Raw genomic sequence first — 56,141 nt, forward strand, 5'->3', positions numbered from 1 at the left:
CGGCTGGTGGGCGCTGGAGCCGGGCTTGGAGCTGACCGAGCTGCGCTATCGGGCCGCCGGCTGGGAATGTGAGCGACGCCTGATCGTGGTGCGCCAATCGGTCAAGCGCAAAACGGCGCCGGGCAAGACGCTGTCGCTGTTTGCGGATGACCCGGACATTCAGGGCTGGCGCTATGGCGCTTTCGTCACCAGCCTCGATCTGCCGATGGTGGAGGTCTGGCGCACTTACCGTGGGCGGGCGGACTGTGAGAATCGGATCAAGGAGCTGAAGGCGGATTTCGGTTTGGACGCGTTCAACATGCGGGACTTCTGGGCGACGGAAGCCGCCTTGAGCTTTGCGATGCTGGCCTACAACTTGATGAGCCTGTTTCGTCAGGCCGTGTTGCGTTCCCGAATCCAGCATACCCTCTCCACTCTGCATGGCCTGGTGTTGGCCATCGGCGGCTCTTGGCACCCGGATGTCAAACAGAACAAGCTGATGCTATCCGTACCCCGTCGAAAACGTGCTTGGTTCGCGGGTCTCTGGGCCAATGCATCCGCCCCGCCCGTCATTCATGGGCTGCATGCCGGCTAATGGACAATCTGGGTTGAAAAAAGAGAAACCGACTAAATCCTGTAGATCATGTGAATCCTGTCTGATGTTTTCCATTGGTCTCGCATCCTGTAAATCCTGAAAAATCCTGTTCATCCTGTCCATTAGGTGTTCAGTCCGACAAATGCCGCGGGGCCTTGCCGACCTTGTCGCCCAGGGCCCTTTCGCGGTCGGTGACGATGCGTTCGGCGATCTCGCGCACGGCGTCGGTGAGCCACATGTAGGTCTGGGAGCCTTCACGGTAGTCCGCCGGACCGAAGGCCTGCACGCGGCCCTGGCGCTGCAGCTCGTTCACCTGGCTGAATTCCTTGCGCTGGCCCGGGTTGTACACGCCGTAGGTCCGCCCGCCGTTGCGCTTGACCACGGAGAACACCGGCACGTCGGAGGGACCGTCGGCCACGTAGATCATGTTCTGGAACGGGATGCGCCGCTCCGCTTCCGGTACGGCCGCATTCACCTCGATCTGGTTCGGGTGCTTGTTCACACCCTTGTTGATCTCGAACACCGCGCGGGTCTTGGTGGTGTTGTCCAGCACGTAACCGATCTGTGAGATCACCGATGAATCCCCGTCCGGATCCTCCACGAACTCGCAACCCCAGACCCCGTCCAGGAAAGGCGCGATCGCACTGCCGCGGATGGTGCGCGTGAAGCCGGTGCTGACCACGTAGTGTTCCAGGGTGATGTCGTGGTGGGCGAAGCGCGGCTCGCGCTCCACCGCAGCCTTCAGTTCACCGAAGAAATCCGGCAGGCCCGGATAGAATTGCAGGCGCGCGCCCAGCTCGCCCAGCTTCTGGTTGCTCAGGTCCTTGAAGATGCCCCGGCGCACATAGGCCAGCACGTGGTTGAGGTAGTTCATCTCCCCGGAGACCTGCTCGGAACCACGCTTGCGGAAGACCTCGGCCAGTTCGTTCACCTCGGTCCAGAAGGCACGCTCGTCCACCCCGTATTCCTCGAACAGGGGCCGCTGCATGTACCCGGGGATCAGGGTCTTGTCGAAGTCCCAGACCACCGCGATGATCGTCTGGGTGAACAATGTGGTCATGTGCGTGCCCTCGCATGAGCGCGATGGAAAATCCAACGCAAAGACGCGAAGACGCAAAGGGCGCGAAGATTTCTGAAATTTTCATTCCCGATTTTTTGCGTCCTTGGCGTCTTTGCGCCTTTGCGTTGAAGGCCCTTCATACGTTGCGACTCATAAATCAGGCGGCCTCGGACTTCAAACGCACCTTCAGCTGCTGCCCTTCCTGTTCCTGCAGGACCCGCAGTATGGCGAACAGGTTCTCCGCCGTGGGATTTCCGGCCGGGCCCAGCATACGTTGCAGGCTTTTGGAAGAGCGTCCCAACTCCTTGCCCAATGCCTCGAACCCCAGGGTCGCGTTGACGTAGTCCCGAAGCAGGGACTTGCCGGAACCCAATTCACCGGCCAGAAGTTCATTGACCGCTTCAGTCAACAAGGCACGGCGATAGGCGGCATCCCGCCGGACACGGGCCTGCACCGTTTGCCTGAACTCCCGGGTGAGTGCCATGGATGAACCCCTCATAGTCGCTGTTTGTAAGCACGCCAGCAGGATTTGGCGGCCTCAATGTCCGTCTGCTGACCCTTCTTCGTTCCACCACCCAGCAGGATCACCAGCTCGGGGCCATCCAGCCCCAGATAGACCCTGTATCCGGGTCCGAAAGCGATGCGAAGCTCGTGGACCCCCTGGCCTACCGACTTGAGCCCCGAGACGTTGCCCTGCTCAAGGCGGGCCAGCGCCGTGGTGATCCGGGCAGCAGCCGGTGCATTGAGCCCATTGAACCAGCGCTCAAACGGCGCCCGACCCGCCGCGTCCACGAAGACGTCCAACTTCCTTGTCATCAGCACTCCTATGGTAACATATTAGTTACCATTTGTCCTCGTTCATTCTCCAGAAGCGAGGAGGTTTATTCGTTCCAGACTAAACCTTTGCGCTTCTTTGCGTCTTTGCGCCTTTGCGTTGAAGGCTTTTCAAGTCAAACCTCCACCTCGGCCAGATGCCCCTTTGTCTCCAGCCAGCTCTTGCGGTCGGCGGCGCGTTTCTTGGCCAGCAGCATGTCCAACAGGGTGTTGGTCTCGTCGCCCGCATCCACGGTGAGCTGCACCAGGCGGCGGGTGTCCGGGTCCATGGTGGTCTCGCGCAGCTGCAGGGGGTTCATCTCGCCCAGGCCCTTGAAACGGGTGACCGAGACCTTGCCCCGTTTCTTCTCCGCCTCGATGCGCTCCAGCACGCCCTGCTTCTCGTGTTCATCGAGGGCGTAGAAGACCTCCTTGCCCACGTCGATGCGAAACAGCGGCGGCATGGCCACGTACACGTGGCCCTTCTCCACCAGGGGCCGGAAGTGGCGCACGAACAGGGCACACAGCAGGGTGGCAATGTGGGCGCCGTCGGAGTCGGCGTCCGCCAGGATGCAGATCTTGCCGTAGCGCAGATCCTTGAGATCCATGTTGCCCGGCTCCACGCCCACGGCGACGCTGATGTCGTGGATCTCCTGGGAACCGAGCACCTGGTCAGCCTCCACCTCCCAGGCATTCAGGATCTTGCCGCGCAGGGGCATGATGGCTTGGAACTCCCGGTCCCGGGCCTGCTTGGCGGAGCCGCCGGCGGAATCGCCCTCCACCAGGAACAGCTCGGTGCGGGCGAGATCCTGGCTGGCACAGTCGGCCAGCTTGCCCGGCAGGGTCGGGCCCTGGGTGAGCTTCTTGCGCACCACCTTCTTGCCGGCGCGGGCGCGGCGCTGGGCGCTGTTGATGGCCAGTTCGGCGATGCGCTCGCCGGCCGCCGGGTGCTGGTTGAGCCACAGGCTGAAGGCGTCCTTGACCACCCCGGAGACGAACGGCGCCGCCTCCCGGGAGGAGAGACGTTCCTTGGTCTGACCGGCGAACTGGGGGTCCTGCATCTTGAAGGACAGGATGTAGGCCACCCGGTCCCAGACGTCCTCGGGGGTGAGCTTCACGCCCCGGGGCAGGAGGTTCCGGAACTCGCAGAACTCGCGCACCGCGTCGGTGAGCCCGGTGCGCAGGCCGTTCACGTGGGTCCCGCCCTGGGCCGTGGGGATCAGGTTCACGTAGCTCTCGGCCACGGCCTCGCCGCCCTCCGGCAGCCACACCACCGCCCAGTCGGCGGCCTCGGTCTGGCCCGCGATGGACCCCATGAAGGGCTCCTCGGGCACCCGCTCGAAGCCGTCCACCGCCTCCACCAGGTAGTCCCGCAGGCCCGCCTCGTAGCACCACTCCACCCGCTCGCCGGTGACCTCGTCGTAGAAGCTCACCGCAAGCCCGGGACACAGCACCGCCTTGGCGCGCAGGATGTGCTTGAGCCGCGGCACGGAGAACTTGGGGGAGTCGAAGTATTTCGGATCGGGCCAGAAGCGCACCGTGGTGCCGGTGTTGCGCCTGCCCACCTCGCCCACCACTTCCAGGTCGGTCTTCTTGTGGCCGTCGGCGAAGGCCATGTTGTATTCCTTGCCGTCGCGCTTGATCCACACCTCCAGGTGCCTGGAGAGCGCGTTGACCACCGAAACGCCCACCCCATGCAGGCCGCCGGAGAACTGGTAGTTCTTGCCGGAGAACTTGCCGCCCGCATGCAGGGTGGAGAGGATCACCTCCACGCCGGGACGCTTCTCCTTGGGGTGCATGTCCACAGGCATGCCACGCCCGTCATCGGCCACCGACAGCGAACCGTCCTTGTGCAACACCACGTCGATCTTCTTCGCGTGACCCGCGATGGCCTCGTCCACGGAGTTGTCGATCACCTCCTGGGCCAGGTGATTGGGCCGGGTGGTGTCCGTGTACATGCCCGGGCGCTTGCGCACCGGGTCGAGACCGGATAGGACTTCGATGTCAGCGGCGTTGTAGGAGTTGGTCATTGGATGTGTCTGGTTGAAACCCAAGATCATGGGGCTCCGGGAAAGCCCGGGCACAATATGAAGGTGATACAAGATACAAGATACAAGATACAAGAGGTAGGTCAGACCCCGCGCGAGACAGCTTTTTCTTGTATCTTGTATCTTGCCTCTTGTCTCTAGCGCTGTCCTTCATGCTTGCTACCGACCCCAGCCTCAACATCTCCGTCTTCGCCTCCGCCGGCTCCGGCAAGACCTACCTGCTGGTGACCCGCATCCTGCGTCTGCTGCTGGCCGGGGCCCGGCCCGACGGCATCCTGGCGGTGACCTTCACCCGCCTGGCGGCCGGCGAGATGCAGAGCCGGCTCACGGAACGGCTGCGGGAATGGCAGACGCTGGACGATGCGGCCTTGGACGGGGCACTGGCGGACATGGGTGTGAGCGTGGACGATGCCGTGCGGGAACGGGCCCGGCGGCTGTTCGAGCAGACCCTGCTGGCGGACCGCCCGGTGCGCACCACCACCTTCCATGCCTTCTGCCAGGACCTGCTGGCCCGTTTCCCCCTGGAGGCCCGGGTGCCGCCCGGGTTTGAACTGGCGGACAACGAGCGGGAGTTGCAGGACCGGGCCTGGGACGCCCTGGTGAGCGAGGCCACCCGGGCGCCGGACGCCCCTCTGGCGCAGGCCCTGGAGGCCCTGATCGGTGCACTCAACGGTGTGGACAGCGTGCGCAAGGCCCTGGACGGCTTCCTGTCCCACCGGGAGGACTGGTGGGCCTGGACGGAACACGAGGCCGATCCCCTCGCCTTCGCCCGGGCACGCATCACCGAGGCCCTGGCGGCGGACCCGGACGCCGACCCCCGGGCCGACTGCCTGGACCCGGCCACGCGCGCAGACCTGGCCGATCTCGCACAGCTGCTGGCGCGCAACACCAACACGGACAAGCCCCTCGGCCAGGCCCTGGCCGATGCCCTGGCCGTCGGGGATACCGGCGTCCTCTTCGATGCCGCCCGGGCCGCCCTGCTCACCCAGAAGAACACCCCCCGGGCCCGTAAGCAGAGCGCGGCCCAGGCCAAGCGCCTGGGCGGCGAGGCCGCCGAGGACCGCTTGCTGGAACTCCATGGCAGGCTTGGCGAACGCCTGCTGGCGGCCCTGGACGGGCTCGCCCGCCAGCACAGCCTGCGCCTCAACGGCGCCTGGTTCACCGCCGGCCTGCGCTATCTGGAACACTACCAGGCCCTCAAGGAGGAGTTGCGCACCCTGGACTTCACGGACCTGGAGTGGCGCGCCTACCAGCTGCTCAACCACGGCGATCATGCCCTGTGGGTGCAGTACCGCCTGGACAGCCGCATCGAGCACCTGCTCATCGACGAGTTCCAGGACACCAACCCCACCCAGTGGCGCCTGATCCTGCCCCTGCTGGAGGAACTGGCCGCCCACGGGGACCGCCAGGGCCGCAGCGTGTTCCTGGTGGGGGACACCAAGCAGTCCATCTACAGCTTCCGCCGCGCCGACCCCCGGCTGCAGGAGATCGCCGCCCGCTGGGTCGAGGAGCGGCTGAACGGCCGGCCCGAGACCCTGGACTGGTCCTGGCGCTCGAGCCCCGCGGTGATGGACTTCGTCAACCGGGTGTTCACCGCCTGCCCCGCCCTGCACGCAGCCCTGCCCGGCTTCCACCCCCACGACACCCACCTCAAGGACCTCTGGGGCCGGGTGGAGGTCTGGCCGCTGATCCAGGCGGACAAGGAAACCGAGGAGGACACGCCGGCATCCCAGGGCCTGCGCGACCCGCTCACCACCCCCCGACCCGACCCGGGCGAAAGCCTGCACGCCCGGGAGGGGGCGCGTATCGCCGCGCGCATCCGGGAGATGGTCGACGGCGGACAGGTGGTGGGCCGGGGCACGTCGGCCCGGCCCATGCATTTCGGCGACGTCACCATCCTGGTGCGCAACCGCACCCACGTGGGCGCCATCGAGGACGCTCTGCGGGATGCGGGCATCCCCTACCTGAGCGCCGCCCGGGGCGAACTGCTGGATCACTTGGAGGTGCGTGACCTGGAGGCCCTGCTGCGGGTGCTCATCACGCCCCATGACGACCTGGCCCTGGCCCAGGTGCTGCGCTCGCCCCTGTTCGACGTGACGCACCCGGAACTGGAGCGCCTGGCGGATGCCGGACCCGGTCCCTGGCACGAGCGCCTGGAGCGGCTGGCCCCGGAGCTGCCGCCCGGCAGCGCCCTGAAACGGGCGGCCGACAAACTCACCCGGTGGCGGGGATGGAGCGGCGCCCTGCCGGTGCACGACCTGCTGGACCGCATCTTCCTGGACGGCAACGTGCTCGCCCGTTACCAGGCCGGCAGCCGGGCGGACCGGGTGCCCACGGTGATGGCGAGCCTGATCCGCTTCCTGGAACTGGCCCTGGAGGTGGACAGCGGCCGCTACCCCAGCCTGGTGCATTTCCTGGCCCGGCTGCGGGGCCTGCGTGACCGGTCGGATGCGGCGCCCGACACCCCGCCGGTGCGCGGCGCCGAGCAGCGGGTACGCATCATGACCATCCACGCCTCCAAGGGCCTGGAGGCCCCGGTGATATTCCTGGCCGATGCCGCCGCCGTGCCCAGGGACCACAAGACCTACGAACCCCTGGTGCACTGGCCCGCCGGGGAACCCCGGCCCCGGCTCATGCAGCTGCTGCCCAAGAGCGATGACGTGGACAGCCTCACCCGGCAGGCACTGGCGCATCACCAGACCGCCCGCGAGCGGGAGGAGGCCAACCTGCTCTACGTGGCCCTGACCCGGGCCCGGCAGGTCCTGATCGTCAGCGCCAGCGCCCGCGGCAAGGGCGACGGCGGCTGGTACGGCCGCATTCGCGAGGCCATTGCCCCGGAGGCGGTCAGCGAAGAGCTGGATACGGGTGTGCCCGGCCGCTTCGCGGAGGACGGCAGCTGGGTGCACGAGGTCGGCACGCCGCCCGTGGCCGCGGAGCAGGCGGCCGCGACACCGCCGCCGGTGCAGGTCCCCGAGGGCCTCAACCGGCGCCTGGATTGCGCCGCGCCGGAACGGGAGATCGCCCCCAGCCGGGCGGCCGCGGGCTATGCCGAGGGGGAACGGGAGGATGGTGACGAGGACGCCCGCCTGCGGGGCGTGGGCATTCACCGCTTGCTGGAATGGCTGGCAGGAGGCACGCGGGACAGCGACGCGTCCCTGATCCGGCGCCTGGCCGCCGAACTGGGCCTGGACCCCGGGCATCCCGATCTGGGGGAATGGCTTGCCGAGGCCCGCGCGGTGCTGGCCGAGCCCGGCCTCGCGGCGGTGTTCGGCCCCGCGCCCGACTGTGTCGATTACTGCGAGGTCCCCCTGCAGTACACCGCCGCCGACGGACGCACCGTGTATGGCATCATCGACCGCCTGCGGGTGGGCCCCGAGCGCATCCTGCTCGTCGACTACAAGACCCACCGGGTGGCCGACCAGGCCGCCGCCCGGCAGGTGGCCGAGGCCTATGCCGCCCCCATGGCGCTGTACGCCGAGGGCGTGCGCAGGCTCTGGCCCGGCAGGACGGTGGAGGCCCGGCTGCTGTTCACCCACCTGCGGGCGCTCGTATGAGCGAATTCAATATTCAAGATTCAAAATTCAAAGGGAACACGGCTGTAGACGACTTGGCCCATCGCCCCTTTGAATTTTGAATCTTGAATATTGAATCATCCCTCACCCGTCCCAATCTATCCGGATTGACCCACTTCATCCCGAACCCGGAGGAACCACCCCCATGTCCGACTCCCCTTACATCTTCGACGTCACCCAGGCCAACTTCGACCAGGTGGTGCTGGAGGGTTCACGGGAACGGCCGGTGCTGGTGGACTTCTGGGCCGCCTGGTGCCAGCCCTGCCAGATGCTCATGCCGGTGCTGGCGAAGCTGGCCGAGGCCTACGGTGGACGCTTCATCCTGGCCAAGGTCAATTCCGACGAGCAACAGGCCCTGGCGAGCCGCTACGGCATCCGCAGCCTGCCCACGGTGATGCTGTTCCGCCACGGCAAGCCCGTGGACCAGTTCATGGGGGTGCAGCCGGAATCCACCATCCGCGCCCTGCTGGAAAAGCACCTGCCCCGCCCCTCGGACAAGCAGCGCGCGACCGCCCAGGCCCAGCTGGCGGCCGGTGATGCCCAGGGTGCGCTCGCGACCCTTCAGGCGGCCCTGGCAGAGGACGCGGACAACCAGGCCATCAAGATCGACATCGCCCGGGCCCTGATGGCCCTGGGACGGGCCGACGAGGCGGACGAGACCCTGAAGACCCTGCCCATGGACCTGCACCAGGAGGAGGAGGTCCAGCGCCTGGAGGCGTTGGTGCAGTTCGCCCGGGTGGCGGCACGGGGCGAGGAATTGCAGACACTGGAGGCGCAGGTCGAGGCCGGCGACAACCCGGAGGCCCTGCACCGGGTGGCGGCGGCCAGGATCCTCTCGGAAGACTACGAGGCGGCGCTGTCCCTGCTGCTCAAGCTCATGCAGAAACACCGCAAGTACGCCGACGAGGCCGGCCACAAGGGCCTGCTGGCCGCCTTCGAACTGCTGGGCGCCCAGCACCCGCTGGTGAAGGAATACCGGAGGAAGATGGTGAGCCTGCTCTATTGAGCAGGCGTGAGGGGTGAGGTGCCCGGGGTGAGGCGTGCCGGGTTGATTTCACGCCTTTCACCTCACACCTCCCGCATCACCGGCCGTTCTTGACCTGCTCCAGGATCGCCGCCAGCTCGTTGGCCGGGCGGTAGCCGGGCAGCATCTGGCCGCCTTCCAGGACGATGGCCGGGGTACCCTGCACGCCGACCTGTTCACCCAGGAGCATGTGGGCCTGCACCGGGTTGTCGCAGTTCTTCACCGGGATGTCCCTGCCCAGCTTGGCCTCGTCCATGGCGTGGTTGCGGTCGTCGGCACACCAGATGCCCACCGCCTTGCGGTAGCTGGGGGAGTCCACACCGGTGCGCGGGAACAGCAGGTAGCGCACCTTGATGCCCAGGTCGTTGATCTGCTCCATCTCCGCGTGCATGCGGCGGCAGAAGGTGCAGTCGGCATCGGTGAACACCGTGATGGTGTGTTTCACCTCGCCCTTGGGGGCGTAGACCACCATGCGGGACTCGTCCTGGGCCTCCATCACCACCTTGCGGGCCTCGGTCCGGCTGGCCTCGGTGAGGTTGGTGCGGCTGGCCATCTCCACCAGGTTGCCCTGCAGGACGTACTGGCCATCGCCGGTGGCATAGAAGATCTGGGTGCCATAGCGGATCTCGTAGAGGCCGGGCACCGGGCTTTCCAGCACGGCATCGGCGGTGACACCGGGGATCAGGTCCTTGAGGCGCTCCTGCGCAGTCTGGGCCAGGGCGGCATGGGACACCACGGCCAGGGACAGGGCCACGGCCGGCAAGCGTTTGGACAGGGTCTTGAGCATGAAATGAAACCTTGAGTGGGGGTCAAAAAGAGGATCGGATGCGTATAAGACGCGCCATGATGACAAAAATTCACTCCGAAGTGAGAAGTGCGAATTGAGAAGTGGGAAATAGGCCCAACTTCTCACTTCCCAATTCACACTTCCCACTTATCCTCTCGGGTGGTGTTTGCCGTGCAGCTCCTTGAGCCTTGCCCGGGCCACGTGGGTGTAGATCTGGGTGGTGGAGAGGTCGCTGTGACCGAGCAGCATCTGCACCACGCGCAGGTCGGCGCCGTGGTTGAGCAGGTGGGTGGCGAAGGCGTGGCGCAGGGTATGGGGGGAGAGGTGCTTGTGAATGCCGGCCTGGGCGGCGTAGCGGCGCAGCAGGTGCCAGAAGGCCTGACGGGTCATGGCCCCGCCCCGGCGGGTGACGAACAGGTCGTCACTGGCCCCCTGCCCTGCCAGCAACGCCGGGCGGGCAGCACCGAGGTAACGCTCCACCCAGAGGGAGGCCTCCTCGCCCAGGGGCACCAGGCGCTCCTTGCTGCCCTTGCCCAGGGTGCGCACCACCCCGTGGCGCAGGTTCACCTGGTCCACCCTGAGCCCAACCAGCTCCGAGACCCGAAGCCCGGTGGCGTAGAGCAGTTCGAGCATGGCCCGGTCGCGCAACCCCAGGTCGGTGCCGGTATCCGGCGCTGCCAGCAGGGCCTCCACGTCCGCCTCGCTCAGGGTGTCCGGCAGGGGCCGGCCCAGCTTGGGGGAATCGATCTGGGCGGTGGGGTCGTCCTGGCGCCGCCCGTCGCGCACCTGGTGGCGGTAAAAACGCCTCAGGCTGGACAGCAGCCGCGCCGTGGACCGGGGCCGGGCGCCACCGGCCACCCGGTGTGACAGGTAGGCCAGCAGGTCGCCACGGTCCGCCTGCTCCACCCGCTTGCCCCGGGGCCCCAGCCAGCGGGCCAGGGCCATGAGATCTGCCCGGTAGGCGGCCAGGGTGTGATCGCTCAGGCCGTGCTCCGCCCAGATGGCGTCGAGGAAGGCGTCGATGGCGGCCGTGGATGGATCGGCGATCTTTCCGGCCGTTGGGGCTGAGTTCACGTACGCTGGCGAGGGTTTGAGTGTGAGGCGTTAGGGGATAGGCGTGCTGAACCACCCTCACCCCGGCCCTCTCCCTGAGGGAGAGGGAGGTATCCTTGTCGCCTCCCGCCTGTCCCCTCACCCCTCACGATTTCTTGCCCAGCACCTTGAATATGTCCCCCAACTCCATGGGCAGCGGGAAGAACACCGTGGAGGAGCCGGTCTTGGTGGACATGTCGCTCATGGTCTGCAGGTAACGCAGCTGCAGCGCGGTGGGGTTCTGGCTAATGATCTGGGCGGCCTCGGAAAGCTTCTCGGCGGCCTGCAGTTCGCCCTCGGCATGGATCACCTTGGCGCGACGTTCACGCTCGGCCTCGGCCTGGCGGGCGATGGCGCGGATCATGCTCTCGTTGAGGTCCACGTGTTTGATCTCCACGTTGGTGACCTTGATGCCCCAAGCGTCGGTCTGGGCATCCAGGATGTCCTGGATGTCCTGATTCAGCTTGTCCCGTTCGGAAAGCATCTCATCCAGATCGTGCTTGCCGAGCACCGAACGCAGGGTGGTCTGGGCCAGCTGGCTGGTGGCGGCATAGTAGTCCTCCACCTGGATGATGGCCTTTGCCGGATCGATGACCCGGAAGTACAGCACCGCGTTGACCCGCACGGTCACGTTGTCCTGGGAGATCACGTCCTGGCTGGGCACGTCCAGGGTGATGATGCGCAGGTCCACCCGCACCATCTGCTGGATGCCCGGGATGACGATGATCAGGCCCGGCCCCTTCACACCCTGAAACCGTCCCAGGAAAAAGATCACGCCACGCTCGTACTCCGGAAGGATCCGGATGGACATGACCAGCAGGCCCAGTACCAGGGCCAGGGGTACCAGATAGGCAATCATGTGGCAGCTCCTTTGTGGGTTTCAGTGTGTTCGGTGATCGGTTCGACTTTCAGCTGCAGGCCCTTCATGCCGATGACCCGCACCGCATCGCCCTTGCTGACGGGCAGAGCAGATTCGGCGGACCAGGACTCGCTGTGCAGCCAGACGCGGCCGCGGTTGGCGGAAAATTCCTCCAGGGCCGTGCCTTCCATGCCGATCAGTTCTTCCTGCCCCGTCTCGACCTTGCGCCGGCGGATACGTACCAGGCGGCTCAGCACCCAGATGAAGAAGGCGGCGGAGACCAGGGCCGTGCCGCCGATCAGGGGTATGGAGATGTTGAGTGTTGCCTCGTCCATCAGAATGATCGATCCCACCACGAAGGCGGCGATGCCGCCGAATCCGAGTATGCCGAAACTGGGCACGAAGGCCTCGGCGATCATCAATACGACGCCGAGGATGATGAGCGCAAGGCCTGCATAGTTGATGGGCAGCACCTGGAAGGCGTAGAGCGCCAGCACCAGGCAGATGGCACCCACCACGCCGGGAAAGATGTTGCCGGGATTGGCCAGCTCGAAGATGATGCCGTAGATGCCTACCATCATCAGGATGTAGGCGATGTTGGGGTTGGTGATCACCGACAACAGGCGGCTGCGCCAGTCGGGCTCCACCTGGATCACCTGCAGGTTTTCCGTATTCAGCACCCGGGTGCCCACGTCCATCTTCACGGTGCGGCCGTGGATCTGCTTGAGCAGGTCCTCCACGCTCTCGGCCACCACGTCGATGACATTGAGTGCCAGGGCCTCGGAGTAGGTCAGGTTGACGGCCTCGCGCACCGCCTGCTCGGCCCACTCGGCGTTTCGCCCGTGGCGCTCCGCCAGTCCCTTGATGTAGGCCACGGCGTCTTCCAGCACCTTGCGCTCCATGGGGCTGGTGCCGCGCCGGGGCTCCGCGGGTCTTTCCTCGGCGGCATCGTCTGCCTCGGCCTCCTTGTCCCTGGTCTCCTTGTCGTCCCTGTCGCGACTCCTGTCATCGCGCGGCGGCTGCTCGTCGGGCATGCCGGGCATACCGCCGATGGCCACCGGGGTGGCGGAACCCAGGTTGGTGGCGGGCGCCATGGCAGCGATGTGGCTGGCGTAGAGGATGTAGGTGCCCGCACTGGCGGCGCGGGAGCCGGCGGGGGCCACGTAGGTGGCCACGGGCACCGGGGATGACAGGATCTCCTTGATCATCTCGCGCATGGCGGTGTCCAGACCGCCCGGCGTGTCCATGCGCAGGATCACCAGTTCGGCGCCCTCGTCCCGGGCCTGCTTCAGACCACGCACGACATAGTCGCTGGTGGCCGGGCCGATGGCCCCGTCGATGTCCAGCAGCAGCGCGGTGCGCTGGCGATCCTCGCCAGTGGCGGCAAACGCAAGCACCGCCCCCAGGATGAGCAACAGGGCCCAGACCCCCAGGCGGAACATCCGTGCGTATCGATTGGCACCCATGGCAGTTATCATAGCATCCCCTCCGTGAACCACTTCTGACCATGTCTGCAGAGAATCATTCCATGTCCGACATCACCGGCGCCATCCTGGCCGGCGGCCGGGGCATGCGCATGGGTGGGGAAGACAAGGGTCTGCTGATGCTCAGGGAAAGACCCCTGGCGGAATACGTGATCAAGGCCCTGAAACCCCAGGTCACGAAGCTGATCATCAACGCCAACCGCAACCGCGAGCGCTACGCGGCGTTCGGATATCCGGTGGTGACGGATCACCACGACGACTATCCCGGCCCCCTGGCGGGCATGGCCGCCGCCCTGCGTCACGCTGCCACGGACTGGGTGCAATGCGTGCCCTGCGACACGCCGGACCTGCCGGCAGACCTGGTGCGGCGCCTGAGCGCCGCGCTGGCGGATCACCAAGCCCGCATCGCCCTGCCCTTCGACGGTGAGCGCATCCAGCCCCTGTTCGCGCTGATCCACCGCAGCTTGCTGCCGGAACTGGACGCCGACATCGCCGCCGGTCGCCTGGCGGTGGGCCGCTGGATGCGGGATCACCCCCACGTGGAAGTGGACTTTTCCGATTGCCCCGAGGCCTTCGCCAACCTCAACACGCCCGAGGAGCTGGCGGCGCATCAGTCTTGTGGTGATTAGTCAGTTGTCAGTTGTTGGAAAAGCCTTTGATAGCCCCTCTGCCGGATTCAGACTCCGACCACTGACAACTGACAATTGACTAATCAGACATCCCAAGGCGCTTCATGCGCTCCCAGAGATTCTTGCGGCTGATGCCCAGGTTGGCCGCGGTATGGCCGATGTGGCCGTCGTGCAGGTCCAGGGCTCGGCGGATGTAGCTCTCCTCGCAGGCGCGCAGATAATGACTGAGCCGGGCGGCACCCTCGTCGTCGGCCTCGGCGTGCTCCCCGGGTTCGTCGAACAGGGCCTCGGCCTGCAGCAGCGGGCCTGGGCTCAGGATGCAGGCGCGCTCGATGGCGTGCTTGAGTTCGCGGATGTTGCCGGGCCAGGGGTGACGCAGAAGGGCCTGTTCTGCACTGGCGGACAACTGCTTGCGAGGCTCGCCCTGTACCCTTGCATGCTCGTCCAGGAACTGGCGCACCAGCCAGGGGATGTCCTCGCGTCGCTCCCGCAGCGGCGGGATGCGCAGGTGGATCACGTGAATGCGGTAGTAGAGGTCCTCGCGGAAGCTGCCTTCCTTGACCATCTCCAGCAGATCCCGGTGGGTGGCACAGATCAGCCGCAACTGCACCGGGATGGGCCGCTCGCCGCCCACGCGCACGATCTGGCGTTCCTGGATGGCACGCAGCAGCTTCACCTGCATCACCATGGGCATGTCGCCCACCTCGTCCAGGAACAGGGTGCCGCCATGGGCCTGCTCGAACACACCGGCCCGGGAGCGCACCGCGCCGGTGAAGGCACCCTTCTCGTGGCCGAACAGTTCCGCCTCCAGCAGGGTCTCGGTGAGCCCGCCGCAGTTGACCGCCACGAAGGGCTTGCCGGCATTGGCAGGATCCGCCCGGTGCAGCGCCCGGGCCACCGCCTCCTTGCCCGCACCGGACTCGCCGGTGATCAGTATCGTGCCCGCCTGGGCGGCGAGACGCGGCAGCAGGGCCTCGATGCGCCGCATGGCGGGCGAGACCCCGAGAGAGCCGGAGCGAAGCCCCTCCCCTTCACCGTTGCGGGAAACCAGTTCCCAGAGCTTGTCCACCAGCTGGTCCAGGTCGAAGGGCTTGGTGATGTAGTCGGTGGCGCCCCGCTTGAGCAGGGCCACCGCCCGGTCCACGGCCCCGTAGCCTGTGATGAACAGCCAGGGGCAGCTCACCTTGCCCACGGCCATGAGTTCGTCGAACAAGGCATCGCCGTCGCCATCGGGCAGCCGGATATCGCTGATCACCACGTCGTGCTCGCTCCCGGCAAGCCGGGTGCGTGCCTCGCGGACACTGCGACACCAGGTGACCTCGAAGCCTTCCAGGCTGAAACGGTCATGCAGGGATTCGCCCATGATGGGATCGTCTTCCACCAGACACATGCGCGGCTTGAGACTCATGCCGCCTCCCGATCACGCAGGGGCAGGACCACACGAAAGAGGGTCCGGTGCTCGCTGCTTTCCACCTCGATGCGCCCATCCATCTGCTGCACCAGCTGGTAAGTGACCCAGAGACCGAGTCCGTGTCCACGCCCGGATGAGCCGGAGAAGGGTTCGAACAGGTGCGCCATCTTCTCCGCGGGGATCGGGTCGCCGTGATTGATCACTTCCACACACAGGCCCTGCCGGGTCACCCCCAGATCACAGCTCACCCGTCCCCCGGGGTGACTGGCCTGAAGGGCGTTGAGCAGAAGATTGAGCATGATCTGGCGCACCTGGGTGGACGGCAGAGCGACGGGCTCCACCAGCCGGACCGCCCAGTCCAGCTCCAGGGACTTGGCATGCACGTCGGGCAGGATGAGCGTGTGGATATCGTGGATGTCCTGGGGCGTCAGCGCGTGGCTTTCCAGACGCGTCTCCACCAACAAGGCGCCGACCGTTTCCTTGATCTGCAACAGGCCACGCTCCAGCAGTGACAGGGTGCGCGCGGTGATCGCATCGGGTGTGCCATGACGTCGATGCGTGCTCAGGGCATTGAGCATGCCGCCCAGGGGATTGTTGATCTCGTGGGCGATGCCGGCAGTCAGGCGCCCCACTGCGGCCAGGCGTTCGGAGGCCATGACGCCGCGCTCGAGTTGTTCCTTCTCGCGAAGATCCTCCAGCATGCGGCGGAACCGGGCGGACAGCAGTCCGATCTCGTCACCACCATCGTACAGATCGCATTGTATGTCGTCTGGGGGCTCACTACCCACGCGGGCCATGCAGGTGGACAGTTTCACCATGGGATCCGTCATGCGCTTGCCCCAGAACCAGCCCAGGGGAAGCAGGACGGCGAGCACGAACAGGGTGGCCAGAATCACCCGCTCCACCGTGTCCAGAAAACGGGGCAGCAGCAAGGCCCGCGCATAGCTCAGGATCAGGGTACCCATGGGACTGCCATCCTCGGCCAGGATAGGGACCACCATGACGAAACGAGCCGGGTCCACCCCCTCGGCCAGGTACGGGGAATCCCCCTGCCTGGTCCCGATCAGCGCTTGCAGCCGGCTGTAGGATTCACCCAACTCCTCGAGCGGCGTCAGCATGGGATGGGCCGATGGTTGGGATGACACAAAAATCGACCCTGAACGATCCAGCACCATGATCAGACGTTCATGGCCGTCGTCCGCCAGGCTGCGCTCAAGGGGTGTCATGATGGTCTCGTAGGCCTGCCAGACCTCGTCCCGGGTCAGGGCCGGGCGCAGGGTGCGGGCCAGCACCTTGCCCAGGTTCAGGGTATTGTCGATGAGATCCTGACGGCTGTCCTGGTAGGCACGCACCAGCAGCACACTGGACAGGATCACCGCCGTGAGGATGATGACCAGGACCACACTCAAGGGCGTCTTGACTCGATAGCTGATGTCCCGCAAGCGCATCTCAGGACAACCCGGCCTGCTGCATCAAGGCGCGGATCCCTTCATACAAATCCTGATCAGGCGATGTGAAGGCATCCAGAAAGAGTTCATTCAGCAGTGCCCGGCCTGTGTCGGTTTCACTCATGGCCATGAGTACACACTTGAACTCCCGCAAAGCGAGGGCATCCAGGTCCTGCCGTGCCACGATGGGCGGAAAGCCGAAGGCGTCGGATCGCTGCACCACCCGGGTCCGGGAGGTGAGTTCGGGATGAAGCACCTCCAGGGCCTCCCAGACGTAGCTGTCCACGGCCCCCCCATCGGCCAAGCCGACCGCCACGGCCTCCACCACATTGCGATGTGACCAGGCGAAGAAACTGCGACGGAAGAAGAAGGCCGGATCTTTGCCATAGAGACGGATCTGAGCCTGTGGCACCAGCCAGCCTGAATTGGACAGCGGATCGGCGTAGGCAAAGACCCGTCCTTCCAGATCCGGCAACTCGCGGGTGCGGCGGTCCCGCTCACCCACGATCAGCAGGGATTGGTACTGCGGCCTGCCCCGATATAGGGGGGTGACCACAAGCTGCAGGCGTTCCCGGTGACGAACGTAGGGGTATCCGCACAGCCAGGCACAGTCCAGCCCGCCCGTCAGGAGCAACTCGGTGATCTCCCGGTAGCTGCTGCGCTGCACGAAAGCGACGGGGCGCTCCATCTGTCGTTCCAGATAGGCGCGCCAACGTTCCAGGAAGGCGAGTTGATCGTCCAGGAAGACCGGCGTAAGCCCGATGCGCAGACTGTCATGGCCGATCGCGGCTGCAACAGGGGCACCGCCCAGGAGACTGGCCCCCAGGCCCGCGGCCAGACCCCGCAGCAGGGTTCGTCGATTCATAACATGCGTGTTCCAGGTCCGATCGGCATCATGATTTTAGTTTATTGAGCTCATCGGCGCTGACACAACGCCGATCCTTGCCTTCCAGACCTGCGTTACCAGCTGGTAACCCGCAGCATCTCGCCAAGCCCGGACGTGTTACTGACCGGTAACACAGAACACCCTTCTGTAAGCCAGATGATCGCCGCAGTCCGGGAAAATCGGTCGCTGGCACGGTTCCCGCATAGCTCTCTCATACAAAGCCACAGGAGACAGGCAACGGCCATCTCCGAGGCACATAAAGAGGCAATCGACCCATGCCATTGGTCGGGAGTCATTGCCCCACCACTGGAGGAACCCACGCGTCATGGCGATCAGCGCCAAGCCCGTGTCTCGATATGCGCGTCTGTCCGACCATCCCGGGCCGTGGATCGACGCGGATGCCTGCCTGTCCGTTCGCTTCCCGGACACCGCCTGCCGGGCATGCCAGGACCGTTGTCCCGCAGACGTGCTGCGAGTGGATCATGAGGGTGTTCACCTGTCCGAGGGCTGCGTCCGCTGCGGCCGTTGCGCGGCTGGGTGCCCCACCCACGCCCTGTCCCTGCCCGGCTGGCGCCTGGATCTGCCGGCCTCTGCCCCGCCACGGCTGACCCTGGACTGCGCCAAGGTCCCGGACAGCCTGGGTGCACCGGATGCCTTGCGTGTCCCCTGTTTGGGGGGCATCCGTCCCAGCCGCCTGTTGCAATGGCTGCAGGACCATCCCACGGGACACATCACCCTGATGGATCGGGGATGGTGCGAAGACTGCGAGGCCGGCGGCTGCGACCATCCGGCAGGTGAAGCGGCACAGCGGGTCAACGATTGGCTGGGCCAAATGGGCGTTGACGGGGACCGCCATGTCCGGGTGGTACGCAGCCCCTTGCCCTCGCATCAAAGGCCTGCGCAAATCCCGGACCCGAATACCCGGCAGTCGGTCAGCCGCAGAGGCTTCCTGCGCCAGCTGGCCGGCCAGGTCGCCGTGGCCGTACAGGGCATGGACGCCCATCTGGAACAGACCGGGCCAGCCCCGCTTCGCGACGGATCCGCACGGATTCATCCCGCCGAACGGGTCGCCGTCCTGACACGCCTGTCCGCGATCGCGCCGGACAGGGCCCTGCCTGCCGAATTGTTCACCCGGGTTCACATCGATCAGCGTCGCTGCCATCACGATGCCCTGTGTGCCCGGGCCTGCCCGACCGCCGCCCTGGCCGAATGGCAGGGCGGCGGAGATGTCGGGATCCAGTTCGATCCCGCCCGTTGCATCGGCTGCGGCGAATGCCAGCGTCTCTGCCCGCAACAGGCCATCAGCCTGACGCCCGGCGACGACGAACCCTTGCCCATCCGGCCGCGCATCCTGAGCCGCCACGGCCAGCGCACCTGCGGCCACTGCCATTCTGCCTTCGTACCCAGAGAGGATCTCGAAGACGACGAGACACTACCCCTGTGTCCGGATTGCGGGAAATCACAAGGACTCATGCGACATGAGTTCAATCGGCTGTTCGGCCCGGGGAATGGGCCTGCGGCCATCCAAACCAAGCGAGGAGAGAGAGCGTATGAATGTCCTTAAGGCACTCATGTCACGCCGCCGGTTCCTGAAACTCAGCGGCGCCGCGGGCGTTGCGGGCGCCAGCGCGGCCAAGCTGGGCGGCTTCACAGCCGCCGGCACGGCCAGCAAACCCGCGGGCGCCCAGATCCGTGGCGAGACCCGGATCACCAAGAACATCTGCGCCCAGTGTCCCGCCCGCTGCGGGATTGACGTCTACACCACCAACGGCAGGGTCCATGCCATCTACGGCGACAGGGGCAACCCGATCGCCAACGGAAAGCTCTGTCCCAAGGGGCATCTGGGCACCTATTTCCTCTACGACCCCGACCGTTTCAAGGGCCCGATGAAGCGCACCAACCCGCGCAAGGGGCGCAACGAGGACCCGGGTTTTGTGCCCATTTCCTGGGACGAGGCCCTGGACACCGTGGCACAACGCATCAACCGCCTGCGCGAGGCGGGCGAGGCCCATCGATTCGCCCACTTCTACGGCCGGGGATGGGGCTCCTCCGACGCCGGCCTGTATGGAGACTTCGGCAAGCTCATCGGCACACCCAATTCCGCCATCGGCCATGCCTCCATCTGTGCCGAGGGCTCCAAGCGCGCGAAACGGGCCACCGACGGCAATGACTCCTACAACGCCTACGACTACCGCAACACCAACTACATCCTGTCTTTCGGTGCCTCCTTCCTGGAGGCCTTCCGGCCCTACAACTACCTGATGCAGGTCTGGGGCCACATGCGCAGCAAGAGCCCCATGACCCGGATCACCGCGGTAGACGTGCGCATGAACCCCACCCTGGCCGCCGCCGACCGAGCCCTCATGGTCAAGCCCGGCACCGACGGTGCACTGGCCCTGGCCATCGCCCACGTGATGCTGGTCGAGGGACTCTGGGAAAAGAGCTTCGTGGGTGATTTCCACGACGGACGCAACCGTTTCCGCACCGGCCAGCGTGTGGACGAGGACAGTTTCCACGAGAAATGGACCCACGGGCTGGTGCAATGGTGGAACGAGGAACTCAAGGACCGGACCCCCGAATGGGCCGAGCAGGTGACCGGGGTGCCGGCCCGGCAGACCGTGACCGTGGCCCGGGAGTTCGGCACCACGCGGCCCGCCATGGCCATCATGGAACGGGGCCCCACGGCCCACACCAACGGCGTCTACAACGGCATGGCGATCCATGCACTGAACGCCCTGTCCGGCGCCATGTTTGCCGAGGGTGGCCTGTTCTACCAGATGGGTGTGCCTTACGGTGCCCTGCCGGCCAATGCCGACGACTTCATGGACGACATCGCCCGCGGGATGGCCGGCAGGTATCCGCGCATCGATATGGCGCGCACGGAGCGCTGGCCTATGACCGGCCACATGATGCAGGAGACGGCCAGAAACCACGTGAAGGGGGATCCCTACAAGCTGGATACGGCCATGTTTTTCTACACCAACCCGGTGTGGACCGCGCCGGACACCGCCGACTGGGAAAAGATGCTGAGCGAGATCTTCGTGATCGACACCTCGCCTTTCCCCGGCGAGACCGCCATGTTCGCGGACCTGATCCTGCCGGACCATACCTATCTGGAGCGCCTGCAGGATTCCCCCACCTACCCCTTCGAGGGCTGGCCCATGACCGCGCTGCGGGTGCCCGCCATCGATCCCGTCTACGACACCAAGCACTTCGGTGACACGATCATCGAGATCGGCAAACGGATCAACGGCCCCACCGGCGAGTTCTACCGCCGGCTGGACAACGTGGAGAACTGTCTGCGCCACCGGGCCGAGGGTTTTCGCAACAATCCCGGCGACAACGGCGTGGTGGATTTCGAGACCTGGAAGGCCAAGGGCGTCTGGTACAAGAAGCCCTATCACTGGCGCCAGGTGCGGGGCGAGTTCTACGAGTGGGACGGCGAGGGCTACAACCGCCTCATGACACCCGAGCAGGTCAAGGACAGGCTACTGCGCACGCCATCCGGGAAATTCGAGTTCAAGTCCGGCTTCCTGGAGGGCCATGCGGACTACATCCACGCACAACTGGGCGTGGACCGGCGTCGGGTGGGCTATCCCCAGTGGCTGGAGCCGCGCCATACGGGCGGCAACCGCGACCTGCATTTCGTGACACCCAAGACCCCCCTGACCGCGGAAGGCCGGGGCGGCAACATCCCCCATGCAACCGCCCTGTTCCAGCCCAGCGTGGGCGGGCGGCGCACGGTCTATCTGGAGATCCATCCCCAGACAGCGCGGGCCAGGGGTATTCGCAACGGAGACCTGGTGAAGATCACCTCGGACCTGGGCAGCATCCACGCCTACTGTCGCTTCACCGCAGCGAACCGCCCCGACACGGTGGTCCTGCCCTACGAACACGGCCACTGGGCACAGGGCCGCTGGGCTACGGCGCAGGAGCGCAGCACACACCCCGGCAACCCCAGTGACATCACCGCCAACGTCTCGGACCCGATCTCCGGTCTTGCCTGTTACTACACGGGCAAAGTCACCGTCGAGCGGGCCTGAACCGGATCATCGAGAGGAGTTGAATCATGGCAAAGTGGGGAATGGTCATCGACCTGGACAAGTGCACCGGCTGCCAGGCCTGCACCACCGCCTGCGGCATGGAGAACAACACCCTGCCCGGGGAAAACTGGCAGGACGTGCTCTACTACACCGAGGGCGAATATCCCAGCGCCCAGATGAAGTGGCTGCCGCGGCCGTGCATGCAGTGTGAAAACCCGTCCTGCGTGCACGTCTGCCCGACTCGGGCCACCTACAAGGACATGGATGCCGGCGGCATCGTGTTCGTGGACTGGAACAAGTGCATCGGTTGCAAGTACTGCATGATCGCCTGTCCTTACGGCGTGCGCTTCTACACCGACGAATCACCGCTCCTGGAGCCGAATCTCACCAAGGTATTCCCCGGGCGGGACGGCCAGCAATGGAGTCCGCCCTATCAGAATCCCAACGTGGACTGGCGCCGCGGCATCGGCATCCAGCCCAAGGGCGTCGTCTCCAAGTGCACCTTCTGCTACCACAAGGTCAGCAAGGCCCCCGAGGGTGTCGCCGACCTGGACGAGGACAATCCGGAACTGGTGGAGTACGTGCCCGCCTGCGTGCGCACCTGCCCGCCCAAGGCCCGCTATTTCGGTGATCTGGACAACCCCGGCTCGAACGTCAACAAGCTCGTGGCCGATCGCAAGGGCGTGAGACTGCTGGACCACACCGGAAACCGTCCCCAGGTCTACTACCTGGGCTCCGGTGCCAGCATCCCGGCCTTCAGACCCGCGCCCAAGGCGTGAACCCAAACTCGGCATAAGGAGTTCTCATCATGAGCACACGCGCAGAAAGCGTACTCCCGGAACATTCCCCGGGCAGCCTGCCCATCGGCATCCTGTTGGCGGGCCTTGTTCTGGTGGCCATTGGGCTGGTCGGCGTCAGCAACCTGCTGACCCAGGGCCATTCCGCCTTCAACACCGGTAGCAGCGGTGTGGTGTGGGGCCTGCCGGTCTCGGCCTATGTGTTTTTCGTCCTGTCCTCCACGGGCCTGACCTTCGTGGCCTCGGTGGCCATGGTATTCGGCATCAAGGCCTTCTACCCCATCGCCAAGCGTTGCGTCTGGCTGGCACTGGCCACCCTCATCGCGGGGTTCATCTCGCTGGGTCTGGAGATCGGCCATCCGTTGCGCATGATCTGGGCCATCCCGCTGAACCTTCAGGTCCGCTCACCCATGTTCTGGATGGGCGCGTTCTACTTCCTGTACATGTTCTTTCTGATCTGGAAGTTCAGCTATCTGCAACGCAACGACTGGGACAGCCCCGCCAGCCGCAATGTCGGCATCGCCTCCTTCGTGACCGTGATCATCGCCCACGCCACCCTGGGCCTGGTCTTCGGCATGATGGCCATGCGACCCTTCTGGTACGGCTCCTTCGTGCCGGTGTACTTCCTGGCCACGGCGGCCCTCTCCGGGCTGGCCTTCGCCGTCCTGTTCACCTACCTGTCCCACGGCACGGACACCTCTCGCATGGAACCCACCCTCCGGGAACTGATGGAACGCTTCATCCCCAAGATCTTCGCCCTGGTGCTGGGCGTGGTGCTGGTGTTCCACTTGAGCCGGACCATCACCGGCCTGTGGAGCAACAACCCGGAGATCAGCCTGGTCATGGAATACCAGGTGGGCACCTGGCTGTTTCACCTGGAACTCTGGCTGGGCATGGTGCTGCCCTTCATCCTGCTGCTGCTTCCCGGCATGCGGGTCCAGCCCATGATCCAGGTGTTGAGCGCTGTGCTGGTGCTGATGGCGGTGTTCATCGGCCGGTATGAATACGTGGTCGGTGGGCAGATCATTCCGCTCTGGAAGGGCACCTGGTATCCGGACTTCATTGCCTACACCCCCTCCTTCACCGAATGGGGCCTGGTGGCGCTGGGGGGCGGAATAGGCCTGCTGATCTACGCCTTCGGTTCCTGGAAATTCAACCTGCGGGAACAACCCAGGCACCTGTGATGCGCCGAGCCCTGTGCCCGGGTGCGTGAACACCCTCCCCTGGACCCCGGCGTCCGGCTGACCCGGGGTCATTTTTCATGGCAGCGGCTGCCATGAGGAGCGACGATGAATCACATGACCATGGCGACCCGCCTGGAATCACCGACCCCTGAGATCCTCCAGGCAATGGCCGAGTTGTGCCTGTGTCTGGGCAACGCCTTCCTGCCGCCCCGTGATGCGGATTTCAGGCTCGGCATGATCGATGCCCTGTGCGACGACCTGCGGGAACTGGACGGGATTCTGGCATTCGCCGGGCCCGGCCAGATCGAGCATCTGAGCGAACGGCTGCGCAGTCTGCCCCCGGAACAGGAAGACCTGCTGCGCATCTACAGCCGTCTGTTTCTGTCCCCGCCCACACCCGCCACTCTGAATGCCGGCGTGTTCCTGGACGGCAATATCATGGGACAGGCCGCTCTGGGCATGGAGTCCCTGTACCAGAAGTACCAGCTGGCCAAGGACAGCGGGTTTCGTGACCTGCCGGACCACCTGTCGCTGCAATTGCAGTTCATCGCCTATCTGCTTGCCCTGCCCGTGGAGAAAGATGCCCCTGGAGATGCGCTGTTGGATGCCAGCGAGTTCATCTCGGCCTACATGACCCCCTGGCTGCCTGCCCTGGCCGAACAGTGTGCGAGGGCCGAGCATGACCACCACCTGCCGGACATCTACAGCCGGCTGGCCGAACTGGTGCATCGGGCTCTGGATCGCATCCGGCCCGATCTTCCCCTGCCCCGCGCGGCAGGCGTCGTCCAGGCCGGAGCAGACCTGCACAGACCGACCATGGAGCCCCCCCAGGGCGAGCCCGTCGCCTGCTGTCGGTGCGGCAAACCCTTCCTGGTGGACAATGAACTCTCCAACCTGATCTCCAGGCTGACATCCCAGGGACTCGATGCGAGCCACCTCAGCGTCTGCGCGCAATGCAGGACCGGATCCCTGGGTCTGCATCCCATGACACCGCCCCAGGCCAAGAAACCCGGCAGGGGATGATGTCCGTCCCGGGCAGGATCCTGTTCCTGCGGAGGAACACACCCATGAAGATCGAGACCGGATCCCTGGTCACCCTGACTTGCCACGTGAGCGACGACGAGACGGGGGAGGACCTGCACCCGATATTGAACCTCGATCCCGGAGAGACCCTGCGCTATTTACACGGCAAGACGACGCCTCCCGTGCCCGGATTGGCTCAGGCCCTGCAAGGACTGGAGGCAGGTTTCGAGGGCGTGGTAACCATACCACCGGTCCTGGCCTTCGGTGATTACCGTCCCGAACTGGTCTTCGAGGCAGTCCGGGAGAATCTGCCCGATGTGCCGCTGGAACCGGGACAGCCCCTGTATACCCGGGGACAAACCGGTGTATTCAGCCTGCGTGTGGTGCGGCTCACGGACAAAGGTGCGATTCTGGATGGCAACCATCCCCTGGCTGGGCGCACCCTGAGAATGACGGTCAAAATCATGGAGGTGCGGATGGCAACTCCCGAGGAACTCCGCACAGCACATGGGCAAGAGACCCTGGATGCCTGAACAGGGACGAACACGTCCTTCCTGCCGCTGTGATCACTGCCGAGACGGCACCAGCAACACCAGCCGCCTCGCGCTGCGGCAGAGTGCCTCGGCGGTACTGCCCAGCAGCAGCACCACGATGGGCGCGAAGGCGAATAGCATGATGATGTCGTTCACCGCCACCTGCACCAGGGTGTAGGCGGCATCGCCGCGAGTCAGGTAGCTCCACACGAAGACCATGGCGGTACAGGGCGCGGCGCCCAGCAGGATCGCCCCTGCCAGGTACTCGCGGCCCAGATCCTCGGGGATCCATGGAGCGAACACCACCATGAGAAAGAACCAGGCGATGGCGAACATGGTGAAGGGCTTGATCAGCCAGTTGACCGTGGTGGTGATGCCGAGCCCCCTGGGCTCCCGGCGTACCCCCAGGATGGCGGAGAAATCGATCTGCACCATCATGGGATAGATCATGGCCCAGATGAGGATCGCCACCGGGATGGACACCGAGGCGTACTCCCAGCGCGCCAGGGTCTCGGGCACCACCGGTAAGAGCTGCCCCAGGGCCACGCCCGCGATGATGCACAGGGCGACCCACACGGTCAGGTAACGTTCGAAGAACCCCATGCCTTCACTGGGGGAGATCTCGGCTGTGTCAGCGGCTCGGTTCATACGTCCATACCTCCGACGCGCTCCAGTTCCGATTCAAGACGATGAGGATCCCGCTCCAGCTCATCCAGGGGCAGTGCCAGCAGCGCCTCGATGCGACGGCGCAGAATCCGGTAGGCCCGTTCGAAGGCCGCCTCGATCTCGGCCTCGCTGCCCATGGCCCTGGCGGGGTCATCCATACCCCAGTGGACCCTGAGGACAGGCCCCAAATACGCGGGACAGGCCTCACCAGCCGCATCCGCACACGTGGTGATGATGATGTCCGGTGTTTCCGGCAAGGTGTCCCAGGACTTGGTGTACAGACCTTCCGTGGAGATGCCCTCCCGTTTCAGCAGAGCCAGCGCACGGGGGTTGACCTGGTCCGCAGGTTGACTGCCGGCACTCAGGGCGCGCCACCCCGGCGGCGCCAGGTGGTTGAACACCGCCTCGGCGAGGATGGAACGGCAGGAATTGCCGGTGCACAGATACAGGATATTCATGGCTTGACCGCTTCGGGGCCGGCTGCGGCACAAGCGCCGCCGACACAGCCCGACAGTTCGGACAGATCGGTGCACTCCTCCGGGTGCCCGGCACAGCATTCCTCGGTGAGGTAGGCCACCAGATCGAGCATCGCGGGAAGATTGGCCCGGTAGCGCTGGTAGCGTCCCTCCTGGGTGACCGACAGCAGGCCCGCCCGGGTCAGGGTCTTGAGATGGAAGGACAGATTGGTGGGCGGCAGGTCCAGCGCGGCTGATATCTCCCCGGCCACCATGCCTTCCGGCCCCTGGCGTACCAATGGACCCACCGCTACGTGACCTTCCTGCGGTCCGACACCCATACCAACTTCGTGCTGTTGGTGAGCGATGATCTGACCCTGCACCACGACACCCTGTACCACCTGGGGATGGGCGTCGCCGGCAAGGCCGAGGTCATCGAGGCCTACCGCTCCGCACTGGAGAATGGCTTCCACGTGGAGAAACCGCCGCGCACCACCTGGCGGGGAACGCCGCTGCACGAACTCTGGCTCAAGGACCCGGACGGCACCCTGATCGAGATCTATGCCCTGCTGACGGATGAGGAACTGGCGCAGATGCCCGCTGATCAGGAGCCGGTATTCCTGGTGTAATGGGAAGAAAAAACTGACCGCGAAGGGCGCAATGGTCCCGCCCTTCGCGTTCCAATCTCGACTGGTGAGGACCAATCAGTCAATCACTGATAGTCATCGACTGCGATCACACCCAGCACCTCGAACATGCCGGTGCCATCGGGCTGCAGGATCACCAGGCTGCCCGCCTCCACGTTCTGGAAGGTGATGGTGTTGATGTTGGGGCGGTGCGAGACCATGAAGAGGTTGCCCTCACCGCTGAAGCCGCCGATGCGGTCACGCACGTCTTCCATGAGGAAGTCCGCATCCGCCGCCGGCATGGCATTGACCAGGTTCAGGGCATTCCAGGCCTCCACCTCACCGAAGGCCAGTTCGGCCGTCTCCCGGGCCCGGCAGAACTCGCTGCTCAGCACGCCGGCCACCTGTATGCCGTGCTTTTCAATGGCGGCCTTCAGCTGCCGCGCCTGCTCGCGACCTTCGTCGGTGAGATTGACCTCCTGGCTGCAATCCCCCGGGGCCAGGCGCATGGAACGCTCAGCCTCCGCCTCCTCGGAGACGGTGTGGCGGATCATCACCACCTTGCCGCCCTCTTTCAGACTGGTCCACAGGGCTTCGTCTGCCAGGGCAAGGTTGCCGACCAGGGACAGGGAAAACATCAGGGTCGCAGTGCCGATCAACTGTCTGATACGCATTCGGGTCTTTCCTCTTCCAAGAATGATGGTCGCATGCCGGCCTGTGGGTTGTTTTCCTTGAAACCAGCCGGTCTGTGATGTCCTGACCTTAGTTTATCGTTATCCTTGCCCGGTGTAATGACATCGGTCAGCTATCGCGACGAACACGGACCTATCCACCCAGAGACAGGCACATCATGGCCCAGGAAGTCACCACCCGCGTCGAGCACGCACTCCCAGTACTCGGCTTCGCTGCCTACAGCGGCACCGGCAAGACCACCCTGCTGACACAACTCATTCCCATGCTGCGGGAACAGGGCCTGCGCATCAGCATGGTCAAGCACGCCCATCACGACTTCGACGTGGACAAGCCGGGCAAGGACAGCTACGAACTGCGCAAGGCGGGGGCCGCTCAGATGCTGATCGCATCGGACCGGCGCATGGCGCTGATGACCGAGTTCGATCCGCCCGCCGATCCGCGCCTGAAGGATCTGCTGGCACAACTGGATCCGCAACGCGCCGACCTGGTGCTGGTGGAGGGTTTCAAGCATGAACACTTTCCAAAGATCGAACTGCACCGACCGAGCCTCGGCAAGCCGCTGATGTTCCCCGAAGACACGGACATCATCGCCGTGGCCTGCGACGCGCCCCTGGACCGGGACTGTGACCGTCCGCTGCTGGATCTGAACGACCTCGGGGCGATCCGGGACTTTGTTCTACAATGGCACCGCGAACTGACCTGACCCACCCAGACGACCTGCCATGACCGAGACCAGAACCCAACCCGCCCCGTCCTGTATGGACGAGTTCGATCCCCACTCCCAGACCGTGGAGCAGGCCCTGGCCAACATCCAGGCCCTGTGCCGGCCCGTGACGGGCAGCGAGCGGGTCCTGCTGCGCGACGCTTTGGACCGGGTCCTGGCCCGGGATGTGCTCGCCGCCCTGGACGTGCCGCCGGAACGCAATGCAGCCATGGACGGCTATGCCTTCGCCGCCAGTGAGCTCATGGCGCAGGCGCCAATACGGCTGCGGGTTGTCGGTCAGTCCCTGGCGGGCCACCCCTATCCGGGCACGGTCAGGTCCGGCGAGTGCGTGCGCATCATGACCGGGGCGGTGGTCCCGGAGGGCGCGGATACGGTGGTGATGCAGGAACGGGTGAGCGTCGAGGGAGACCAGGTCACGCTGCTGGCCGACACCCAGGCGGGCGACAACGTGCGCCTGCCCGGTCAGGACGTGAAGCGGGGCGATGTGGTGCTCGCGGCCGGGCGGCGGGTGAACGCCGCAGACCTGGGCCTGCTGGCCTCCCAGGGCATCGCCGAGGTGGACGTGCGCCGGCGTCCGGTGGTGGCCTATTTCTCCACCGGCGACGAGCTCTGCGGCATCGGTCAGCCCCTGGGGCCCGGACAGATCTACGACAGTAACCGGCACACCCTCTACGCCCTGCTCAGGCGCCTGGACGTGGAGATCCGCGACCTGGGCGTGATCCCCGACCGGCCCGAGGCCATCCTGCAGGCCTTCCAGGAGGCCCGGGACATGGCGGACATGGTGATCACCACCGGCGGTGTGTCGGTGGGGGATGCGGACTTCGTCAAGCAGACCCTGGAAAACCTGGGGCGCATCGATTTCTGGAAGATCGCCATGAAGCCCGGCCGGCCGCTCGCCTTCGGCAGCCTGGGCAAGGCCGTGTTCTTCGGCCTGCCCGGCAACCCGGTGTCCACCATGGCCACCTTCATCCTGTTCGTGCGCCCTGCCCTGCAGCAGCTCATGGGCATGGCGCCCGTGGCGCCGCTCACGGTACGCGCCCGCTGCGAAAACCGCCTGCGCAAGGTGCCGGGCCGCACCGACTACCAGCGGGGCATCCTGTCCCGGGACGCGCACGGCGAACTGGTGGTAGGCACCACGGGCCTGCAGGGCTCCCACGTGCTCAGTTCCATGAGCAGGGCCAATGCCTTCATCGTCATTCCCCGGGAAGCGGGGGACGTGGAGGCGGGTGAGATGGTGGAGGTGATGCCGCTGGAGGGGCACCTTTGAGGCTGATTCAAAATTCAAGATTCAAAATTCAAAGATGGGCATGTTTTCCCTTTGAATCTTGAATCTTGAATCTTGAATCTTGAATCTTGAATCTTGAATTTTGAATCTTGAATTAGCTCTCAAACAGCGCCGCCAGGTCCCTGTGCAGCAGCTCGTCATCGCCCAGGTTCAGTTCCACCAGGCGCTTGAGATGCTGGGCGCTGTCCAGGTCCAGGCGCTCGACCGCCAGTCCCAGCTCACTGCCGGTGACCCGTGCGATGCGGGTGTCGAGATGGATGTCCAGGTCCGGGGAGAGGGGCACACGCAGCCGGCAGTGACTGCCTTCCAGTGCCGTGTTGCCCTGCACATCGCTTTCGAGGTTCACCAGGGCGCCATGCAGGGAGAGGTCCAGCAATCGCACCCGATGCTCACGGCCGTCACATTCGAAATAGGCCACGCCCTCGAAGCTGATGCGGTGGAAATGGCGTCGTTCGCTGCTGTCGGATTGCGTCACTAGTGGCTTCCTCTGACATCAGGCCCTGGATGGTTCAGAAATGCGACACATCGTCCAGTTCACGCATGACCTCGTTGAGTGAGACCTCGCCGTTGGCCACCAGACAGGCCACGCTGCCGATGCAGCAGGCGGAGTGGGTGCGCCCGCGCACGATCCAGCCCCGGGGCGGCGTCCAGCCCGGCAGGCGGGTGAACATGGAGAACTGATCGGCATTGCCCTGGGTGAAGCGCTTGTAATCATGAGCGAAGCGGGCCAGCCGTTGCATGTTCTGGGCGTCCAGCAAACCATACCCCTCTACGAACTGGCCGTCATCCCTGAATCGCACCACCACCATCACTCCGTCCAGGGCGAGCAGACGCTTGATCATGGCGCGTCCCTCAACCGGCCAGGGCGGCGTAGGCGGCTTCGATGTCGCCCTTGTCGTTGCGCAGCACCACGCCCCGGTGACCGTTGACCACGGCGGTCCAGTCCATGCCAATCAGGGTGAAGCCCTCGATGGGATAGAAGCCATTCATGCCCGTGAGCCCCTCCCAGCCCCGCGCCTGCATGGAGGCGAGCGAGATGTTGGCCACGCAGACATGGCTCAGCATGTCCAGGGCGATCTCGTCCATCTCGGCGCCCGGGGCGATCTGATGGCTGACCAGTTCGCCCTGATCGGTGAACTGGAACGCGGCGATGGCGCCGGACAGGGTCATGAGCGAAGACAATTCCTGCATGTAAGGACCTCCCGTGGAGTGGCAGAGACAGGGGACTCCGGGTCGCCCCGGTGCATGGCGTTCGAATCCTTCAGATCATCTCCCGTGAGGCGTGATCCAGGGATGCGTGCATGAGCTTGAGGATGCGGTTCATGGAACCCGCCGTGTTGTCCGCGAAGCAGAACACGTTGGCCATGACGCAGACGCTGAAATCGGGACCCCGGACCGCCCAGCCCCGGGAGGGCACCAGGCCGCAGCCGGGACAGAAGACCCCCAGCATGTCGCACTCCATGTGCACACCCATGTGGGTGGCGCGGCACATGATCGAGGCCATGCGCGCCATCTCCGGTGTCATCTGTCCTTCGTAGGAGAACCGGTCGCCCCGGTAGGAATACTCCCCCGCCGCCAGGACACCCGGCAGCCCCATGAGATCGCCAATCAACCCCATGACTCGTCCCTCCCCCTGTGTGCCTGTCCCTGCACCGTCCGGAGCGTGGTGCCTCCGGGGCGACGCGGCCCCGGGACACTCTGGGTATAATCTGCGCTCCAAAGCCCCTGGATCGGGGCCGCGATGCGGTTATTGAACCTGCTTGCAACAAGTCTTTAACACAGGTTCTGGCATCGCGCCATGAAATCCATAGGTTTCATTGAAAAAATTGATGGGGTTCCCGAAGGCGGGCCCCCGAGTTCTTATCGGAGCCTCCATGTCTGCTGACGCCCCACTCGTCACCCCGGTCGGACTGCCGCGCCGTTTCGGCGCCATGCTCTACGACGGCCTGCTGCTCATCGCCCTGCTCATGGTGGCGGAGTTCCTGATCGTGGCGCCCTTCGCCATCACCGAGGAACATCCCCTGTTCATGGCCATTCACCTGTACGTCCCCCTGCTCGCCTTCGCCTTCCTGGGCTGGTTCTGGACCCGCCCTGCCGGCCAGACCTTAGGGATGCAGGCCTGGCATGTGCGTCTGGTGGACATGGACGGCGGCCGGGCGGACTGGCGGCAGGCGGCGATCCGTTTCACCGTGGCCCTGGCCCAGTGGATCGTGGTGCTGGCGGCCATCGCACTCTATGTCAAAGGCTGGTGGCTGGCCGCCCTGCCCCTGGCCGGACTGGTGATGGTCGGCCTGATGCTGGCACGGCGGGACCCGCAACGGCTGATGCTGCACGACAGGCTGTCGGGGACGCGGCTGGTGAGGGTAAAATGAATTCAAAATTCAAGATTCAAAATTCAAAGCAAAACTGCCAACCCCTTTGAATTTTGAATCTTGAATTTTGAATGAATTGACGTCACCTGACCCGCCTCAGCGCCAGCATCGCCACGGCGAAGAAAATCAGGGTGGGCAGGGTGGCGCTGAGCATGGGCGGCAGGCCGTAGACCAGGCCCATGTGGTTGAGGGTGCGGTTGAGCAGGTGAAAGCCTACGCCGATGAGCAGGCCGATGAACAGCCGCTGGCCGGCGCCTCCGGTGCGCAGGGAGCCGAACACGAAGGGTACCGCCAGCAGGAGCATCACCAGACTGGACAGGGGCGTCGTGAAGCGCATCCAGAAGGCCAGTTCGAAGTGGGCCGAATCCAGGTCGTTCTCGCGCAGGTAGGTCACGTACTGGGCCAGGGTGGTGGCCGCCATCTGGCGCGGCTCGACGGCCAGCACGTTGAACAGCTCGGGGGCCAGCAGCCGGGGCCAGCGTTCCTCGTCCACGTGCTCAGCATGCACGCCTGCCTCGTTCAAACGGCTGCGCTCGATGTTCTTGAGGATCCAGGTGCCGTCCTGGTACCGGGCCGAGGCAGCCCGCAGCATGGAGCTCAAGCGCCGCTCCGCGTCCAGTTCGTAGATGCTCAGGTCCAGCAGCCGCAGGTCCGGCATCACCGCGCCCACCTGGATGAATCGCTGCCCGTCCTTGGCCCACAGACCGGCCGACCCCCGGTACATCTCCTCGCCGCTGGCCTGGCTCTTGATGGTCTGGGCACGCTGTTCGCTCACCGGCGCCACCGCCTCGCCCAGCAGGACCACCACCACCAGCATCATCAGACCCGCGCGCAGCACCGAGCGCACGATGCCCGCGATGGGCACGCCGGCGGCGCGCATGGCGGTCAGTTCGCTGTTGGCGGCCAGGGCGCCCAGGCTCAGCAGGCTGCCCAGCAGCACGCTGGTGGGGAACAGTTCGTAGACCCGCCTGGGCACCGTCAGCGCCGTGTACACCACCGCCTGGATCAGGCCGTAATCATTGCGCCCGATCTCGTCCAGCTCCGCGATGAAGGCGAACAGGGTGTCGAGCCCGCCCAGCACCAGCATGGCCAGCAGAGTGCCGCCCATGACATTACGGGCGATGTAGGCGTCCAGACGCTTCATGCCAGGGCCTCGCGACGTCCGCGACGCCGGCCGATCCCCCGCTGACGCCACAGCAGCACCAGGATCAGCGCCAGCAGCAGGCCGTGCACCCACCACATGCCAAGCCAGGCGGGGGTCTGACCCGAGGCGAACCAGGACTTCGACAGGATCAGGAAATTGGCGTAGAGGATGTAGACGCCGATGGCGGCGGTGAGCTTGCCGTAGCGCCCCGAGCGAGGATTGTTGGTGTGGGACAGGGGCAGTGCCAGGGCCGCCAGCAGCACCATGGACACGGGCATGGCGATGCGCCAGTGCAGCTCGGCGCGGTGGCTCAGACTCGTGGATCGCCAGAGCTCGGAGGTGGGCAGGCTGTCCACCTTGCCGCGCCGGGCGGAACCGGTGGGATCCGGCACGCGCACGCCGTGGGTCTCGAAGGCGAGGATATGAAATTCCTGGCTGCCCGGTTCACCCCGGTAGCGGTAACCGTCATGGAGCACCAGGTAGCGCTGGCCGGTCAGCGGGTCCACCCGGGTCTCCCCCCGGCGCGCCGTCACCACCTCGTCGCCCTCGGGTCCCCGGGAGCGGATGAACACGCCGCGCATGGCGTTGCCGTCCCCGGCCAGGCCCTCGATGAAGAACACCTGGCCGGTGGCCCTGGACTCGGTGAACCGCCCGGGCGCGATGCCCACCAGGTCCGAGCGCTGCTCCGCGTCGATGCGGATCTGGTCGATGCCCTGGGAGGCCAGGGGAGAACCCCAGAACACCAGAACCGTGAGCAGCACCACCAGCGGCGCGGTCATCCACACGATGGCGCTGTAGATCTGCTCGGGCCCGACCCCGCAGGCCTTCATGGCCGCCATCTCGCTGTCCTTGTAGAGCCGCCCCAGGCTCAGCATCAGGGCCAGGAACAGGGACACCGGCAGCAGCAGGATCAGGCCGCGCACGGAGCCCAGGGCCACCATGGGCAGCAGCACATCGGCAGGGATGCGCCCCTCGGCGGCCTCGCGCAGCATACGCGCCACGGTACCGCCCACGATGATGAGCAGCAGCACCAGGGTCACCGCCGCCTGGGTCAGCAGCACCTCCCTGACCATGTAGCGGGTCAGGATGCTGGGCCGCAACCGGCCGCCGAGCATGCCTGCTGACTGGCTCAAGCACACCCCCGTTGCAGCTCGAAACGGCTGCGGCCGGTGATCCGCCATGGTGATGCACAGGGAACTTTCATAGAATGATCGGACCTCATTGAGCGAGCCGGCGGTCTAGCGCCGAAGCCGCGAAACCCCACCAGCATACCCGAGGAACGGCATGGAATTTTCAGTCAAGAGTGGCAATCCGGAAAAACAGCGCAGCGCCTGCGTGGTCGTGGGCGTATTCGACCGACGCAAGCTGTCCTCCGCCGCCCGCGTCCTGGACAAGGCCAGCGGCGGGGCCCTGTCCACCATCCTGCGCCGCGGCGACATGGATGGCGAGAAGGGCCAGACCCTGTGGCTGTACAACCTGCCCAACACCCTGTGCGAGCGCGTCCTGCTGGTGGGCTGCGGCAAGGAACGGGACTTCGACGAACCCGCCTTCCGCAGCGTCATCGCCACCGTGGCCCAGACGGTCAACAAGAGCGGCGCCGTGGAAGCGGTGAATTATCTCACGGATCTGCCGGTGAAGGGTCGCGACACCCTGTGGAAAATCAGCCAGGCAGTGACGATCACCCAGGACAGCCTCTACAGCTTCCAGCAGCTCAAGAGCAAGAAGGAGGACACCCAGCGCCCCCTCAAGCGCATCATCCTGAGCGTACCCTCCCGCTCCGACCTGCTACCCGGCGAGGAGGCAGTGCGCGTGGCCACGGCCATCAGCGTGGGCACCAAGCTCACCCGGGACCTCGCCAACCTGCCCGGCAACATCTGCAACCCCACCTACCTGGCCGAACAGGCCCTGCAGCTCAAGAAGACCTACAAGGGTCTCAAGGTGGAAGTCCTCGAAGAAGCGGACATGGAAAAGCTGGGCATGGGTGCCCTGCTCTCGGTCTCCCGGGGCAGCGAGCAGCCCGCCAAGCTGATCACCCTGGAATACCGGGGTGGCAAGAAGGACGCCAAGCCCGTGGTGCTGGTCGGCAAGGGCATCACCTTCGACACCGGCGGCATCTCCCTCAAGCCCGGTGCCGAGATGGACGAGATGAAGTTCGACATGTGCGGTGCCGCCAGCGTGCTCGGTGTGATGAAGGCCGTGGCCGAGATGATGCTGCCCATCAACCTGGTGGGCGTGGTGGCCGCCGCCGAGAACATGCCCGACGGCAAGGCCACCCGGCCCGGCGACGTGGTCACCAGCATGTCCGGCCAGACCATCGAGATCCTCAATACCGACGCCGAGGGCCGGCTGGTGCTCTGCGACGCCCTCTCCTACGTGGAGCGCTTCGACCCGGACGTGGTGATCGACATCGCCACCCTGACCGGCGCCTGCATCATCGCCCTGGGCCACCAGGCCACGGGCCTGCTGAGCAACCACAGCCCGCTGGCCAATGACCTGCTCGGCGCCGGCAAGCAGAGCTACGACAGGGCCTGGGAACTGCCCCTGTGGGACGAGTACCAGGAGCAGCTCAAGAGCAACTTCGCCGACATGGCCAACATCGGCGGCCGCCCCGCCGGCACCATCACCGCCGCCTGCTTCCTGTCGCGCTTCACCAAGAAGTACAAGTGGGCGCACCTGGACATCGCCGGCGTGGCCTGGAAGAGCGGCAAGGAAAAAGGCGCCACCGGCCGCCCCGTCCCCCTGCTGATGCAGTACCTGCTCAACAAGGCAGCCTGAGACCTCCTTGCCACTCGCCACTTGAGACTTGCCACTGACGTGACCCGCATCGACTTCTACGTCCTCGACGACACCGACCCTGGCCAGCGGCTGCGCACCGCCTGCCGGCTGATCGGCAAGGCCTATGGCCTGGGTCATCGCATCCACGTGCACACCGGCTCCAAGGCCCTGTCCATGCAACTGGATGAACTGCTGTGGACCTTCCGGGACGTGAGCTTCATCCCTCACCAGGTGGAAGGCGAGGACGCCGACTGCCCGGTGCAGATCTGCCATGAGCAGGAGCCCCAGAACGCCGGCGACATCCTGGTGAACCTGGACACCCAGGTACCCCTGTTCTTCAGCCGCTTCGAGCGGGTGGCCGAGATCGTCAACCAGGACCCGGCGATCCGGGACGCGGGCCGGGAACGCTACCGCTTCTACAAGGACCGGGGCTACGACCTCTCCCACCACCGCCTCGGCGCCTCCGCAGGAACACAGTCATGACCCAGGGACCGGAAGACCCGCATATCCCCACCCTGACCCAGGTGATCAAACCGGCCGCCCGGCCCAGGACCCAGGACAGCGGCCCGCCGGGCACGCTGCCGCCGCCTACGGAACCCGTCGTGCCGTCGCCGGGGACCCTGCCCCCGGACCTGGACATCGACTTCTCCCTGGAGGCATTGGACGAACCATCCCTGTCCCTGGCACCGCCGGGCCTGCTGGAATCCCTGGCCCCCGCAACGACCCCGGCCACAGCCGACACCGCCCCTGAACCGCCGATGCGGGACCTGGAGGCCCTACGGGCAGGCATCGAACAGGCCGTGGATGCCGCGCTCTCAGCCCAACTGCCCCAGCTGCGCGAACAGCTGGTGCGTGCCGTGATGGCCCGTCTCACCGAGGCCGATGAGACAGGCGGCCACCGCGCCTGATGTCCTGCCACAAATACCTTCCTTCGTCCTCTCACCGCCGCCGATCAGCCTGGGGAACTGCAACCTTCCTGTCATACTCTACACTTGCAGGTGAGGGTGTGTGCCGAACCAGCCAGGTAGGAGGTGGCGCCCATGTCCAGGCGATGGTACCTGTTGATGTTGTGCCTGTTGCTCGTTCCGGGCCTTGCCTGGAGCGATACCGACCGGCTTGACCTCGATGAACGCCTGCGCGCCCTCGAGCGTGCCCTGGAGATCGAACGGGTGGCCGAGGGCTACCCAAGCCTGAGCATCGGCATCGTGCACCGGGGCGCGCCCGTCTACCTGAAAAGCCTGGGCTACGCGGACCAGGAAGCGGGCATCCCGGCCTCCCCCGACACCCTGTATCGCATCGGCTCACTGACCAAGGTCATTACCGCGTCCCTGATGGTGAGCCTGCGCGACCGGGGCTATCTGTCCCTGGACGACCCGGTGAGCGGCTACCTGCCCGGCATCATCCACCTGCCCTCGGACCCCCGGGGCGCCCGGCAGATCACCTTCCGGCATCTCGCCACCCATACCTCCGGACTGCCCCGCAACCCGGACAACCTGCCCCGCCACGACAACAACCCCTTCGAAGGCTACGATCGCGCCCGCTTCTACGCAGGGGTGAACCAGACCCTGCTCATCTCCCCCACCGGCCGCTGGTACAACTACTCCAACGCCGGCTACGGGCTGATCGGCATTGCCCTGGAACAGGCCGGTGGCGCCAGTTACGAGACCCTGCTCAGGCGTCACCTGCTTGAGCCCCTGGGCATGCACGACACCCTGATGAACGCCCTCGACGTCCATCCCCAGCGTGTCGCGGTGGGCTACAGCCTGCGCGACGGCCGGGTGCGGGAGCGGGAATGGGACATGGGCGCCATGGAGGCCGCGGGAGGCCTCTACTCCACCGTGGAGGATCTCGCGCGCTTCCTCGCCCTGCACATGCGGGCCGGCAGCCACGGCATCCTGCCCGTGGCCTCCGGCAGTCTCACGGAGATGCAGATGCCCCAGCGGGTACTGGACACCTGGGACCAGGCCGTGGGCATCGGTTGGCACGTGCGCCCCATGGGTCCCGTGGGCGACGTGGTCTGGCACACCGGCGCCCTGGGGGGCTACTCCAGCTACATGGGCTTCTCGCCAAGGCACGACGTGGGCGTGATCGTGCTCACCAACCGCTTCCGGAGCGTGGAACACTACGGCAACTGGCTGCTGCGCCGATCAGTGGAACTTTACGGGGAACCGACTCGCGTCGCCCGCCAGCCCGCCCTGTCCCCGGCATCCCCGGCAGAGTACCGTCTGGCCATCAGCGGCGGCTGAGCCCGCCAAACCCCGGCAGGCTTTCGCTATAATGGCGGGCTTTCGGCCCTGAGCTGGCCCCAAGCCCCCGGATCCCCATGGACAAGACCTACGACCCCCGCGCCATCGAACAGTCCCTGTACGAGCAATGGGAGCGCGCCGGCCATTTCCGCCCCAGCGGCCAGGGCACCCCCTACTGCATCATGCTGCCGCCGCCCAACGTGACCGGCACCCTGCACATGGGCCACGCCTTTCAGCACACCCTCATGGACACCCTCATGCGCTACCACCGCATGCGCGGCGACGATGCCCTGTGGCAGGGCGGCACGGACCACGCGGGCATCGCCACCCAGATGGTGGTGGAACGCCAGTTGGCCGCCGACAAGGTGAGCCGCCACGACCTGGGCCGGGACAAGTTCCTGGAGCGGGTCTGGCAGTGGAAGGAGCAGTCCGGCGGCACCATCACCCGGCAGATGCGCCGGCTCGGCAACAGCATCGACTGGGAGCGGGAACGCTTCACCATGGACGAGGGCCTGTCCAGGGCGGTGCGCGAGGTGTTCGTGCGCCTCCATGACGAGGGCCTCATCTACCGGGGCAAGCGCCTGGTGAACTGGGACCCGGTGCTGCACACCGCGGTCTCGGATCTGGAGGTCGTCTCCGAGGAAGAACAGGGAAAACTCTGGCACCTGCGCTACCCGCTGGCCGACGGCTCCGGGCACCTGGTGGTGGCCACCACCCGCCCCGAGACCATGCTGGGCGACACCGCCGTGGCGGTGCACCCGGAGGACGAACGCTACCGGCACCTGATCGGCAAGCAGGTGGCCCTGCCGCTCACCGGCCGCAGCATCCCGGTGATCGCCGACGACTACGTGGAACCGGAGTTCGGCTCCGGCTGCGTGAAGATCACCCCGGCCCACGACTTCAACGACTACGCCATGGGACAGCGCCACGGCCTGCCCATGATCAACATCTTCACCGTAGACGCGAAGATCAACGACGAGGCCCCCGAGGCCTACCGGGGCCTGGACCGCTTCGAGGCCCGCAAGCGCATCGTCGCGGACCTGGAGGCCCAGGGCCTGCTGGAGCGCATCGACGACCACAAGCTCATGGTGCCCCGGGGCGATCGCACCGGCGCGGTCATCGAACCCTTCCTCACCGACCAGTGGTACGTGAAGGCCGGCCCCCTGGCCGAGCCCGCCATCGCCGCCGTGGAGGACGGGCGCATCCGCTTCGTGCCCGAGAACTGGAGCAAGACCTACTTCGAGTGGATGCGCAACATCGAGGACTGGTGCATCTCCCGCCAGATCTGGTGGGGCCACCGCATCCCCGCCTGGTACGACGCCGACGGCAACATCTACGTGGCCCACGACGAGGCCGAGGTGCGCAGTAAATACCAGCTGGGCGATGAGGTCGCACTCACCCAGGACCCGGACGTGCTGGACACCTGGTTCAGCTCGGCGCTGTGGCCCTTCTCCACCCTGGGCTGGCCGGAGAAGACCCCGGAGCTTGCCCGCTACTACCCCACCAACGTGCTGGTCACGGGCTTTGACATCATCTTCTTCTGGGTCGCCCGGATGATCATGATGGGGCTCAAGTTCATGGACGACGTGCCCTTCCGTGAGGTCTACATCACCGGGCTGATCCGCGACGCGGAAGGCCAGAAGATGTCCAAGTCCAAGGGCAACGTGCTCGACCCCATCGATCTCATCGACGGCATCACCCTGGACGCCCTGCTGGAGAAACGCACCCAGGGACTCATGCAGCCCCAGATGGCCAAGAAGATCGAGCAGGCCACCCGCAAGCAGTTTCCCGACGGCATCCCGCCCTTTGGCACCGACGCCCTGCGCTTCACGCTCGCATCGCTGGCCTCCACCGGCCGGGACATCAAGTTCGACCTGGGCCGCATCGAGGGCTACCGCAACTTCTGCAACAAGCTGTGGAACGCCGCCCGCTACGTGCTCATGAACACCGAGGGCCAGGACACGGGTCTCGGCAACGAGCCGGTGGAACTGTCGCTCGCCGACCGCTGGATCCAGTCCCGCCTGCAGGGCGCCATCGCCCAGGTGCGCGGCCACCTGGACCAGTACCGCTTCGACCTGGCCGCCCAGGCCCTCTACGAGTTCACCTGGCACGACTACTGCGACTGGTACCTGGAGCTGTCCAAGCCGGTGCTCACCGGCGACTCCAGCGCAGCGCAGCAGCGCGGCACGCGGCAGACCCTGGTGCGGGTGCTGGATGCCCTGCTGCGCCTCATGCACCCCATCATGCCCTTCATCACCGAGGCCATCTGGCGCCAGGTGGGCCCGCTGGCGGGAAGCACCGGCGACACCCTCATGCACCTGGCCTACCCGGTGCGGGACGAGGCCCGTGTGGATGCCCAGGCGGAAAGCGAGATCGAGTGGGTGAAGACCTTCATCCTGGGCATGCGCCGCATCCGCGCCGAGATGGACATCTCCCCGGGCAAGCCCCTGCCCCTGCTGATCGACAACTGGAAGGACGCCGACCGCGCCCGCTACGCCCAGGCCGAGGCCTTCATCCGCTTCCTGGGCAAGCCCGAGTCAGTCACCTGGCTCGATGCGGGCACTGAGGCCCCCGAATCCGCCATGGCCCTGGTGGGCGAGATGCGCCTGCTGATCCCGCTCGCGGGTCTGATCGACAAGGACGCCGAGATCGCCCGCCTGGAAAAGGAACGGGTCAAGGTGCAGAAGAACCTGGAGGTGTGCAGCGCCAAGCTCGCCAACCCCAGCTTCGTGGACCGCGCCCCCGCCGAGGTGGTGGACAAGGAACGGGCCAGGGTGGCGGAGATGGGCGTGACCCTCAAGGAACTGGAGTCGCAGCTGGAGAAGATACGAAGGCTCTAGAGACAAGAGACAAGTGGGCAGAGACAAGAAGGGCACGTAAGAGTAAGCATTCCTCTCACGGAGCCACGGGGACACGGAGGAGTATCGTGACGATGATATTCTCCGTGTCTCCGTGGCCCCGTGAGAGCGCGATTCCCGAGGCGTCGGAGAAAAACCCTGAAGGCCTGAGCCTCTACCCAAAGCGCCAAGGCGTAGAGAATGATTCAAGAATTCATCGACTCTCTGCGTCTCGGCGTCCCTGCGGCCGAACATACCGCGGCGTCAGACATTCACGGCAAGACCAGGGCCAGACTCTCCAGCTCGTCCAGATGCAGTTCCAGGGCGCGCAGGCGCTCGACCATGAGTTGTCGTTTGTCGGCCGGCAGTTCATTGAGCAACAGGATCAGCTGTTCGACCAGCCGCAGGCGGTGGGTGTTGTCCTCAAGACCCATCTCCTCCACCAGGGCGGTGATGCGCCCGAAGTCCAGATCGGCTCCGGACAGCAGTTCGAGCAACTCGCCGCTCATGATGCGCTGCTGGGCCTGGCGGCGGGCGTCCCGGCCCTCGGCGAAGCGTCCCAGGCTTACCAGGCGGTGCCGCCATTCAGGCTCCGCGTCCAGGTCGGTCATGAGTCGTTGCAGGTCCGACACCAGGGCGGCGTCGGGAGGCGGGGGTGGCGCGGGTGCGGCGGCCCGCTGGGCGAACAGGAAACCATTGGCGAACAGGGACAGCACCAGCAGTGCCGTCAGGATCCACGTCTGCATAAAACCTCCGGTGGCTCAATCGCCGTCTTCTGTGGACGGCTGTGCTCGATCATCCTAGAAACGGCAGTTGAACGCGCCCGAGTGTGCGGTTTTCGTGTTGTCTGGCAAGGCGCGACGACGAGGAATGGTCGTTCCATTCCGAGGAGTCGCAACGCCGCCAGGCGACACGAAAACCGTGCAATCGGGTGCGTAGCGGGGCTCACCCGATGGGTGAGCGTCATCGAAGCCGCGATCGTCAGTGACCATGGGACCTGGCGAAGGAAATCGAGCGGTCAACTGCCGTTTCTAGGATCATATCAAGCCACCGAGCAACGCAGGGACCGGCCGTCGTGGAGCCGAGACCGCTCAGGCGGCCACACCGTGCTCCCGGGTGGCGTGGAAGCGCACCTCGGGCCACTTCTCCTGGGCCATCTGCAGGTTCACCCGGGTGGGCGCGATGTACACCAGGTCACCGCCGTGATCGACAGCCAGGTTGGCCGCCGCCTTCTCCTTGAACTCCTCGAACTTGCGCGCGTTGTCGCAGCTCACCCAGCGGGCGGTCTGCACGTTCACGTTTTCGAAGCTGGCGTCCACGTTGTACTCGGCCTTCAATCGATGAGCCACCACGTCGAACTGCAGCACGCCCACCGCGCCCAGGATCAGGTCGTTGTTGGTGAGCGGCTTGAACAGCTGGGTGGCACCCTCCTCGCAGAGTTGCTGCAGACCCTTCTGCAACTGCTTCATCTTGAGCGGATCGCGCAGGTGGGCGCGGCGGAACAGTTCCGGGGCAAAGTTGGGGATGCCGGTGAAGATCAGCTGCTCGCCCTGGGTGAAGGTGTCGCCGATGCGGATGGTGCCGTGGTTGTGCAGGCCGATGATGTCGCCGGGATAGGCCTCCTCCACGTGCTCGCGGTCCGAGGCCATGAAGGTGAGCGCGTCGCTGATCTTCACGTCCCGCTTGATGCGTACCTGGTGCACCTTCATGCCCTTGCTGAAGGTGCCCGAGCAGACCCGCAGGAAGGCGATGCGGTCCCGGTGCTGGGGGTCCATGTTCGCCTGGATCTTGAACACGAAGCCACTGAAGGCCTCCTCGGCCGGATCAACGGTGCGGCTCTCGGTAGGCCGGGGCAGCGGGCCCGGGGCATGTTCCACGAAGTCGTCCAGCAGTTCCTGCACGCCGAAGTTGTTGATGGCGGAGCCGAAGAACACCGGCGTCTGGCGACCGGCCAGGTACTCGTCCTTGTCGAAGCTGTGAGAGGCGCCCATGACCAGCTCCAGTTCCTCGCGCAGCTCGGCGGCCTGACCGCCCAGCAGCTCATCCAGGCGCGGGTTGTCCAGCCCCTGGATCACCTCGCCGTGCTGGATCTTGCCCCCGTGGGTGGGCGAGTACAGGTGCACCGCGTCGTTGTGGATGTGGTAGACGCCCTTGAAGCGCTTGCCCATACCGATGGGCCAGGTCACCGGGGCGCACTGGATCTTGAGCACCTGCTCCACCTCGTCCAGCAGGTCGATGGGCTCCCGGCCCTCCCGGTCCAGCTTGTTGATGAAGGTCATGATGGGCGTGTCGCGCATGCGGCACACGTCCATGAGCTTGATGGTGCGCTCCTCCACGCCCTTGGCCACGTCGATGACCATGAGTGCGGAGTCCACGGCGGTCAGGGTACGGTAGGTGTCCTCGGAGAAGTCCTCGTGGCCCGGGGTGTCCAGCAGGTTCACGATGCGTCCCTTGTAGGGGAACTGCATGACGGACGAGGTCACGGAAATACCGCGCTGCTTCTCCAGCTCCATCCAGTCGGAGGTGGCATGGCGCGCTGCCTTGCGGCCCTTCACGGTGCCGGCCAGCTGGATGGCACCGCCGAACAGCAGCAGTTTTTCGGTGATGGTGGTCTTGCCCGCGTCCGGATGGGAGATGATCGCAAAGGTGCGACGGCGGGCAGTCTCGGTGGCGTGCTTGGAACTCATGGGAATCTGGGGCTGATGGAAACCGGCTATTGTAACCGATTCGGACAGGGCTTATTGGACAGGATTGACAGGGTCAAAAGAAGTGCGGTTTCTGACAGGATTAACATGATTCACAGGATTTGAAAGCAAACGATCCAATCTTGTGAATCATGTTAATCCTGTCAGACCCAGCTTTATATCGCCTCTAAATCCTGAAAAGTCCTGTCAATCCTGTCCATCTCTGTACCCCTGACCCGTCAAAGCATTGCGCATAAACCGTCGCCGCTCCTCCGGTTCCATCTCCCGCAGCCGTTCCCGCAGGGCACGGCGCTCATCCTCGGGCAGGGTCTTGAGGTGCTCATGCCAGCGGCGGTGACGATCCCGAGCCGCCTCGCGCTCCTCGGGGCTCATGGCCTCCCAGCGCGCGCGCAGGCGTTCGCGCTCCTCCGGCGGCAGGGCGCGGAAGCGCTCCCAGCGTTCCCGGGTGGCGGCCCGTTCCTCCGGATCCATGCGCTCCAGCCGTTCCAGCCTTTCACTGAAGCGGGCCTGCTCCTCCGGCCCCATATGCCGCCAGCGTTCCGCCGCCCGCAACAGGCGATGGCGATGGCCGTCCGGCAGTGAATCCCAGGATGCTGCGTAGGGCGCCAGCAGGGCACGCTGTTCGCGGTTGAGCTCCGACCAGGCCGGTGCCGGCTGCTCCGCCACCTTGTGATAGCCCTGATGGGCGTGATTGCCCTCGTGGTGCCGATGTCCCGCCCCGGCGGGCGAGGCCGCGAAGGTGAGCGCGCCCAGCAGCAGCATGAGCAGAAGGCTCCGCATCAGCCCCGCTCCTCCAGGGCCCAGGCCAGGAATTCCGGGTCGGCGCCGGCATCGCCCTCCTCCAGCACCAGCAGCAGCTCCAGGTCGTCCAGTTGCGCCAGCTGGGCCGGCAGGGGTTCCAGGCCATCGGGACGCATGAGCAGCAGGCCGGCCACCAGCATCACCGAGGCGGCCACGGCCAGGCCGTAGGCGGGCATGCGGGACGGCCGGCGGCGGCGCCGTTCAAAGGCCTCGCGGCGGCCTTGGGCGAGGCGCTGCGCCTCCTCGGCACTCAAACCGCTGTCGCGGTCGAGCCGGTCCCGGACGCGCGCCATCAGGGCGTCATCGCGGGGGTTTTCGTGCTGCTCTGTGTCGTTGCGGTTCATCGGTACGCCTCCAGCCGCTGCCTGAGTGCGGCCATGGCACGGTGCACATGGGTCTTCACGCTGCCCTCGCTGATGCCCAGGGCCTGGGCCGTCTCGGCGGTGTCCAGTCCTTCCCAGACCCGTAGCAGGAAGGCCTGTTGCTGGCGCAGGGGCAGCGACGCCAGGGCCCTCTCCAGATCCTCGCCGAAGTGCTCGTCACTCAAGGCCTGGTCCGGTTCCGGGGTGCGGGTGTCGGCCCAGTCGTCCGGCCCCCTGTCCCGGTCGTCCTCGTCGTGGCCGTTGCCTGCGAAACCGAACAGGGAGACCACTCGGCTGCGCACACTGCGCCGGCGATGGGCATCCATGATACGGCTCTGCAGGATGCGCCAGAACAAAGGCTGCCATTCGGACTCCGGCCGGTCAGCGTAGCGGGTGATCAGCTTCTCCATGGCGTCCTGCACCACATCCAGGGCCGCGTCGCGGTCATTGAGCGCCAGGGCGGCCATGCGCACTGCCCGTGCCTGGACCCCGGACAGGAACCGGTCGAGAGAGACTTCGTTGTCCGTCGCGTTCGTCCGGTCCAAGCCAGGCGTTCCTTCTCGGGTGTTCGGGTCCACCGGGCGGCGGGCCGGCCCGCCGCCCGGGGAGGGGTCTATCGGTGGCTGTGGCCACGCATCCCGCCGCGACGCTCACGCATCTCCTGGCGCTTGGCCTCGCGCTCCTCGGGGCTCATGGCCTCCCAGGCGGCACGGCGCTCGTCCATGCGCATGCGGGCCTGCACCCGGTAGTTCTCCTTCTCCGCGTCGGACAGGGTGTTCCAGTGCATGCGCATGGCCATGTGCTGCACCCGTTTCTGCTCGCGGTGGGCCTTGCGCTCCTCATCGCTCATGTTGGCAAAGCGCTCGTGGTGACGGCCCTTGTGACCGTAGCCGCCTTCACCCTCGGCACGGGCCATCATCATGTGCCCATGATCTCCGTGCCGGGCTTCGCGGTCACCGTGAAAACTGTGGGCCAGCACGGGTACCGACAGCGCCATGGTGCCGATGATACCGATCGTGAGAATCGTGCGGGAAAGCTTGCTCATGGTCATGCTCCTGGTGATTCGTGGTCCGGCGGATTACCGGCCTTCAGGAGCTAGAACGCGCGAGCGGGGAATCGGTTGACGAAAGGGCAATTCAAAATTCAAAGATCAAAATTCAAAGGAGACCGCCCACCTTTGAATCTTGAATTTTAAATTTTGAATCAACCAGATAGGTCCCTGGCCAGCACCAGGGCGTCCTCCCGGCCGTTGTCCGCGGGATAGTAGCGCTTGCGCAGGCCCACCTCGTTGAAGCCCTCGCTGTAGTAGAGCTGCACAGCCGGGGTGTTGGAGGGGCGCACCTCCAGGAAGGCGGTCTCCACCTTGTGCCGGCGGGCGTGGTCCAGGAGCCCCCGCAGCAGGATGCGACCGTAGCCCCGTCCCTGGCATTCGGGGCGCACGCACAGGTTGAGCACGTGACATTCCCCGACCGCCATGGACATCACACCGTAGCCCACCAGCCGTTGCGCCTCGGTCATCACCCAGCAGGAATAGCCGACACGCATGCAGTCCCGGAAGATCCCCTCGGTCCAGGGATAGGGATAGGCACTGAGCTCCACGACCATGATCTCGTCCAGATCCTCGTGACGCATGGGGCGAAGCTGCGGGTTTGTACTGAGAATGGCGCTCAAGGTCGACTGCTCGCGATATCTCCATGGAAGGGGGATGGGTCCGCGAATGAACGCAAATCAACGCGAATTTAGGGAAGCAAACCTCAAAGACCGCAAGAGATCCACCTCAGGAGATGGGTTCGTCGCGACTTTCACGCTCTCGCATCTGAACTTCATTCGCGTTGATTTGCGTTCATTCGCGGACCCCCTGAATGCAAGACCCCAATCTGCCGAAGTCGCTTCTGGGCTTCAAGCCGCATAGGGCGGATTCAGACGCCCATCACACGGCGAGCCAAGCAGAGGTCGTCCCAGGCCTTGCGCTTGTCCGCGGGCTGGCGCAGCAGATAGGCCGGATGATAGGTAATGACCAGGGGAATGTCTCGGTAGTTCAACGGCTTGCCACGCAAACGACCCAGGGGCTCGTCGGTGCCGAGCAGGTTCTGGGCGGCGATGCGGCCCAGGGCGACGATGATGCGCGGCTGGATCAGGTCGATCTGCCGGTCCAGGTAGGCCCGGCAGGCCCGGGCCTCCTCAGGCTTCGGGTCCCGGTTGCCCGGGGGCCGGCACTTGAGGATGTTGGCGATGTAGACCCCTTGGCCCCGCTTGAGCCCGAGGGCGAACAGCATGCTGTCCAGCAGCTGCCCGGCCCGGCCCACGAAGGGCTCGCCCTGACGGTCCTCCTCGGCCCCCGGGGCCTCGCCGATGAACAGCCAGTCCGCCTGCCGGTCCCCCACGCCGAACACCGTCCGGGTGCGCTTCGCCGCCAATTCCTCGCAGGCGTTGCAGGCAGCCACTCGGGCGGCCAGCGCATCCCAGTCCAGATGAGCAACATCACCGACCAAGTCCCCTAAAGCGCCCGCCGGCACCGGGGATGCCACAGGTTCCGGCGGATCGACCGGGACGACGGTCGAACCAGCGGCCCCGCCTCTCGGCACCCAACGCTGAATACCCATGGCATCCAGATAGCGTTGGCGCCGCTCGGGGGTCATGGGGGACCCCATGCGGAAACCACCCTCATGCGAAAACCACCCTCACCCAGACCCTCTCCCTGAGGGAGAGGGAGAAAATCGGGAAAACCGACGGCGAAGTCGGACACAGTAGTATGACGTCATCCTCCCGCACCCCCGCTCGCGGGGGTGGGCTAGGGAGGGGGCCCCGCACCGCTTCAGCACTCATGCCCATCCTTCATCCTTTTCATCTTCCCCCTTCCAAATTCGCACTTCGCCCTTGACCTACACGTCGCCACGCTGGGGATGGGCCCGGCCGGGCGGGTTGGTCAGCCGGTTCAGGGCATTGAGATAGGCCTTGGCCGAGGCGATGACGATGTCCGTATCGGCGCCTTGGCCGTTGACCACCCGGCCCGCCTTCTCCAGGCGCACGGTCACCTCGCCCTGGGCGTCGGTGCCGCTGGTGATGTTGTTCACCGAATAGAGCAGCAGCTCGGTGCCGCTCGGGGCGATGGACTCAATGGCCTTGAAGGCCGCATCCACGGGGCCGCCGCCCTCGGCGGTGCCGCTCTTTTCCTCGCCGTTGACGTTCAGGGTCACCGAGGCCACGGGCGTCTCGCCGGTCTCGGAACAGACCTTGAGCGCCACCAGCTTGTAGGTCTCGTCCTCCATGGAGGCGGCGGTCTCGGTCACCAGGGCCTGGAGGTCCTCGTCGTAGATCTCGTGCTTGCGATCGGCCAGGTCCTTGAACCGGGCGAAGGCCTCGTTCAATTCCTCCTCGGACTCGAACTCGATGCCCAGATCCTTGAGCCGGGTCTTGAAGGCGTTGCGGCCGGAGTGCTTGCCCAGCACGATGCGGTTGTCTGACCAGCCCACATCCTGGGCACGCATGATCTCGTAGGTATCCCGGTGCTTGAGCACGCCATCCTGGTGGATGCCGGACTCATGGGCGAAGGCGTTCGCCCCCACGATGGCCTTGTTGGGCTGCACCGGGAAGCCGGTGATGCCGGAGACCAGGCGCGAGCAGGGCACGATCTGGGTGGTGTCGAGGGTCGTGTTGCAGGAGAACACGTCCTGGCGGGTGCGCACCGCCATGACGATCTCCTCCAGAGAGGCATTGCCCGCCCGCTCGCCCAGGCCGTTGATGGTGCACTCCACCTGCCGGGCACCGTTGAGCACCGCGGACAGGGAGTTGGCCACGGCCAGGCCCAGGTCGTTGTGGCAGTGCACGGAGAACACCGCCTTGTCGGAATTGGGCACCCGCTCGATGAGGTTCTTGATCAACTCGCCGAACTGCTGGGGGATGTTGTAGCCCACGGTGTCGGGGATGTTGATGGTGCGCGCCCCGGCGTCGATCACCGCCTCGATCACCCGGCACAGGAAGTCCAGCTCGGAACGCCCGGCGTCCTCGGCGGAGAACTCCACGTTGTCAGTGTGCTGGCGGGCGCGCTTGACCGCCTTGACCGCCTGCTCCAGCACCTGGTCCGGGCTCATGCGCAGCTTGTGCTGCATGTGGATGGGCGAGGTGGCGATGAAGGTGTGGATGCGTGCGGAAGCGGCGTCCTTCAGGGCCTCGCCGGCCCGGTCGATGTCGCTGTCCTTGGCCCGGGCCAGACCGCACACGGTGGAATCCTTCACCGCGCGGGCCACCGCCTGCACGGACTCGAAGTCGCCGGGGCTGGCGATGGGGAAGCCCGCCTCGATGACGTCCACGCGCATCTTCTCCAGGGCCTTGGCGATGCGCACCTTCTCCTCGCGGGTCATGGACGCGCCGGGGCTCTGCTCGCCGTCGCGCAAGGTGGTGTCGAAAATGATGAGCTTGTCACTGCCTGACATGGTTCTCTCTCCTGCCGGCCGATCCTCTCGGCCTGAAAATCAATTCACGGATTCTAACGGATTCCGCGCCCGCATCGGGGGCTTGCGTCCACGGGGACGACAACACGGATCAGGGGTGCGTTTGGCCTCGCCAGGCACAAGGGAGGTAGCCGCTAGCGCGGCAGTCGCAGGACGAGCAGGGAAAGACCGCAATAGCCCGCAGCACCCGCCTGGCGGGGGGCACGAAAGAGACCGAGTTGGCTCCGGGCGATTGGCATGGTTGCAGGTTCTTGGGTCGAGCGTTGATTTAGACTTGGTCTAAATCTATCAAAGGGGAACGAGGCTGACAAGTGGGAAGTGAGAATTGGGAAATGCGAGCGTTTGTTCCAACTTCCCAATTCTCACTTCCCACTTCAATCCTCCTTCTGCTCCTCGCCATCCGCCTTGTCCTCACTGCCCCGGGCACGCCGGCGACGCCAGCGGATCACGGTCAGGGTCGGGCCCGACAGGGCGTAGAGCAGGAAGCCGCCCCAGAGTACCTTGGGGGGATCGATGGCAGTCAACATCAGGGCCACCACGATGACCAGCACCACGAAGAACGGCACCCGGTGGCGGAAATCCATGTCCTTGAAGCTGAAGTAGGTGACGTTGCTCACCATCAGCGCGCCGGCGATCACGGTCACGATCAGGGCCATGATGCCGAGATCCGTGCCCACGAATTCCAGGTCGTGCCAGACCCAAACCATGCCCATCACCAGGGCGGCGGCGGAGGGGCTGGGCAGTCCCTGGAAGAAACGCTTGTCGGCCACGCCCACCTTGGTGTTGAAGCGGGCCAGACGCAGGGCGGCGGCGGCGGCATAGAAGAAGGCCGCCACCCAGCCCACCTGCCCCAGCTCCACCAAGGCCCAGAGATAGACCACCAGGGCCGGCGCGAGGCCGAAGGAGACCATGTCCGAGAGGCTGTCGTACTCGGCGCCGAAGGCGCTCTGGGTGTTGGTCATGCGCGCCACGCGTCCGTCGATGCCATCCAGCACCATGGCCACGAACACCGCGATGGCGGCGGCGGTGAACTGATCGTTGATGGCGGCCACGATGGCATAGAAGCCGGCGAACAGGGCCGCCGTGGTGAACAGGTTGGGCAGCAGGTAGATGCCGCGGCGGGCCTTGTGGTCGCCCGCCTGGGGTTCGGTGTCCGACATAGTCAGGCCTTTTCGCTTTCCTTGTGGACCAGGATCCCGATGATATCACTGCCCGCCTTCAGGCGTTGCCCCGGCGCCACCTCCACCCGGCTGTTCATGGGCAGGTAGACCTGCACCGGCAGGCCGAAACCCAGGAAACCGCAGCGCCTGCCCTGCCCCATGCGCTCACCGGACTGCACGTCGCAACGCACCAATCGCAGCCCCCGGATCTGTATGGCGAATACCACCTCGTCGCCTTCATCGGTCTGCACCTGCAGGGCGAACTCGTCCCCGGGCAGTCCCTCCTTGCCCCCTTCCTTGCCCGGCCACCAGCGCGCCATCACCTTGCCCTCGATCGGGCTGTGCACGTTGAACTCGCCGAAACGGGACTGGCGCAGGCTCACACGCCGGGCCGGCCGGCCCAGGTAGGGATCACGATGCTCGGCCACCTCCGTGACCACACCGTCCACGGGGCTCAGCACGGCCAGGGCCCTGGGCGCGACCGTGCGGCTGAAATCACGAAAGATGAAAAACGCCACGGCCAGCAGGATCCAGCTGGGCCAGGCGATCTCGGCGCCCCAGACCGCATGGGTGCCGGCGACGATGACCGCCGCAGCCGCGACGTAGGGACGACCTTCAGGTGCGAGAGGAAGCATTTAAAGAAGATACAAGTGACAAGAGGCAAGAGACAAGAAAGCCCCCCTTCTTGCCTCTTGCCTCTTGTATCTTGCCTCTAGATCAGTTTTTCGACTTGTCGACGATCTTGTTGGCCTTGATCCAGGGCATCATGTCACGCAGCTTGGCACCCACTACCTCGATGGGATGCTCGCGGGCGATGCGACGGCTGGCCTTCAGGGTCGCGGCACCGGCCTGGTTCTCCAGGATGAATTCCCGGGCGAACTTGCCGGTCTGGATCTCGGTCAGGATCTTCTTCATCTCCGCCTTGGTCTGCTCGGTCACCACGCGGGGGCCGCGGGTGATGTCGCCGTACTCGGCGGTGTTGGAGATGGAGTAACGCATGTCGGCGATGCCGCCTTCATACATCAGGTCCACGATCAGCTTGAGCTCGTGCAGGCATTCGAAGTAGGCCATCTCCGGCGGATAGCCGGCTTCCACCAGGGTCTCGAAGCCTGCCTGCACCAGGGCGGTGGCGCCGCCGCACAGCACGGCCTGCTCGCCGAACAGATCGGTCTCGGTCTCGTCCTTGAAGCTGGTCTCGATGATGCCGGCGCGGCCGCCGCCGTTGGCGGAGGCATAGGAGAGCGCGATGTCACGGGCACGGCCGGAGGCGTCCTGGTAGACGGCGATCAGGCTGGGCACGCCGCCGCCCTTGGTGTAGGTGGAACGCACCAGGTGGCCGGGGCCCTTGGGGGCGATCATGATCACGTCCAGGTCGGAGCGGGGCACGATCTGCTCGAAGTGCACGTTGAAGCCGTGGGCGAAGGCCAGCACGGCGCCCTGCTTCAGGTTGGGCTCCACCTGGTTCTTGTACAGGGCGGCCTGGTGCTCGTCGGGGGCCAGGATCATGATCAGGTCGGCGGCCTTGACGGCCTCCTCGATGCCCTGGACCTTGAGGCCCGCACCCTCGGCCTTCTTGGCGGAGGCGGAACCGGCGCGCAGCGCCACGGTCACGTCCACGCCGGAATCCTTCAGGTTGTTGGCATGGGCGTGGCCCTGGGAGCCGTAACCCACGATGGCGACCTTCATGCCCTGGATGATGGAGAGGTCGGCGTCTTTGTCGTAATAAACCTGCATAGCAAAGCTCCAGTAAAAAAAGAGACAAGAGGCAAGAGACAAGAGGCAAAAGACGAAAGGGTTTAGCCCTTTCTTGTCTCTTGTCTCTTGTCTCTAGTAACTAAATCTTTAATGCGACATCGCCACGGGCAATGCCCATGACGCCGGAACGCACCACTTCGAGCACCTCGAACGGGCGCAGGGCCTCGATGAAGGCGTCCAGTTTGCTGCTGTCACCGGTGAGCTCGATCACATAGGTGGCCGGGCTCACGTCGATGATGCGGCCGCGGAAGATATCGGTCAGGCGCTTGACCTCTTCCCGGTCGTCGCCACCCACCCGCAGCTTGGCCATCATCATCTCGCGCTCGATGTGGCGATACTCGGTCAGGTCCATGAGCTTGACCACGTCGATCAGCTTGTTGAGCTGCTTGACGATCTGCTCGACGATCTCATCGGAGCCGCTGGTGACCAGCGTCAGGCGCGACAGGGTCGGGTCGTCGGTGGGCGCCACGGTGAGCGACTCGATGTTGTAGCCGCGCGCCGAGAACAGCCCGGCCACCCGGGACAGGGCGCCGGATTCGTTTTCCATCAGGATTGCAATGATATGTCTCATGATGCCCCCGTCCTCACACCAGGATCATTTCGTTCTGGCCGGCACCGGCCGGGATCATGGGATAGACGTTCTCGGACTGATCGGTGATGAAGTCCATGAACACCAGGCGGTCCTTGAGCTTGAGGGCCTCCTTGATGGCGCCCTCCACGTCACCGGGCTTCTCGATGCGCATGCCCACGTGGCCATAGGCCTGGGCGAGCGCCATGAAGTCCGGCAGGGCATCCATGTAGGACATGGCGTAACGGCCCTGATAGAAGAACTCCTGCCACTGACGCACCATACCCATGTAGCGGTTGTTCAGGTTCACCACCTTGATGGGCAGATGATACTGCAGGCAGGTGGACAGCTCCTGGATGCACATCTGGATGCTGGCCTCACCGGTGATGCAGGCCACCGTGGCATCCGGGTGGGCGAGCTGCACGCCCATGGCGGACGGCAGGCCGAAACCCATGGTGCCGAGCCCCCCCGAGTTGATCCAGCGATTGGGCTTGTCGAACTTGTAGAACTGCGCCGCCCACATCTGATGCTGGCCCACGTCGGAGGTGACGAAGGCATCCCCCTTGGTGAGCTTCCACAGGGTCTCGATCACGAACTGGGGCTTGATGAGTTCGGAGTTGCGGTCGAACTTGAGGCAGTCCATAGCGCGCCACTCGTCGATCTGCTTCCACCAGGCCTTGAGCGCGGTGGCGTCAGGCTTGCGCGGGTCGGCCTTGATCTCCTTGATCATGGCCTTGAGCACGCTGTCCACCTGGCCGACGATGGGCACGTCCACCTTCACGTTCTTGGAGATGGAGGCCGGATCCACGTCCACATGCACGATCTTGGCATAGGGGCAGAACTTCTCGATGTTGCCCGTCACCCGGTCGTCGAAGCGGGCGCCGATGGCGATCACCAGATCCGCGTGGTGCATGGACATATTGGCTTCATAGGTGCCGTGCATGCCAAGCATGCCGATGAACTGCTTGTCGGTGGCCGGGTAGCCGCCCAGGCCCATCAGGGTGTTGGTGATGGGATAACCGAGCAGCCTGGTGAAGTCGGTCAGGGACTTGGCGGCACGGCCCAGGATCACGCCACCGCCGGTATAGATCACCGGCTGGCGAGCCTCCAGGATCAGGTCGATGGCCTTCTTGATCTGCCCCGTGTGGCCCTTGACCGTCGGATTGTAGGAACGCATCCGGATGGTCTTGGGATAGCTGAACTCGCACTTGTGGGCGGTGACATCCTTGGGGATGTCCACCACCACCGGGCCGGGTCGGCCGGAGGTGGCCACGTAGAAGGCCTTCTTGATGGTGGTGGCCAAGTCCTTGACGTCCTTGACCAGGAAGTTGTGCTTCACGCAGGGGCGCGTGATACCGACGGTGTCCACTTCCTGGAAGGCGTCGTTGCCGATCAGGCTGGTGGGCACCTGGCCGGTGAACACCACCAGGGGCACGGAATCCATGTAGGCGTCGGCGATGCCGGTGATGGCATTGGTGGCGCCGGGACCGGAGGTTACCAGGGCTACACCGGGCTTGTCCGTCGACTTGGCATAGCCTTCGGCGGCGTGAATCGCCCCCTGTTCATGCCGCACGAGGATGTGTGCAACCTTATCCTGCTTGTACAGGGCGTCGTAGATGTGAAGCACGGCGCCACCCGGGTACCCGAAAATAAGATCGACACCTTCCTCCTGCAAGCAGCGGACAAAGATCTCGGCACCGGTCAATTCCACGGCTTGTCTCCTGCGTGTTGCGAGGGTGGTGGGGTTGGCTTCCCCACGCCCGACCGGGCGCAGAAGCGCCCGGAGCCGGAACGGCGGGGAAAGGGTCCAATAGTAATATGAAGCGGTCGGAATTTCACGAAAACTTGATATTTCAGACACATCCTGTGGTTTTCCTGCCAGCTTCGCCGCCCGCATCCGACGGTCCCCGTCAGCATGGAAAGTCAAAAGCTGGAACGCAAAGGGCGCGAAGGTCTCGCCAAGGACGCCAGGAAAATCTCTTGTAAGACAAAACCCTTGCGTCCTGCGCGCATCGCTTCGCGCCCTTTGCGGTGAGCTTCTCGGGTCTGGAGGCTAACGCCCCTCCCCGATGATGGCCGCCAGATGCCCCCTCGCCCGCTCCACCAGAGCCTCGGGCAGGCCATTCTTCTGGGCGATGGTGAGCCCCAGGGACACCCCCGGCTCGCCGATGATCAGCCGGTAGGTGGGCGCCAGGCGCTGGTGGTCGAACTGCATGGAGGCGTTGCGGATGCCCGGGTGCCTGGCGGCATAGTCCTTGAGCGGCGAGAGGTGGGTATTGACGATGCCCTGGACCTTGCGGGACAGCAGCTCGTCCAGCACCGCCATGGCCAGGGCCGCGCCCTCCTCCGGGTCCGTGCCGGTGCCCAGTTCGTCCAGCAGCACCAGGGTCTCGCCGTCCGCCTCGTCCAGGATGCGCTTGAGCACCTCCACGTGGCCGGCGAAGGTGGACAGGTGATGAAACAGGCTCTGGTGGTCGCCCACGTCCACGATCACCCGGGCATAGCTGCCGATCTCGCAGTCCTGTTCCGCGGGCACGTGCAGGCCGCACCAGGCCATCACCGTGATCAGGCCCAGGGTCTTGAGCGCCACGGTCTTGCCGCCGGTGTTGGGACCGGTAACCAGGAGCAGCACGTCGTTGCCGTCCAGGTGAATGGACAGGGGCACGGGTCGGGGTCCGCTGCCGTCGGCGAACTGGATCAGCAGCAGGGGGTGGTAGGCCTCCGCCAGGCGCACCCGCGGCCCTTCCACCAGGGTGGGGGCGTGGGCGTTCATGTGGTGGGAGAGCTGCCCGGCGGCGAAGGCCAGGTCCACCCAGGTGAGTGCGGCGAGCATGCCGTTCAGGGCGTCCATGTGCTCGGCGATGCCGGCGGTCAGCTCCCGCAGCACCCGCTGCTGCTCGGCGTTGATGCGCCCGTTCAGGGTGTCCAGGCGGTTGTTCAGGGGCACCGCCTCCATGGGTTCCACGATCTGGTCGCGACCACCCATGGCCGATCCCCGGCGCACCCCCTTGACCTTGTCCGCCTCGGTGCCGCGGATCACGATCACCGCGCGCTCGCTGTTCCACTGCACCTTGCGGTTGTCATCGAGGCAGTCGCGGATGTCGTCACGGCCCATGCGCCCGAGCACCACCTGCTCCACCTCGGCACGCAGCTTCGACCGCTCAGCAAAGGCCTCTTCCAGCTCGGTACTGGCGTCCTCGCGCAGGGAACCGGCGCCCGCGAGGCTCTTGTCCAGCAGTTCCACCAGCG

General features: G+C 65.4%; 53 protein-coding genes and 2 pseudogenes (1 of these 55 running past the window's edge). 19 read left to right on the forward strand and 36 right to left on the reverse strand.

What is annotated here, in order from left to right; all coding sequences use genetic code 11:
• The coding region (locus tag D580_RS15090; RefSeq protein WP_018952900.1) for a transposase at positions 1-574 on the forward strand (574 nt) is incomplete at its 5' end.
• A 130-nt stretch (positions 575-704) separates the two neighbouring features.
• Here D580_RS15090 and D580_RS0102710 read toward each other — a convergent pair.
• The 4 genes from D580_RS0102710 to parE all read right to left on the reverse strand — a co-directional run bounded on the left by D580_RS0102710 (position 705) and on the right by parE (position 4,477).
• Positions 705-1,634 (reverse strand): HAD family hydrolase, encoded by a 930-nt coding sequence (locus tag D580_RS0102710; RefSeq protein WP_018952901.1) that lies wholly within the window; start codon positions 1,632-1,634, stop codon positions 705-707.
• Between the two features lie 157 nt (positions 1,635-1,791).
• Entirely contained in the window at positions 1,792-2,118 is a 327-nt protein-coding gene (locus D580_RS0102715; RefSeq protein ID WP_018952902.1) for a DNA-binding protein, read from the reverse strand.
• A gap of 11 nt (positions 2,119-2,129) precedes the next feature.
• Entirely contained in the window at positions 2,130-2,450 is a 321-nt protein-coding gene (locus tag D580_RS0102720) for a type II toxin-antitoxin system RelE/ParE family toxin (protein WP_018952903.1), read from the reverse strand.
• Positions 2,451-2,584: 134 nt separating this feature from the next.
• Entirely contained in the window at positions 2,585-4,477 is a 1,893-nt protein-coding gene (gene parE / locus D580_RS0102725; RefSeq protein ID WP_018952904.1) for a DNA topoisomerase IV subunit B, read from the reverse strand.
• A gap of 170 nt (positions 4,478-4,647) precedes the next feature.
• On the opposite strand from parE, the gene D580_RS0102730 reads away from it, so the two are divergent.
• Both D580_RS0102730 and trxA read left to right on the forward strand, forming a co-directional pair.
• Entirely contained in the window at positions 4,648-8,049 is a 3,402-nt protein-coding gene (locus tag D580_RS0102730; RefSeq protein ID WP_018952905.1) for a UvrD-helicase domain-containing protein, read from the forward strand.
• 163 nt (positions 8,050-8,212) lie between these two features.
• A complete protein-coding gene (trxA, locus tag D580_RS0102735; RefSeq protein ID WP_018952906.1) occupies positions 8,213-9,073 on the forward strand; it encodes a thioredoxin in 861 nt (286 codons plus the stop codon).
• Positions 9,074-9,149: 76 nt separating this feature from the next.
• On the opposite strand, the gene D580_RS0102740 is transcribed toward trxA, so the two are convergent.
• From D580_RS0102740 to D580_RS0102755, 4 genes are all read right to left on the reverse strand, one after another.
• Positions 9,150-9,878, reverse strand: coding sequence for a DsbC family protein (locus D580_RS0102740; protein WP_018952907.1), 729 nt, complete (start codon positions 9,876-9,878; stop codon positions 9,150-9,152).
• A gap of 147 nt (positions 9,879-10,025) precedes the next feature.
• Positions 10,026-10,952, reverse strand: coding sequence for a site-specific tyrosine recombinase XerD (gene xerD / locus D580_RS0102745; RefSeq protein WP_018952908.1), 927 nt, complete (start codon positions 10,950-10,952; stop codon positions 10,026-10,028).
• A gap of 124 nt (positions 10,953-11,076) precedes the next feature.
• Positions 11,077-11,829, reverse strand: coding sequence for a slipin family protein (locus D580_RS0102750; protein WP_018952909.1), 753 nt, complete (start codon positions 11,827-11,829; stop codon positions 11,077-11,079).
• On the reverse strand, positions 11,826-13,295 hold the full coding sequence (locus D580_RS0102755; protein WP_038043064.1) for an NfeD family protein: 1,470 nt from the start codon (positions 13,293-13,295) through the stop codon (positions 11,826-11,828). The genes D580_RS0102750 and D580_RS0102755 overlap by 4 nt, the downstream gene beginning before the upstream one ends.
• 62 nt (positions 13,296-13,357) lie before the next feature.
• Here D580_RS0102755 and mobA point away from each other — a divergent pair, with 62 nt between their 5' ends.
• Entirely contained in the window at positions 13,358-13,942 is a 585-nt protein-coding gene (gene mobA, locus D580_RS0102760) for a molybdenum cofactor guanylyltransferase MobA (protein WP_018952911.1), read from the forward strand.
• Between the two features lie 79 nt (positions 13,943-14,021).
• On the opposite strand, the gene D580_RS0102765 is transcribed toward mobA, so the two are convergent.
• The 3 genes from D580_RS0102765 to D580_RS0102775 are packed head-to-tail and all read right to left on the reverse strand — an operon-like array spanning position 14,022 to position 17,666.
• Positions 14,022-15,350, reverse strand: coding sequence for a sigma-54-dependent transcriptional regulator (locus D580_RS0102765; protein ID WP_018952912.1), 1,329 nt, complete (start codon positions 15,348-15,350; stop codon positions 14,022-14,024).
• The gene (locus D580_RS0102770) at positions 15,347-16,756 is read right to left on the reverse strand and encodes a sensor histidine kinase (protein ID WP_231363481.1); all 1,410 of its coding nucleotides are present in this window, start codon (positions 16,754-16,756) and stop codon (positions 15,347-15,349) included. Before D580_RS0102770 ends, D580_RS0102765 begins: the two co-directional genes overlap by 4 nt.
• A 46-nt stretch (positions 16,757-16,802) precedes the next feature.
• Positions 16,803-17,666, reverse strand: coding sequence for a PhnD/SsuA/transferrin family substrate-binding protein (locus D580_RS0102775; RefSeq protein ID WP_018952914.1), 864 nt, complete (start codon positions 17,664-17,666; stop codon positions 16,803-16,805).
• A gap of 346 nt (positions 17,667-18,012) precedes the next feature.
• Here D580_RS0102775 and D580_RS16035 point away from each other — a divergent pair, with 346 nt between their 5' ends.
• The 6 genes from D580_RS16035 (at position 18,013) to D580_RS15095 (ending at position 25,267) form a co-directional block, all read left to right on the forward strand.
• Complete coding sequence (locus D580_RS16035) at positions 18,013-19,251, forward strand: 4Fe-4S binding protein (protein WP_081617226.1); 1,239 nt, start codon at positions 18,013-18,015, stop codon at positions 19,249-19,251.
• Positions 19,238-21,730, forward strand: a complete 2,493-nt coding sequence (locus tag D580_RS0102785; protein ID WP_026289649.1) for a molybdopterin-dependent oxidoreductase — start codon at positions 19,238-19,240, stop codon at positions 21,728-21,730. The genes D580_RS16035 and D580_RS0102785 overlap by 14 nt, the downstream gene beginning before the upstream one ends.
• A 26-nt stretch (positions 21,731-21,756) precedes the next feature.
• Entirely contained in the window at positions 21,757-22,509 is a 753-nt protein-coding gene (locus D580_RS0102790) for a 4Fe-4S dicluster domain-containing protein (RefSeq protein ID WP_331270966.1), read from the forward strand.
• 29 nt (positions 22,510-22,538) lie between these two features.
• Positions 22,539-23,711, forward strand: a complete 1,173-nt coding sequence (nrfD, locus tag D580_RS0102795) for an NrfD/PsrC family molybdoenzyme membrane anchor subunit (RefSeq protein ID WP_018952918.1) — start codon at positions 22,539-22,541, stop codon at positions 23,709-23,711.
• Positions 23,712-23,816: 105 nt separating this feature from the next.
• Positions 23,817-24,734, forward strand: a complete 918-nt coding sequence (locus D580_RS0102800; protein WP_018952919.1) for a TorD/DmsD family molecular chaperone — start codon at positions 23,817-23,819, stop codon at positions 24,732-24,734.
• A gap of 44 nt (positions 24,735-24,778) precedes the next feature.
• Positions 24,779-25,267: an FKBP-type peptidyl-prolyl cis-trans isomerase gene (locus tag D580_RS15095; RefSeq protein ID WP_155999689.1), complete on the forward strand. Its 489-nt coding sequence runs from the start codon at positions 24,779-24,781 to the stop codon at positions 25,265-25,267.
• Between the two features lie 99 nt (positions 25,268-25,366).
• On the opposite strand, the pseudogene D580_RS15100 reads toward D580_RS15095, so the two are convergent.
• The 3 genes and pseudogenes from D580_RS15100 to D580_RS15105 form a co-directional block, all read right to left on the reverse strand.
• A pseudogene (locus D580_RS15100) lies at positions 25,367-25,915 on the reverse strand (arsenic resistance protein); the annotation flags it as partial.
• On the reverse strand, positions 25,912-26,391 hold the full coding sequence (locus D580_RS0102815; protein WP_018952922.1) for an arsenate reductase ArsC: 480 nt from the start codon (positions 26,389-26,391) through the stop codon (positions 25,912-25,914). The gene D580_RS0102815 and the pseudogene D580_RS15100, both read right to left, overlap by 4 nt.
• Positions 26,388-26,687, reverse strand: a pseudogene (locus D580_RS15105) (ArsR/SmtB family transcription factor); the annotation flags it as partial. The pseudogene D580_RS15105 and the gene D580_RS0102815, both read right to left, overlap by 4 nt.
• 15 nt (positions 26,688-26,702) lie before the next feature.
• On the opposite strand from D580_RS15105, the gene D580_RS15110 reads away from it, so the two are divergent.
• Complete coding sequence (locus D580_RS15110) at positions 26,703-27,017, forward strand: VOC family protein (RefSeq protein WP_018952924.1); 315 nt, start codon at positions 26,703-26,705, stop codon at positions 27,015-27,017.
• 83 nt (positions 27,018-27,100) lie between these two features.
• Here the strand turns inward: D580_RS15110 and D580_RS0102830 are convergent, their stop codons facing one another.
• Complete coding sequence (locus D580_RS0102830; protein WP_018952925.1) at positions 27,101-27,688, reverse strand: histidine phosphatase family protein; 588 nt, start codon at positions 27,686-27,688, stop codon at positions 27,101-27,103.
• Between the two features lie 176 nt (positions 27,689-27,864).
• On the opposite strand from D580_RS0102830, the gene mobB reads away from it, so the two are divergent.
• Both mobB and glp read left to right on the forward strand, forming a co-directional pair.
• Positions 27,865-28,410, forward strand: coding sequence for a molybdopterin-guanine dinucleotide biosynthesis protein MobB (gene mobB, locus D580_RS0102835; RefSeq protein WP_018952926.1), 546 nt, complete (start codon positions 27,865-27,867; stop codon positions 28,408-28,410).
• Between the two features lie 19 nt (positions 28,411-28,429).
• Positions 28,430-29,698 carry a gephyrin-like molybdotransferase Glp gene (gene glp / locus D580_RS0102840; protein WP_026289650.1) on the forward strand — a complete coding sequence of 423 codons (1,269 nt, stop codon included), beginning with the start codon at positions 28,430-28,432 and terminating at the stop codon, positions 29,696-29,698.
• Between the two features lie 112 nt (positions 29,699-29,810).
• Here glp and D580_RS0102845 read toward each other — a convergent pair whose 3' ends face one another.
• The 4 genes from D580_RS0102845 to D580_RS0102860 all read right to left on the reverse strand — a co-directional run bounded on the left by D580_RS0102845 (position 29,811) and on the right by D580_RS0102860 (position 31,334).
• Entirely contained in the window at positions 29,811-30,191 is a 381-nt protein-coding gene (locus D580_RS0102845) for a PilZ domain-containing protein (RefSeq protein ID WP_018952928.1), read from the reverse strand.
• A gap of 34 nt (positions 30,192-30,225) precedes the next feature.
• Entirely contained in the window at positions 30,226-30,558 is a 333-nt protein-coding gene (locus tag D580_RS0102850) for a DUF2173 family protein (protein WP_018952929.1), read from the reverse strand.
• Positions 30,559-30,568: 10 nt separating this feature from the next.
• Positions 30,569-30,907, reverse strand: coding sequence for a DUF2173 family protein (locus tag D580_RS0102855; RefSeq protein ID WP_026289651.1), 339 nt, complete (start codon positions 30,905-30,907; stop codon positions 30,569-30,571).
• Positions 30,908-30,977: 70 nt separating this feature from the next.
• Positions 30,978-31,334, reverse strand: a complete 357-nt coding sequence (locus D580_RS0102860; RefSeq protein ID WP_026289652.1) for a DUF2173 family protein — start codon at positions 31,332-31,334, stop codon at positions 30,978-30,980.
• Between the two features lie 256 nt (positions 31,335-31,590).
• Between D580_RS0102860 and D580_RS0102865 the strand changes: the two genes are divergently transcribed.
• Positions 31,591-32,088 (forward strand): RDD family protein, encoded by a 498-nt coding sequence (locus D580_RS0102865; protein ID WP_018952932.1) that lies wholly within the window; start codon positions 31,591-31,593, stop codon positions 32,086-32,088.
• A gap of 82 nt (positions 32,089-32,170) precedes the next feature.
• Here the strand turns inward: D580_RS0102865 and lptG are convergent, their stop codons facing one another.
• Both lptG and lptF read right to left on the reverse strand, forming a co-directional pair.
• On the reverse strand, positions 32,171-33,232 hold the full coding sequence (gene lptG / locus D580_RS0102870) for an LPS export ABC transporter permease LptG (protein ID WP_018952933.1): 1,062 nt from the start codon (positions 33,230-33,232) through the stop codon (positions 32,171-32,173).
• On the reverse strand, positions 33,229-34,347 hold the full coding sequence (lptF, locus tag D580_RS0102875; RefSeq protein WP_018952934.1) for an LPS export ABC transporter permease LptF: 1,119 nt from the start codon (positions 34,345-34,347) through the stop codon (positions 33,229-33,231). Before lptF ends, lptG begins: the two co-directional genes overlap by 4 nt.
• 169 nt (positions 34,348-34,516) lie before the next feature.
• Between lptF and D580_RS0102880 the strand changes: the two genes are divergently transcribed.
• The 5 genes from D580_RS0102880 to D580_RS0102900 all read left to right on the forward strand — a co-directional run bounded on the left by D580_RS0102880 (position 34,517) and on the right by D580_RS0102900 (position 41,093).
• Positions 34,517-36,007, forward strand: coding sequence for a leucyl aminopeptidase (locus D580_RS0102880; protein ID WP_018952935.1), 1,491 nt, complete (start codon positions 34,517-34,519; stop codon positions 36,005-36,007).
• Positions 36,008-36,046: 39 nt separating this feature from the next.
• On the forward strand, positions 36,047-36,490 hold the full coding sequence (locus tag D580_RS0102885) for a DNA polymerase III subunit chi (protein WP_018952936.1): 444 nt from the start codon (positions 36,047-36,049) through the stop codon (positions 36,488-36,490).
• Positions 36,487-36,915, forward strand: a complete 429-nt coding sequence (locus tag D580_RS0102890; protein ID WP_018952937.1) for a hypothetical protein — start codon at positions 36,487-36,489, stop codon at positions 36,913-36,915. Before D580_RS0102885 ends, D580_RS0102890 begins: the two co-directional genes overlap by 4 nt.
• 132 nt (positions 36,916-37,047) lie before the next feature.
• Positions 37,048-38,253 (forward strand): serine hydrolase domain-containing protein, encoded by a 1,206-nt coding sequence (locus tag D580_RS0102895; protein ID WP_038043069.1) that lies wholly within the window; start codon positions 37,048-37,050, stop codon positions 38,251-38,253.
• A 77-nt stretch (positions 38,254-38,330) separates the two neighbouring features.
• Complete coding sequence (locus D580_RS0102900) at positions 38,331-41,093, forward strand: valine--tRNA ligase (protein ID WP_018952939.1); 2,763 nt, start codon at positions 38,331-38,333, stop codon at positions 41,091-41,093.
• A 269-nt stretch (positions 41,094-41,362) separates the two neighbouring features.
• Here the strand turns inward: D580_RS0102900 and D580_RS0102905 are convergent, their stop codons facing one another.
• The 15 genes from D580_RS0102905 to D580_RS0102975 form a co-directional block, all read right to left on the reverse strand.
• Positions 41,363-41,836 carry a periplasmic heavy metal sensor gene (locus D580_RS0102905; protein WP_018952940.1) on the reverse strand — a complete coding sequence of 158 codons (474 nt, stop codon included), beginning with the start codon at positions 41,834-41,836 and terminating at the stop codon, positions 41,363-41,365.
• Positions 41,837-42,181: 345 nt separating this feature from the next.
• On the reverse strand, positions 42,182-43,777 hold the full coding sequence (locus D580_RS0102910; protein WP_018952941.1) for a peptide chain release factor 3: 1,596 nt from the start codon (positions 43,775-43,777) through the stop codon (positions 42,182-42,184).
• Positions 43,778-43,981: 204 nt separating this feature from the next.
• Positions 43,982-44,575: a DUF3106 domain-containing protein gene (locus D580_RS0102915; protein WP_018952942.1), complete on the reverse strand. Its 594-nt coding sequence runs from the start codon at positions 44,573-44,575 to the stop codon at positions 43,982-43,984.
• Positions 44,575-44,940: a hypothetical protein gene (locus tag D580_RS0102920; protein WP_018952943.1), complete on the reverse strand. Its 366-nt coding sequence runs from the start codon at positions 44,938-44,940 to the stop codon at positions 44,575-44,577. Before D580_RS0102920 ends, D580_RS0102915 begins: the two co-directional genes overlap by 1 nt.
• Positions 44,937-45,503 carry an RNA polymerase sigma factor gene (locus D580_RS0102925; protein ID WP_026289654.1) on the reverse strand — a complete coding sequence of 189 codons (567 nt, stop codon included), beginning with the start codon at positions 45,501-45,503 and terminating at the stop codon, positions 44,937-44,939. Before D580_RS0102925 ends, D580_RS0102920 begins: the two co-directional genes overlap by 4 nt.
• Before the next feature lie 68 nt (positions 45,504-45,571).
• Positions 45,572-46,003, reverse strand: coding sequence for a hypothetical protein (locus D580_RS0102930; protein WP_018952945.1), 432 nt, complete (start codon positions 46,001-46,003; stop codon positions 45,572-45,574).
• Positions 46,004-46,161: 158 nt separating this feature from the next.
• Positions 46,162-46,629, reverse strand: coding sequence for a ribosomal protein S18-alanine N-acetyltransferase (gene rimI / locus D580_RS0102935; protein WP_026289655.1), 468 nt, complete (start codon positions 46,627-46,629; stop codon positions 46,162-46,164).
• A 248-nt stretch (positions 46,630-46,877) separates the two neighbouring features.
• Positions 46,878-47,609 (reverse strand): uracil-DNA glycosylase, encoded by a 732-nt coding sequence (locus D580_RS15115; protein WP_081617227.1) that lies wholly within the window; start codon positions 47,607-47,609, stop codon positions 46,878-46,880.
• Positions 47,610-47,840: 231 nt separating this feature from the next.
• Positions 47,841-49,391 carry a 2-isopropylmalate synthase gene (locus tag D580_RS0102945; protein ID WP_018952948.1) on the reverse strand — a complete coding sequence of 517 codons (1,551 nt, stop codon included), beginning with the start codon at positions 49,389-49,391 and terminating at the stop codon, positions 47,841-47,843.
• Positions 49,392-49,783: 392 nt separating this feature from the next.
• Entirely contained in the window at positions 49,784-50,569 is a 786-nt protein-coding gene (pssA, locus tag D580_RS0102950; RefSeq protein WP_018952949.1) for a CDP-diacylglycerol--serine O-phosphatidyltransferase, read from the reverse strand.
• Between the two features lie 2 nt (positions 50,570-50,571).
• The gene (locus D580_RS0102955; protein WP_018952950.1) at positions 50,572-51,204 is read right to left on the reverse strand and encodes a phosphatidylserine decarboxylase; all 633 of its coding nucleotides are present in this window, start codon (positions 51,202-51,204) and stop codon (positions 50,572-50,574) included.
• Between the two features lie 82 nt (positions 51,205-51,286).
• Complete coding sequence (gene ilvC / locus D580_RS0102960) at positions 51,287-52,303, reverse strand: ketol-acid reductoisomerase (RefSeq protein WP_018952951.1); 1,017 nt, start codon at positions 52,301-52,303, stop codon at positions 51,287-51,289.
• Positions 52,304-52,403: 100 nt separating this feature from the next.
• A complete protein-coding gene (gene ilvN, locus D580_RS0102965) occupies positions 52,404-52,895 on the reverse strand; it encodes an acetolactate synthase small subunit (RefSeq protein ID WP_026289657.1) in 492 nt (163 codons plus the stop codon).
• 13 nt (positions 52,896-52,908) lie between these two features.
• The gene (locus D580_RS0102970; RefSeq protein WP_018952953.1) at positions 52,909-54,603 is read right to left on the reverse strand and encodes an acetolactate synthase 3 large subunit; all 1,695 of its coding nucleotides are present in this window, start codon (positions 54,601-54,603) and stop codon (positions 52,909-52,911) included.
• A gap of 342 nt (positions 54,604-54,945) precedes the next feature.
• Positions 54,946-56,141, reverse strand: the 3' portion of a protein-coding gene (locus D580_RS0102975; protein ID WP_018952954.1) for an endonuclease MutS2. The gene runs 373 nt beyond the window's last position; 1,196 of the gene's 1,569 nt are visible here — the last part of the coding sequence; its start codon lies beyond the right edge, outside the window; it ends in the stop codon at positions 54,946-54,948.

This window comes from Thioalkalivibrio sulfidiphilus, from assembly GCF_000377945.1.
Lineage (GTDB): Bacteria > Pseudomonadota > Gammaproteobacteria > Ectothiorhodospirales > Ectothiorhodospiraceae > Thioalkalivibrio_A > Thioalkalivibrio_A sulfidiphilus_A.

What these genes read in the sequence shown, in the direction of transcription:
- D580_RS0102710 (WP_018952901.1), bottom strand. Translation starts at nt 1,634, where the DNA reads ATGACCACATTGTTCACCCAGACGATCATCGCGGTGGTCTGGGACTTC.
- D580_RS0102715 (WP_018952902.1), bottom strand. Translation starts at nt 2,118, where the DNA reads ATGGCACTCACCCGGGAGTTCAGGCAAACGGTGCAGGCCCGTGTCCGG.
- D580_RS0102720 (WP_018952903.1), bottom strand. Translation starts at nt 2,450, where the DNA reads ATGACAAGGAAGTTGGACGTCTTCGTGGACGCGGCGGGTCGGGCGCCG.
- parE (WP_018952904.1), bottom strand. Translation starts at nt 4,477, where the DNA reads ATGACCAACTCCTACAACGCCGCTGACATCGAAGTCCTATCCGGTCTC.
- D580_RS0102730 (WP_018952905.1), top strand. Translation starts at nt 4,648, where the DNA reads ATGCTTGCTACCGACCCCAGCCTCAACATCTCCGTCTTCGCCTCCGCC.
- trxA (WP_018952906.1), top strand. Translation starts at nt 8,213, where the DNA reads ATGTCCGACTCCCCTTACATCTTCGACGTCACCCAGGCCAACTTCGAC.
- D580_RS0102740 (WP_018952907.1), bottom strand. Translation starts at nt 9,878, where the DNA reads ATGCTCAAGACCCTGTCCAAACGCTTGCCGGCCGTGGCCCTGTCCCTG.
- D580_RS0102750 (WP_018952909.1), bottom strand. Translation starts at nt 11,829, where the DNA reads ATGATTGCCTATCTGGTACCCCTGGCCCTGGTACTGGGCCTGCTGGTC.
- D580_RS0102755 (WP_038043064.1), bottom strand. Translation starts at nt 13,295, where the DNA reads ATGGGTGCCAATCGATACGCACGGATGTTCCGCCTGGGGGTCTGGGCC.
- mobA (WP_018952911.1), top strand. Translation starts at nt 13,358, where the DNA reads ATGTCCGACATCACCGGCGCCATCCTGGCCGGCGGCCGGGGCATGCGC.
- D580_RS0102765 (WP_018952912.1), bottom strand. Translation starts at nt 15,350, where the DNA reads ATGAGTCTCAAGCCGCGCATGTGTCTGGTGGAAGACGATCCCATCATG.
- D580_RS0102775 (WP_018952914.1), bottom strand. Translation starts at nt 17,666, where the DNA reads ATGAATCGACGAACCCTGCTGCGGGGTCTGGCCGCGGGCCTGGGGGCC.
- D580_RS16035 (WP_081617226.1), top strand. Translation starts at nt 18,013, where the DNA reads ATGGCGATCAGCGCCAAGCCCGTGTCTCGATATGCGCGTCTGTCCGAC.
- D580_RS0102785 (WP_026289649.1), top strand. Translation starts at nt 19,238, where the DNA reads ATGAATGTCCTTAAGGCACTCATGTCACGCCGCCGGTTCCTGAAACTC.
- D580_RS0102790 (WP_331270966.1), top strand. Translation starts at nt 21,757, where the DNA reads ATGGCAAAGTGGGGAATGGTCATCGACCTGGACAAGTGCACCGGCTGC.
- nrfD (WP_018952918.1), top strand. Translation starts at nt 22,539, where the DNA reads ATGAGCACACGCGCAGAAAGCGTACTCCCGGAACATTCCCCGGGCAGC.
- D580_RS0102800 (WP_018952919.1), top strand. Translation starts at nt 23,817, where the DNA reads ATGAATCACATGACCATGGCGACCCGCCTGGAATCACCGACCCCTGAG.
- D580_RS15095 (WP_155999689.1), top strand. Translation starts at nt 24,779, where the DNA reads ATGAAGATCGAGACCGGATCCCTGGTCACCCTGACTTGCCACGTGAGC.
- D580_RS0102815 (WP_018952922.1), bottom strand. Translation starts at nt 26,391, where the DNA reads ATGAATATCCTGTATCTGTGCACCGGCAATTCCTGCCGTTCCATCCTC.
- D580_RS0102830 (WP_018952925.1), bottom strand. Translation starts at nt 27,688, where the DNA reads ATGCGTATCAGACAGTTGATCGGCACTGCGACCCTGATGTTTTCCCTG.
- mobB (WP_018952926.1), top strand. Translation starts at nt 27,865, where the DNA reads ATGGCCCAGGAAGTCACCACCCGCGTCGAGCACGCACTCCCAGTACTC.
- glp (WP_026289650.1), top strand. Translation starts at nt 28,430, where the DNA reads ATGACCGAGACCAGAACCCAACCCGCCCCGTCCTGTATGGACGAGTTC.
- D580_RS0102850 (WP_018952929.1), bottom strand. Translation starts at nt 30,558, where the DNA reads ATGATCAAGCGTCTGCTCGCCCTGGACGGAGTGATGGTGGTGGTGCGA.
- D580_RS0102855 (WP_026289651.1), bottom strand. Translation starts at nt 30,907, where the DNA reads ATGCAGGAATTGTCTTCGCTCATGACCCTGTCCGGCGCCATCGCCGCG.
- D580_RS0102860 (WP_026289652.1), bottom strand. Translation starts at nt 31,334, where the DNA reads ATGGGGTTGATTGGCGATCTCATGGGGCTGCCGGGTGTCCTGGCGGCG.
- D580_RS0102865 (WP_018952932.1), top strand. Translation starts at nt 31,591, where the DNA reads ATGTCTGCTGACGCCCCACTCGTCACCCCGGTCGGACTGCCGCGCCGT.
- lptG (WP_018952933.1), bottom strand. Translation starts at nt 33,232, where the DNA reads ATGAAGCGTCTGGACGCCTACATCGCCCGTAATGTCATGGGCGGCACT.
- lptF (WP_018952934.1), bottom strand. Translation starts at nt 34,347, where the DNA reads ATGCTCGGCGGCCGGTTGCGGCCCAGCATCCTGACCCGCTACATGGTC.
- D580_RS0102880 (WP_018952935.1), top strand. Translation starts at nt 34,517, where the DNA reads ATGGAATTTTCAGTCAAGAGTGGCAATCCGGAAAAACAGCGCAGCGCC.
- D580_RS0102890 (WP_018952937.1), top strand. Translation starts at nt 36,487, where the DNA reads ATGACCCAGGGACCGGAAGACCCGCATATCCCCACCCTGACCCAGGTG.
- D580_RS0102895 (WP_038043069.1), top strand. Translation starts at nt 37,048, where the DNA reads ATGTCCAGGCGATGGTACCTGTTGATGTTGTGCCTGTTGCTCGTTCCG.
- D580_RS0102900 (WP_018952939.1), top strand. Translation starts at nt 38,331, where the DNA reads ATGGACAAGACCTACGACCCCCGCGCCATCGAACAGTCCCTGTACGAG.
- D580_RS0102905 (WP_018952940.1), bottom strand. Translation starts at nt 41,836, where the DNA reads ATGCAGACGTGGATCCTGACGGCACTGCTGGTGCTGTCCCTGTTCGCC.
- D580_RS0102910 (WP_018952941.1), bottom strand. Translation starts at nt 43,777, where the DNA reads ATGAGTTCCAAGCACGCCACCGAGACTGCCCGCCGTCGCACCTTTGCG.
- D580_RS0102915 (WP_018952942.1), bottom strand. Translation starts at nt 44,575, where the DNA reads ATGCGGAGCCTTCTGCTCATGCTGCTGCTGGGCGCGCTCACCTTCGCG.
- D580_RS0102920 (WP_018952943.1), bottom strand. Translation starts at nt 44,940, where the DNA reads ATGAACCGCAACGACACAGAGCAGCACGAAAACCCCCGCGATGACGCC.
- D580_RS0102930 (WP_018952945.1), bottom strand. Translation starts at nt 46,003, where the DNA reads ATGAGCAAGCTTTCCCGCACGATTCTCACGATCGGTATCATCGGCACC.
- D580_RS15115 (WP_081617227.1), bottom strand. Translation starts at nt 47,609, where the DNA reads ATGGGGTCCCCCATGACCCCCGAGCGGCGCCAACGCTATCTGGATGCC.
- D580_RS0102945 (WP_018952948.1), bottom strand. Translation starts at nt 49,391, where the DNA reads ATGTCAGGCAGTGACAAGCTCATCATTTTCGACACCACCTTGCGCGAC.
- pssA (WP_018952949.1), bottom strand. Translation starts at nt 50,569, where the DNA reads ATGTCGGACACCGAACCCCAGGCGGGCGACCACAAGGCCCGCCGCGGC.
- D580_RS0102955 (WP_018952950.1), bottom strand. Translation starts at nt 51,204, where the DNA reads ATGCTTCCTCTCGCACCTGAAGGTCGTCCCTACGTCGCGGCTGCGGCG.
- ilvC (WP_018952951.1), bottom strand. Translation starts at nt 52,303, where the DNA reads ATGCAGGTTTATTACGACAAAGACGCCGACCTCTCCATCATCCAGGGC.
- ilvN (WP_026289657.1), bottom strand. Translation starts at nt 52,895, where the DNA reads ATGAGACATATCATTGCAATCCTGATGGAAAACGAATCCGGCGCCCTG.